Genomic DNA, 52361 nt, shown 5'->3' on the forward strand with positions numbered 1-52361 from the left:
GCTTCCCACACACGCCGGAAATGATCCGGCACATGGGCAAGGTGCATCTCGATCTCATGCGCCGCTAAAAACTGAATGGCGCGGATCTCTTGGCGACAGTTCGGCGCGCCGCACCGGCAGGCCATGCGCCAGAGCGGCTCGTCTTCCGTCAGGGCATAGTCGAACGTCAGTTCTTCGCCGACGGCAATATCGCGGATAGCAACGAACGCGCGCGGCTCGCGAAAGCGCATGGTCGGCGCGCACGAGTGGTTCAGGAATCGAGCGCCCCCAACAGGGTCGATCCAGCGATGCTCCCCGACGCAAATCCAGTTCGGGTTCGCGAGGGCGTCCGCCTGATTGACGCTCCGCCATTCTCGCTCAACGCCGTCGATCATAAGGACGAGCGCGCCGGCCGCGAAGGGGCGCTCGCTGAAAAGGCCAAGACCCACCCTCCCCGTATCGCGCACGGAGAACGGCCCGGTTTCAGCGGCACGCATCTGGGCAGCAAGTTGGCTCATGCCGCCTCCCGCGCCGCCGCACGCGCACTCAGGAGACAGACGGTCCCGTGCAGCGCGACGTTCACGGCCGGATAGATGAGGAGCACCGGCTCGAAGGAGACGACGAGCGTCAGGATGCCGAGAACCGCATAAGCCGCCGTCCACACGCCCCACGGCACAGGTCGCTCCCGCTCGGGAGCGGCGTAGGTGCTCCTGATGATGGGGACGAAGGCGGTAACACTGGTGACGGCCGCGCCCGCGAGCAGGAACGCGCTCGCCGTGCCCACGAGATCAGGGCCTATGATACCTGACGCCTTCAGGAGCCAGCATCCGAGAGAAGCGAGCGTGATGGCGAGATCGAGCGCGAACGCGATTAGGTCGGCGCGATCCAAATTCCGGACGGTGGACCATCCCTGGAACGATCGCGCGGCGACAAGGACGCTAGACGCGGCGCAGACCGCCGGAAGCAGAAGCACCGGCCAGCTCGCGCCAGCCGTCGCTTCGAGGACGACAACAAGCGTCGTACCGTACGCGAACATGAGCCAACTCGCGGCGTTCGGCCGCGCCTCTGCCCGGAGCGCATGGCGGAGATAGAGCGCGTAGCCTCCCGCCTGGAGGAGTGCTGCCAAGCCGCCGAGGAAGGCGAAGGTTGATAGGGGGCCAATGCTCATTGAACGCGCGGACCTACGGACGCTCCACGGCCCACTGGCCAGAGCCGGGCGGCGTGTACGTATAGGTAGATTGCCCCTGCGCATCCCCGACCCCGCCGAGCATGGGGACAACTGCGATTGCGCAAGCTCGCACGACTAGACGCCGTGCTGCGCCCGGTCCTGGTCCATAGGAACTACGCACTCCCCCTGATGCACGCCCGCCCTCCATGGATGCCCCCGCTCACAAGTGCTCAACTACCGATTTTCCATGTACATAAAAAGCATGTATCGCAATTGTCGGTATAGCGGAAGGGCTGGTCTTGTGAGTTCCAGCCCGCATGTCGAAGTCGGCCTTCACCGACGCCTATGCTTCCGTGGTCGCATCCGTGCGCGCGTTACGCCGCGAGAAGGGCGTGAGCCAGGTGGAACTTGCGCGCCGCCTGGGGCGGCCGCAGCAGTTCGTCTCATATTTCGAGAACGGCATCCGCCGGGTCGATCTCGTGGAGTTCGTGGTCATCGTCCGCGCGCTCGGCGGCGACCCTAAGGAACTATTTGCGGCATTGGCTGACAGTATGTCGCCGGACGTACGGATCTAAGAAACGCAAGCTCTTAGAACGGGGGCCTCATGGGAGAAGCAAAGCGCCGACGGTTGGCAAACTCTCCGCCGGATGGCGGAAAACCGCTACGGCTGAGCGAACGGGCCAAGGCGCTCTGCGAGCGTATTGAGCCTGGCGCTGTCCCCGTTCTACTGCCGTTCACGCCCAGGCCTACCGCCTATGAGACGGGCGTCTGTCACTGGAACGTTGAGCACTGCGTTCGAGAGCACGGCGGCGAGCGCGTGCCTGGGTGGGTAATCTGGGATCAAAATCCGCTGTTTGCCGAAGCCGAGTTCCATTCCGTATGGCGCGATCCCAATGGGAAGCTGGTCGATGTCACGCCTCGCGTTGATCAAGAGACCGAAGTCATTTGGCTCCCATCGCGACTGGATGTTCAGCAGTCAAGCATCGGCGGGACCATTCCAACAAACCCCACCACGCTTCCAACCGCGCCCTACCTGTTTCTGGGCGAACCATCGGGGCAGTTCGTGACCGCGGTCTGGGACCCGTCGACGCGGGCAAAGCTCAGAAGGCTCGGCTTCGGGACGTAACCAACCCAACACTTCCGAAGCTGGTGCTCGAAGCCTCAGTAAGCCGTGACAAGCAGTATCAAATGCAGCGGGCAGAGCGCGGATCGTTACCGCACGCCGGCTTGCGCCTTGCCCCATGCCCATGAGGCTGCACGTTGCTCGTGGTGAAAGGCGTGATCATCGCTGAATATGAAGCCAAGCCGCCGGGCTCCAGTTGCAAAGCCCTTCAAGGCCTCGGGACCGAGCTCCCCGATGCGGGTGCTTGTTTGGTTCACGCAAATTGCCGTGAGCAATGGCAAGCCTCGTGCGTGACAGACGTCAAGCAGTCGGTCCAAGTGCCCTTGCGGACCATTCATGGCGTGCCGAGCTTGCGACCACGCAACACCACTGGCTTGCGCCAGATCACCGTAGCTGGTGCATGTTTGGCCAATGGCAGCCTCCCGCAGGCACGCTAGCGATTTTTCGATATCGAGCTTGTTCCTGCCCTGAGCTCGGCGCGCCCGCTCCTCAAGAAGCTCCCGATAGAATGGCAGGTCAGTAGCGCGCTTCTGCTCATGGTTGGCGATCCAGCTATCGATGTCGTCGTCGCTCTTGCTGGTGAAGTCAGGCATGCGCTCGCGCTCCAGCTAGCCAGTGGAAAGGGCCGGCGCTGATTTGATCGCGAGGACGGCCACAAAGTCGAGGGAGGAGAGAGCGGGCCGTGCTGGTGGCCAAAGTCTCCTCCCTAGAACGTCAGGCGCAAGCGCCCGTCGAAACCGCGACCGTACCATCGAGGAGCAGTGCGGATAGGTCCACATCCTGCCGCCAGAGAGGCGTGCCGGAACGATAGTAGGCCTTGCATAGGTCGAGGATTTTGCTTCCGCCCCCGAGATTGATCGGCGGCCCGATCTCAAGGACACATTCGAACAAGGTCTGTGTAAAGCCGCCGCTTGCCAGGATCACCCCGCCCGCGGCCTTTTCCTCGGACGCGACCATCTGGAGCTTACGCGCAGCAGCCGGGCCGACTTTCTGGCCGATCCAGTGCTTCACCTCGACTAGGTAGGTCGCCTCGTCCGCCGTCAGCCGAAGATCGAAGCCCCCGTCCTTCGCTGCTCGGGTCAATTCGGTTTCGAAGCCGAGCCCCTCGAACACTTCTCGCAGCATTCGCTCTAGGTCTCGCCACTCCATGGCGTTGAGCTCCTCAGGCGCATGAGCGAGCCGCAGCGCCGCCTCTCGCATCGCGTCGCGGAAAATAACCGGCACGCTTTTGGACTGAGCCACGGCGAGAGCGCGGTGCACGATCCAATTGCGCAAATCCTTGGGCGTAAGCAAATCGACCTTGCCCAGGCGATCCGTCTCAACACGCTCAAGCGCCAGCGGCGAAAACTGCCCCAGCGCGATAACCAGCATACGGTCGAAGCCGCCACGGCTACGCGCCTCAAGGGCTTTGTATATCGTCTGGCCGCTGACGTGACCTCTGTGCGCCTTGATCTCCACGCCGATCTTTTCGCGGACGCCCTCCAGTTGCCCCGTGAATTGGAGATCGATCGGCGTGCCACGCTCGCCCTTGGTCGGGTCGCTGACCGCGTAGCCGGCGGCCTTCAAGACCTGCCAGACGATGAGAGACGCCTCATACTCCTTGAGCAACGGCTCCGCCGACAGCAGATCAATGAGAGCTAGGGTCGGGATCAGATCTTCAGGCATCATCCCCTCGTAAACGACGAAATTCGCTACTGGCTCGTCGGCGCTGTAAGCGACGGGCCGCTCGGCAACGCCAATCGGTCGCCAACCATCATGCGGCGCTGCTGATCCGTCCAATGATCCACTGAACGATGTGCCAGGCACTCGCCATGCCCTCGGGATCTCGCGCAATCATCAGCGAAATCGCCCCTAGGCCGAAGGAAAAGGCGATCGCGACACGCCGCACCCAAAGGCGCAGTTGCGTGGCCTCATGGCTCTCATAGGTTCTGAAAGTTGCCTGCTTCGCCACGAATTCCGCGCGAAACAACTCGCGGATCATGTAGGCGCAAACCGCAAAAGAGATAACGGCGACGATGAGCATGCGAGCCTCCACAACATATGATTGAAGGCTTGGCGACTCGGGTTGTCTAGGCGTTAAGAAAGATGACTAACGCCTCACCCAATGACTGCCCGTCAGTTGCCGAGAAAGGGATTGATGGAGGCGAATGAGCGAGATCGCGGCTCCCACTCGCCGCGCTCCCATCGCCCATACGTTCCTTCGTCAACGCCTATGACGGAACCCGCATCCGCGATCGAGAGACCGCGCCTGCGCCGCTCGGCCTTGAGCTTCTCCGGCAGCGTCGCAGGCACGGGCCAGGGCTCGCGTCCGAGGAACCGGATGATTGCCGGATAGAACGAGACGAGCGGTTCGCGCAGGTCCCGCTCCCACCACATCAACGACTTCTCGTCGCAGCCAAGGAGCGACGCGACGTCCACACGGCGCAGGCCAAGGTCTCGCCTCCGGCGACGGAGCTGCGCACCCAGCGTATCGCCGTCGAGCGCTTGCGCCTCAGGCTTCCGGCCGCGCAACGTCACGGGAATGCCGGCCAGCAAAAGGGCAACGCGGCCATGCCGCTGCGGTCACGGCGGGGCCGGACGCGGCGCCTGCGGCAAGGCCCCGCGCTGCCAGCGCGACTACCAGGGCCGGGTGTCGGGTCCGCTGATGGACCGCATAGACCTGGCCGTCGACATGCCCGCCGTCACCGCCGCCGACCTGGCCCTGCCCGCCTCCAGCGAAGGCTCCGCCGAGGTCGCCGCCCGCGTGGCCGCCGCTCGCCGGCTGCAAGCCGAGCGCGCCGAAGACGTCATGCCAGGCACGCCCGAGGTGCTGAACGGCCGCGCCGAGGGCGAACTGCTGGAGCGCATCTGCGCCCTCGACGAGCCCGGCCGCACCCTGCTGACCCGCGCCGCCGAAGCCGGCCGCCTCTCCGCCCGCGGCTGGACCCGCACCCTGCGCCTGGCGCGCACCGTCGCCGACCTGGAGGGCGCGGCGTCGGTCAAGCGCGTGCACATCGCCGAAGCCCTGGCGCATCGCCGGACGGCGACGGCTGGGGAGATGGAAACCCTCTGATCCCCTCTCCCCGTGCGACGGGGACCACGAAGTGTTGGAGGGGCCAAGACTGGGCGCCGCGCCAGATCCTCCCCCTCTGGGGGAGGTGGCCCGAAGGGCCGGAGGGGGGCCGTTTTCAGCCGCCCCAGCGCCACACGTCTCTTCTTCCGTAAAATCCCCGCGAAAGCGGGGACCCAGGCTTTTTCTGAAACCCGCGGCGCTCGACGATAAAACACCTGGGTCCCCGCTTTCGCGGGGATTTTACGGAGTTGGGGCAGCCTTACGCACGCTGCTCACACGGCGTAACCGGAAAAGAGTTGAACCAACTCAACGTCCTAAAACTTTATCACCCCAACTTATCCCCACCTGCTCAACCCGTCCCATAATCAAACCCATCCCAGCCATGGGGAGGGCTCTTGGTACCGGCCCGAGTTAGCGGCTGAGATCGCATCGAGCGGGGCCGCTTGTTGCGTCATGGGAAGGGCGGGTTTGCAGGATCGCTCAGAAGGCGTGATTGGGCCGCCAGCCGTTCCGTGACGAGACAAGCGGGTCGACAGGGCCGGGATCGTTTCAAACCGGCCTAACAGGATCAGCCGAGGCGCCGCCGGATCACCGCGGGGCTATTGGTCCTGCCCGTCCGAGGGACAACCGGGTCCAGGGTTGAAAAAGCACCCGCGCCCCCGGTCCTTCGAGCCAATGATGCGGCGGAGCGGTCAGACGAAGCCGAAACGCTAAAACACATCACGGTCTCCGGGCTCCGCCCGGCCGCTCCGCGCCTCCCCATCAGCTTTCGTGGATCGGCACGGGAGATCGCCAACCCATGTCCCTCTCCCCTTGCGGGAGAGGGTGGCCTCCGAAGGGAGGTCGGGTGAGGGGTCTCTCAAACCTCAAAGCCGCGTGCAGCGGTCAGGCCGGGTGGAGGCGTCCGATATCTGGGAAACCCCTCATCCGACCTGCTTCGCAGGCCACCTTCTCCCGCAAGGGGAGAGGGGCCGCGAACCTGACCTTAACCCGCGCCCCCTACACTCACGCGCCATGACCAAGACCCGCGACGCCGTCACCGCCGAACAGCTGGCCACCTTGAGCCACGAGTTCCGCACGCCCCTGAACGGGGTGCTGGGCATGGCGCGTCTGCTGGAAAACACCAAGCTCACCGCCGAGCAGCGCTCCTACGTTTCCGCCCTGCGCGAGAGCGGCGACCACCTGCTTTCGCTGGTCAACGACGTGCTCGACTTCGCGCGCCTGGGGGCCACGGCGCTGGAGCTGCATCTGGCCCCCGTGCACATCGAGGACCTGCTGCGCCAGGTCGCCGAGCTGATGAGCCCCCGCGCCCACGAGAAGAAGATCGAGATCGGCTGGGCGGTCGAGCGCGGCCTGCCGCCGCTGCTGGCCGACGAGGGTCGCCTGCGCCAGGTGCTGCTGAACTTCGCCGGCAACGCCGTGAAGTTCACCGAAAAGGGCGGCGTGCTGATCACCGCCCGCGACGTCGGCGAGGGCCGCGTGCGCTTCTCGGTGGCCGACACCGGACCGGGCGTCGCGCCCGAACAGCGCGAAAGCATCTTCGAGGCCTTCGTCCAGACCGATCCCTCGCACCAGGCGCAGTTGGGCGGCGCGGGACTGGGCCTGGCCATCGTCGCCCGTCTGGCCGCCGCCATGGACGGCGCGGCCGGCGTCGGGGAAGCAACCGGAGGCGGCGCCGACTTCTGGTTCGAGGCCCCGTTCGCCCGTCACGAAGAAGCGCCCGCCGCCCCGCCGCTCGAGGGCCGCTTCGTCGCCGTGGTCTCGCCCAACCCGGTGGTCCGCGAAGCCGTCGGCGCCCAGGCCATCGCATCGGGCGCCTGGGTCAGGAACCTGGCCGGCCTCGACAAGATCGCGACCCTGCCCGCCGCCACCGTGCTGCTGGTCGACGCCGCCCTGGCCGCGCCGGACCGTCCGCTGGCCGCGCCCGCCGGCCGCGCCGCCGTGGCCCTGCTGACCCCCGACCAGCGCGACCTGATCCCCAGCCTGTCGAAGGCCGGCTTCAGCGGCTACCTGATCAAGCCCCTGCGCCGCGCTTCGCTGGTCACGCAGGTGCTGGCCGCCAAGCCGATCGACGCGGCCCTCGAGGCCATCGTCACCCCGGCCGAGGCCCAGGACGACCGCATCGCCCCGGCCGCCGCCCCCGGCGCCCGCGTGCTGCTGGCCGAGGACAATCCGATCAACGCCCTCTTGGCCCGCACCCTGCTGGAGCGCGAGGGCTGCACCGTCGACCGCATCGCCAGCGGCGACGAGGCCGTGGCCGCCCTGTCGCGCGGCACCTACGATCTCATATTCATGGACCTGCGCATGCCCGGGCTGAACGGCCTGGAGGCCACCCGCGCCGTTCGCGAAAAGGGCGTCGAGACCCCGATCCTGGCCCTGACCGCCGACGCCTTCGACGAGGACCGCCGCCAGTGCCTGCTGGCCGGCATGGACGACTTTCTCGTCAAGCCCCTGACGCCGGCCGCCCTGCGCGAGGCGCTGTCGCGCTGGACCGGCCCGGACCGCCCGCGCCGCTGGACGAACGTCGCGACGCGCGCCAAGGTCGCCCGCTGACGGGACCCGCGCTTTCCCCGTCTTCGGGGAAGATCACATGAGCCAGGACACCACCGGCCAAGGCACTGGCCAAAGCGCTGGCCAAAGCGCTGGACAGACCACCGAAACGGCCGCCCCGCCCGCCCGCAAGGGCCATGGCTGGCGCGACGTACTGGCGGCCCTGCGCGAACCGCGCGTGCTGGTGACCCTGCTGCTCGGCTTCTCATCGGGCCTGCCGTTCATGCTTGTGGGCAACACCCTGGGCTTCTGGTTGCGCGAGCAGGGCATCCAGCTGGCCGCCATCGGCTTTCTGTCCTGGGTCGGCATCGCCTATTCGCTGAAGTTCCTCTGGGCGCCGATCATCGACCGGGTGGACGTGCCGCTGCTGGGCCGCCTGGGCCGTAGGCGCGGCTGGATGATCCTGACCCAGATCGTCGTCGGCGCGGGCCTGTTCGGCATGGCCGCCGTCGGCCCCGGCGGCCATCTGGGAACCTTCGCCCTGCTGGCGGTGATCACCGCCTTCGGCGCCGCCAGCCAGGACATCGTGGTCGACGCCTGGCGGATCGAACGGGCCGAAAGCCCCGACGACCTGGGCCTGCTGACCGCCGCCTTCCAGTTCGGTTATCGCATCGCCATCCTGGCCACCGACGCCTGGATCCTGGTGGCCGCCGCCAAGATCGGCTGGCCGACCTCCTACACCTTCTGCGCCCTGGCCATGCTGATCGGCCTGACGGCGACCGTGTTCGCCGCCGAGCCGGCCCGCACCCCGACGGCCGCCACCGGCGTCGCGGCCGCGCCGCTGTGGAGCCCGCGCGGCTTCTTCGACGCCGTCGTCGGCCCCTTCGTCACCTTCTTCCAGACCCATGGCGCGATGGCGCTGCTGATGCTGTGCACCGTGGCCCTCTATCGCCTGCCCGACTTCCTGATGGGTCCGATGGCGGCGCCGCTCTACACCGACCTGGGTCTCGCCAAGGAGATGATCGGCGCGGTGCGCACCTCGTTCGGCCTGGTCGCCACCTTCGTCGGTATCGCCCTGGCCGGGATCAGCGCCGTCAAGCTCGGCTTCGAGAAGACCCTGGTGCTAGGCGCGGTGCTCGGTCCGGGCTCGAACCTGGCCTTTTCGGCCATGGCCCTGGCCGGCCCCAGCATCCCGGTCTTCGTCGGCGCGATGATCGTCGACAACCTCTCGACCGGCTTCGCCGGCGCGGCCCTGGTGGCCTACATGTCCAGCCTGACCAGCCTGGGCTACACCGCCACCCAGTACGCCCTGCTGTCGAGCACCTACGCCATGCTGGGCAAGTTCTTGAAGGGCTTCTCGGGCGCTGTGGTCGAGGGGCTGGAAAAGCAGTTCAGCCTGATGGCCTCGTACGCGATCTTCTTCGCCGGCACCGCCGCGGTGGGCATCCCGGTCGTGATCCTCTCGGTCGTCCTCTCGCATCGCCAGAGCAAGGCCAAGGCGGCGGCCCAGGCCTCGGCCTGAGCCGCCGCCTGACCGCCTAGCAGGCGCAGATCAGCGGATAGTTGGTCGTGTCGGCGATGGTGGTCATGCCGTAGTACTGCACCAGCACCGACTCCGCCGTGCAGAAGGCGCCCTCGACCCAGGCCTGGTCGTTGGAATAGGCCTCGCCGATGATGAAGAGGTTCGCCGCCGTGGCGCCGGGCACGAGGCCCGTCGGCTGGCGGATGCGCTGCATCACGTCGCAGATGTCGTAGTGCGCGGCCCAGGCGTGATAGCCGGCCCCGAACGGATTGAGCGAGAAGTCGTCGAAGATCGACTCCACCGGCCAGGGGATCTGGTGGGCGGCGTTCGGATCGCCCCAGTGCACCTTGGCCAGTTCCAGCAGCACCATGCGGATCATGGTGTCGGTCGCCTTCCGGGGGCCGAACAGAACCTGGTAGTCCTGGTCGATCGGCACCTTGCGGCGCTCGCCCACACCGATCTCCAGCTCCTGCCAGAACTGCACGTACTGCATGTCGTCGTAGGAGGCGAGCACGCCGTACATGGGCTTGTCGGTGCCCTGGCTGTTGTTGCCGAAGTAGTAGACCTGGCGCAGCGGCAGGTCGGTGATGGTGGGGCCGAAGACGTTGTCCTTGCCCGACAGGTCCGGCGGATAGGGCACGTCGGCGTCGGTCCACCACGGGCGGTCGAAGAACAGCATCACCCGCATCGACGGCTGGCGGATCACCCCGTCCATATAGAGTTGCACGCCCTCGGCGTTGAGGATGTCCAGCGTGCCGGCCGGCATGTCGGCGTAGCGCGTGGCCTCGGCCACCAGATCCAGCGAGGCCGGCGGCATGGCCAGGAAGGCGTTCTGGGTGGTCAGGACCTCGCCGCCCTTGAACGGGTTCTCGGCGCTGGCCAGGCGGTAGTTGACGACGTCGTCCTCCAGCCACACCGAGTGCAGGCGCGTGCGCTGGGTCAGGACGAGGTCCACCCCCGCCTCCCGCGCCGCCGCCAGGGCCTGCTGGTAGAGCTGGACGAAGACCTGGGAATAGCCGCCGTTGACGGTCTTGAACGCCCCGCCCGGCGCGAATTCGCCGTTATAGACGGCGGCGTTGGCGGCGTTCCAGTTGATGACGTTGGAGGTGTAGCCGCCGGCGTCGGCGGCGTACTCGTAGCCCTCGTTGCCGGCCTGGTCGTAGAAGACGTTCCAGTAGCCGATGTTGCCGGCGATCGCGCCGGGCGGATAGACGAACGAGTTGAAGGTGTCCGGCAACCGGCCCGAGCCGTAGAAGGCGCACTGCTGGGTCCGGGTCGAGACCGGCGCATTGCCGGTGATCAGCGCCGAGATGTTGGAGAACAGGGTGGCGGCCGGCTGCTCGTTGTTGCCCGGCGTGTTGTAGGGCGCGGGGTGGGTCGCCAGGTCGTTCTGGTAGATGTGCTCCTCGCGCAGGAACAGCAGCGGGTTGTCGGTGGTGTTGAAGTCGATGACCTTGCCTGCGAGCCCAAGCGCCTGGATGGTCAGGGTGACCAGCTGGTGGCCTTGCGTGCCGTCCCACTCGATGAAGCGCATGCCGCCCGCCTCGATGTAGGACTGCTTGGGATCGTCGAAGCAGAAGTGGGTGACGATGCGCCCCGCAGGCAGGCGCGTGCCCGAGCCCGGCCCGTCGAAGGCGTAATCGCCCCACTCGTAGAGCTGGATCGTGTCGCCCGCGACGGCCTTGCCGCCCGTGACCAGCCGCCAGGCCGTGTAGAGCCCGGCCGGCCCCGCGCCGAAGATCGTATAGGTCGTCGCCATCGCCGCCTCCCCGCTGGTCGCCACGCGCGACCGAAAATTGCATTCGAGCGATTACGCGCAGCGCGGTCCAGGGCGGCTGTGTGAAACCAGACAACCGCCGAAGAAAACGGGGCAAAGAAAAAGGCCCCGGATCGCTCCGGGGCCTTCGTCGTCAGGGCTGACGCCCGCCTCAGTCGGCGACCGTCGCGGTGTCGACCGGGGCTGCGTGATGCTCGTCCGAGCCGTGCGACCACTTCTTGAGGAAGGGCGACAGCAGCAGGAAGATCACGCCGATGCCGGCGGCGATCAGGCCGATGACGTTGAACACCTGCAGCGAGGTGCGCAGCGCCGCCTCGGGGTCCAGCACCTGGCCGCCGACGGTTTCCACCGTCGTCAGGCCGGCGATGAAGCCGCCGACATACTGGGCGATGGCCACGGCCATGAACCACACGGCCATGACGAACGACACCATCGAGGCCGGCGACAGCTTGGTCATCTGCGACAGGCCGACGGGCGACATGCACAGCTCGCCGGTGGTGTGCAGCATGTACATCAGCACCAGGAAGAACAGCGGCATGCGGAAGGCGCCGTCGGCGAAGGTCGAGCCCCACTGCAGGACCAGGAAGCCCAAACCGACTTGAAGCAGGGCCAGGCCGAACTTGACGACCGGGTTGGGGTCCTTACCGCGACGGCCCAGGAAGGTCCACAGGGCCGCGAACACCGGGGCGAAGATCAGGATCCAGCCGGCGTTCAGGGCCTGGGTCTGGGCGGCGTTGAAGCTGGAGTCGATCCAGAAGGTCGAGGCCGGGTCGAGACCCGCCGCCTTCAGCTGACCCGGAGTGGCGATGGTCACCGCGCTTCCGAACAGGTGGATCGGCGCCGAGGTCAGGTTCAGGTTGACGTTGGTGGCCGCGAACAGGTTCAGCGACGAGCCGGCCTGCTCGAACAGGGTCCAGAACACCACCGCGCCGAAGATCAGGAACATGGCCAGGCCCAGGCGCTCGCGCTCGACCTTCTCGACCTTGGTGAACATGAACCACAGGATGTAGCCGATCGAACCGATCATCCCCAGGGTCAGGGTCACGCCGACGATGGCGCTGCGCTGGACCAGGAAGAACACCACGCCCACCGCCAGCAGCGACACCAGGTAGATCAGGTGCTCGCGGCTCAGCGGGCCGGCGACGTTCTGCTTCAGCGCCTTGGCGTCGGGCGCCTCGCCCTTGCCCATCAGCAGCGGCTTGCCCAGCACGAAGACGACGAAGCCGGCCAGCATGCCGATCCCGGCCAGGCCGAAGCCGGCCCACCAGCCGACCTTGACGCCCAGATAGCCGCACAGCAGCGAGGCCCAGAACGAACCCAGGTTGATGCCGTAGTAGTAGAGGGTGAAGCCCGGATCCCGGCGCGGGTCGCCCTGCGGGTAGAGCTGGCCGACGATGGTCGAGATGTTGGGCTTCAGGAAGCCGACGCCGACGATGATCAGCGACAGGGCCAGCCAGAAGATGTTGAGGTAGGTCGGGTCACGGCCCTCGACGCCCAGCTTGTACTGGCCCTTGGGCAGCACGGCCGGCAGCGGCGCGTCGGCCGCCAGGTTCTTGATCTCGAAGTCGCCGGCCTTGTTGGCCGAGATGTCGTAGGGCTTGCCCGCCACGATCAGGCGCGCCACGCGGTCGTCGCCGCGGCCTTCGGCCTGGAATTCGTAGGTCTGGCCCGCATAGGCCAGGGTCTGGGTCGCCGGCTTGCCCTCGACCGCCATGGTCAGGTGGCCGGCCACCAGCAGCAGGGCGCCGAAGGCGACGGCCTTGCGGGTGCCCAGCCACTTGTCGGCCAGGAAGCCGCCGATCAGCGGCAGCAGGTAGACGAGCGAGGTGTAGGACCCATAGTGGGCGTTGGCCACCTTCGGTTCGAACAGGAAATGTTGCGTCAGATAGAAGATCAGGATCGCCCGCATGCCGTAGTAGGAGAAGCGCTCCCACATCTCGGCGAAGAACAGGATGATCAGCCCCTTGGGGTGCTCTTTGATAAGCTGCAGGAATACCGGCAGACCCGTCAATAACGTGACGAGCACGCCAATAACAATGACAATGCTATTCATTCTCGACCTTGACTGTATTCAAGTCAGATAGGGCGACACCAACGGTCGTTTCGCCCTCCCCTCCCCAGTTCGCGGGGAGAAGATCACGCGGCTTTCCGTTTCACAAGCAAAGGCTTGCCGGAAGGGAGCGCTTGCCCCGCCCCGCGCGTTTCAGTGGCGACAGGTTCCGCAACGACACCCGCAACGACTGGGGAACGCGCATGCAATCGTCAAATCCCGACCATCCGATCACCTGCGCCCGCGAGAGCGGCCGCGTGCGGGTGCTGTTCGAAGGCCACGAGATCGCCGACAGCGACGACGTCCTGGTGCTCCGCGAGGCCGACTATCCGCCGGTCCGCTACTTCCCGCGCGGCGACGTGGCCATGGCCTTCCTGCGCAAGTCCGACAAGACCACCCGCTGCCCCTACAAGGGCCAGGCGACCTACTACACGATCTATCGCGACCGGCAGATCATCGAGGACGCCGTCTGGTCCTACGAGTCGCCCCTGCAGGGCATGGACCGTCTGGCCGGGCGGCTGGCCTTCTATCCGCAGCATGTCGACTTCCAGAACGACGCGCTGAGCCCGGCCGAGTCCGCCGCGATCCCCGGCGCGGCCCCGCGCAGCGCCCACGACATCGACGAGATCGTCCGCCACACCGACAGCGGCTCGGGCAGCAGCCAGGCCGAGCACTGGGAGGCCAATGTCTCGATGCCCGACGACGAGGCCTGGGAGGGCGACGAGGACCAGGTGATCGGCCGTCCGTACCACGGAACGGGCTCGATCTAGGGGGACAGGTGGGCCCGCCGACACAAGCCCATGTATGAAAACACACATTTTTGTCACTCCACGGCGCCGTTCGCCCTTGCCAAGCGTTGCAACCCAGGAGATCGTCTCAAATGAAACCGTCCGCTCCCTCCCCCAGGGAGAATAGAGACGGAGGAGGAAGCCATGGCCTATATCAGCCTGGAGGCGCGCCACCAGACCGCGTCGCCCCGCCGCCGGATCCGTTGGGAACGCGTCGCGATCGTCGGCGCCAGCCTCGGCCTTTGGGCCGGCATCATCGCCCTGGCCACAGCCCTTTCCTGACCCTACGGCGCGGAGAGCTCGCGCGCCGCTTGGCCGCGAGATGTCCATGCCCCTGAATCCGTGCCGCCCGATCTCCATCGGCGTCGCCCGACCGGCCGCCGACGTCTATGACTACGCGCGCCGCCCCGAGACCATGCCCGAATGGGCCGCGGGCCTGGGCGGCGGCCTGCGCGCCTTCACCGAGCCCGACGTCTGGATCGTCGATGCGCCCGGCGGCGAGGCCCGCGTGCGCTTCTCCCCCGACAATCCCTACGGCGTTCTCGACCACTGGGTGACTCTGGCCGACGGGACCGAGGTCTTCGTCCCCCTGCGCGTGGTGGCCAACGGCGACGGCGCCGAGGTCACCCTGACCCTCTTTCGCCTGCCCGGCATGGACGACGCCGCCTTCGAACGCGACGCCCAGGCGGTGACCCGCGACCTGCAGACCTTGAAGGCGCTGCTGGAGCGCTGAGCTGCGGGCAAAGAAAAAGCCCCCTCCCAGCTGGGAGGGGGCTCGTTTCTGATTTGGCCTTGAGACTTAGAACTCTTCCCAGGCGTCGGCTTCCACCTTCAGGGCGGCCGAGCCTTCGCTGGCGAAGGCGGCGGCGCGGGCTTGCGCGGCGCGGGCTGGGCTGGCGGCGGGGCGCGAGGCGGGCGAGGCCGCGCGCGGGGCCGAGGCGACCGCGGCGCCGCCGGTCACCTTGAAGCGGCCGACCTGCACGGCCAGTTCGCCGGCCTCGCCCTTCAGCGAGTGGGTGGCGGCCGTGGCCTCTTCCACCATGGCGGCGTTCTGCTGGACGACCTGGTCCATCTGGTTCACGGCGCTGTTGACCTGGTGCAGGCCGGTGGCCTGCTCCTGGGCGCTGGCGGCGATCTCGCCGACCAGGGCGTCGATGCTGGCGACCTGGCTGACGATGGCGCGCAGGGCCTCGCCGGTCTGGCCGACCAGGGACACGCCCGAGCCGACCTGCTGGGTCGAGGTCGAGATCAGGCCCTTGATCTCCTTGGCGGCCTCGGCCGAGCGCTGGGCCAGGGCCCGCACTTCCTGCGCGACGACCGCGAAGCCCTTGCCGGCGTCGCCGGCGCGGGCGGCTTCGACGCCGGCGTTGAGGGCCAGCAGGTTGGTCTGGAAGGCGATCTCGTCGATCACGCCGATGATGTTGCCGATCTGGCCCGAGGACTGCTCGATGCCGGCCATGGCGCTGACGGCCTGGTCGACGATCCGGCCCGAACGCTCGGCGCCGGCGCGGGCGTCGGCCACGAGGCCCGAGACCTCCTTGGCGCCGGTCGCGGTCTTGCGGACGGTGGCGGTGATCTGGTCAAGCGCGGCGGCGGTCTCTTCCAGGCTGGCGGCCTGCTGCTCGGTGCGGCGCGACAGGTCGTCGGAGGCCTGGGCGATCTCTTCCGAACCGGCGCGGATGCCGCCGGCGGCGCCGTTGATGCCGCGCATGGCTTCTTCCAGGCGAGCGACGGCGGCGTTGAAGTCGGCCTTCAGCTGTTCGGTTTCCGGGGCGAAGCGGGCGGTGATGCGGAAGGTCAGGTCGCCGTTCGACAGGTGGTCCAGGGCCTCGGCCAGGGCGGCGACCGCGACAGCGTCTTCCTGGGCCTTGGCGGCCTTCTCGGCCTCAACGCGGGCGCGCTCGCTCTCGGTCAGGCGACGCTGCTCGACGGCCTCGCCTTCCAGGCGCAGCTTGTGGATCGCGGCGTCCTTGAAGCTCAGCACGGCCTCGGCCATCTGGCCGACCTCGTCCTTGCGGCCGACGGCCGGGACTTCGATGCTGTTGTCGCCGCCGGCCAGGCGGCGCATGGCGGCCGTCATCGCCGCCACCGAGGCGCCGATGGTCGCCGACAGCATCCAACCCATCACCCCGGCGATGGCCAGGGCGACGACGCCGCCGATCGCCAGCGACAGGATGGCCGTGTCCATGGCCGACTTCATTTCCTTGGCCCGCAGCGCCACGCGGTCGCTGGCCGCGGCGGTCAGTTCCTGCTGCACGGCGCGGATCTGCGTCAGGCTCTTGCGGCCCGTCAGTTCACCGGCGGTGACGCGGCCCATCACCGGGTCGTTGGCCATGGCCACCTGGACCGGCTCGGCGATCGTCGTGCGCCAGTCGGCCATCGCCGCGCGCAAGCGCTGGATGCGGGCCTTCTGCTCGGCGACGGTGGTCTTGCCCTCGAAGGCGTCCAGCGCCTGGTCGAACTGGCTCGCGTTGTCCTTGTAGGTCTGGGCGAAGTCGGCGTCGCCGAGCAGGGCGTAGGCCCGCAGGGCGTTCTGCTGTTCCAGCACCAGGTTCATCACCGACTGGGCGTCGGTGGCCAGCGACTGGCTGCGCTGGCTGGAGACGGCGGCGTCCTCGATGCGCTGCAGGCTGGTGTACACCACCGCCGACGAGGCGATGAAAGCGATGATCAGCGCGCTGAACGCGATGCCCAGCTTCGTCGAGATCTTCAAGTCGTTGAAACGCATTTCGCCCAGCCCTCAACCTATCATTCGATAAGACGAGGAACTGGGCGATAAAACTTAAGCACAGATTGCAAAACGCAGGAATAACAACGCTATTCAGCGTTTTAGATGCGACACAATACCGCATCGCCCATCTGAACAGTCGTAAGTTCACCTCCAAGATCACGGGTACGCGCACCCGAATCCAGAGCGGCCTTGACCGCCGCCAGCAGACGATCGGCGGCTTCGACTTCCTTCAGCGACCAGCGCAGGGCCATCTCGAACGACAGGATGGCGGCCAGCGGATTGGCCAGGCCCTTGCCGGCGATGTCGGGGGCCGAGCCGTGGATCGGCTCGTACAGGCCCGGCTTGTTCGGATCGCCGATGGCGGCCGAGGGCAGCATGCCCAGCGAGCCGGTCAGCATGGCCGCCGCGTCCGACAGGATATCGCCGAACAGGTTGTCGGTGACGATGACGTCGAACTGCTTGGGGGCGCGCACCAGCTGCATGGCGCAGTTGTCGGCCAGGATGTGCTCCAGCTCGACATCCGGATACTCGCGCTTGTGCAGCTCGGTGATCACCTGCTTCCACAGCAGGCCCGACTCCATGACGTTGGACTTCTCGGCCGAGTGGACCTTGTTCTTACGGCCGCGGGCCAGCTCGAAGGCCACGCGCCCGGCGCGCTCGATCTCGCTGGTCGTGTAGAGGGCGGTGTCGAAGCCCTTCTTCTGACCGTCGGGCAGGGTCTCGATGCCGCGCGGCTCGCCGAAATAGACGCCGCCGACCAGCTCGCGCACGAACATGATGTCGAGGCCCGAGACCAGTTCGGTCTTCAGGCTGGACGCGCCGGCCAGGGCTTCGAAGCAGTAGGCCGGGCGCAGGTTGGCGTAGACGTTCATGGCCTTGCGCAGGTTCAGCAGGCCAGCCTCGGGGCGCAGGTGGCGCGGGGCGTCGGCCCACTTGGGACCACCGACCGCGCCCATCAGCACCGCGTCGCTGGCCAGGGCGCGATCACGCACCTCGTCGGTCAGCGGCGTGCCGTGCGCGTCATAGCTGGCGCCGCCATAAATGGCTTCCTCGACCACCAGGTTCGGCGTGAGCGCGGCCGCGACGCGGCGCACCTCGGCGCAGACTTCCGGACCGATGCCGTCGCCGGGGAGCAGGAGGAGCGTAGCCATTTCAGATCTCGCGATAGTCAGAAACGTCAAAAGAGGACATGCGGCGGTCGTGGACGCCGTGCTCGGCCTGAGCCGCGCGCCAGAGCGCCATATGCGGCGAAGCGCGATGGAAGGCCAGAGCCGCTTCGTCAATGAAGTGCTCGAACACCAGGATCAGGCCGGGATCAAGCGGATCCTCGGAGAGGGCGTAGGCCAGGCACCCCGGCTCGCCGCGCGATCCTGCCACCTGGGCCGCCAGGTGCGGCCGCAGGCTCTCCAGGCGCTCGGGCGCGAAGCGGATGGAGCCGGCGAGGATCAGGGTCATTCTGGTAGCCTCCCCCTTCCCCCTTGATGGGGGAAGGGTCGGGGATGGGGGTGAAGCTGCGCGTCAAGCTGAAGCGAGGCGGCGACTGTGTCCACCGCCGTAGTCACCCCCACCCCAGCCCTCCCCCATCCAGGGGGAGGGAGCGCGCCGAGCTATTCCAGCCAGGGCTGGCCGATGGCGCGCTTGCTTTCGAAGACGTCGATGTCGGTGGCGTGCTGCAGGGTCTCGCCGATGGCGTCCAGGCCCTTGAGCATCTTCTGCTTGCGGACCGGATCGATCTGGAAGGCGAAGGTCTTGCCCGAGGGCGAGATCACCGTCTGGGCTTCCAGGTCGATGCTGACCATGTGGTTGCCGCCCTTGGCCTCGTCCATCAGGAGCGAGACCTCGTCGGGCGCCAGCACCACCGGCAGCAGGCCGTTGTTGAAGCAGTTGTTGTTGAAGATGTCGGCGAAGCTCGTGGAGATCACGCACAGGATGCCGAAGTCCATCAGCGCCCACGGGGCGTGCTCGCGCGAAGAGCCGCAGCCGAAGTTGTCGCCGGCGATCAGCACGGACGAGCCCTTGTACTCCGGCCGGTTCAGCACGAAGTCGGCGATCTCGTTACCCGCCGCGTCGAAGCGGAAATCGAAGAACAGACCCTTGCCCAGACCTTCGCGCTCGACGGTCTTCAGGAACTGCTTGGGGATGATCTGGTCGGTGTCGATATTGGCCAGCGACAGGGGCGCCGCGCGGCCGTCGAGACGGGTGAAGGCTTGCATGTCGCGCCTCTCCTAGTTCTTCAGCGTCTGGGTAATGGCCCAGCGCTCGGTGCGGCCGTTCAGCTGGCCGCTGCTCGGATCGGTGAGAACGGTCTTGCTCTCGCAGTCGGCCTTGACCGGCAGGCCGATCTTCAGGTCGATCTCGTAGAGACAGCCGCTGGTGTTCTCGAACTTCATCTTGGCGAACATCGCCTTGACGTCGGGCTTCTGGGCGTCGGGACCCATCTGGGCGGCCATGGCCTCGATCATCTTGGCGATGATCGCCGTGGTCGACTCCGGATCCAGGCTCCGGCTCCAGCGCACCACGCCGACGCCGCGCGCCTCGTCGATCTTCTCGATCGAGACGACGCCCTTGGCCTTGATCGCGCCGCCGCCGAACGGGCTGGCGATCTCGTCGTCGTAGGTCAGCGGCTTGCCGACCTCCAGCTCGACGTTCACCGGCACGGTCAGCAGGCTGTCTTCCTTGAGCATGACCGTGGCGGCCTGCTCGGGGCTCATCCTGGCGAACATGCTGGTCACGGCGCCGATGGCCTTGGCGGCGTCCGCGTCGTCGCCGGCCAGGGCGGTCAGCGCCTTGGTGACGTCGGCGACCGTGGCCGGCCAATCCTCGATCGACACCGGCGAGAGGCTTTCGTCGGCGTCGTAGACATAGGTCCGCGCCAGCATGCCCTCGAGCGCGGCCTGCACCTTGGCCTGCTGCGCGGCCGTGCCGACCTTGGGCAGCTCGGTCGACACCGGCTTCAGCGTCACGCGGTAGCCGTCGCCCCGGGTCTCGATCGTCTTGGCGTAGACCGTCTTGCCGCCGATCGGCGCGGCGGCCTTGCCGTCACGGATGTCCTCGCGGCTCTTGACCACGACCATCTCGACCTGCGCCGTCTTGGGCAGGTCGAGCGGCGCGGCGAAGGTCGAGGCCGCCGCCAGGGCGAGCAGCAGACTCACGACAGCAGGGTCCGCACATCGACCAGGTGGCCGGCGATCGCCGCCGCCGCCGCCATGGCCGGCGAGACCAGGTGGGTGCGGCCGCCGCGGCCCTGACGGCCTTCGAAGTTGCGGTTGCTGGTCGAGGCGCAGCGCTCGCCCGGCTCGAGGCGGTCGGGGTTCATCCCCAAGCACATCGAGCAGCCCGGCTCGCGCCAGTCGAAGCCGGCGGCCTTGAAGATGGCGTCCAGGCCCTCGGCCTCGGCCTGTTCCTTCACCAGGCCCGAGCCCGGCACGACCATCGCCTTGACGTGCGGCGCGACGAGACGGCCGTGCAGGAAGGCTTCCTGCACCACCGCGGCGGCGGCGCGCATGTCCTCGATGCGGCTGTTGGTGCACGAGCCGATGAAGACGCGGTCGATCCTGGCTTCCGAGATCGGCTGGCCGGCGGTCAGGCCCATATATTCGAGGGCCCGGTGGGCGGCGGCGCGCTTGTCGGCCGTGCCGAAGCTTTCCGGCTCGGGCACGTTGCCGGTCACCGGGATGACGTCTTCGGGGCTGGTGCCCCAGGTGACCATCGGCACCAGGGCCGAGCCGTCGATGACGACGGTGCGGTCGAAGACGGCGCCTTCGTCGGTGAAGAAGGTCTTCCAGTGGGCCACGGCCATGTCCCAGGCCGCGCCCTTGGGCGCGGCGGGCTTGCCCATGACGTATTCGAAGGTGGTTTCGTCAGGCGCGACCAGGCCGGCCTTGGCGCCGCCCTCGATGGTCAGGTTGCAGAGGGTCATGCGGCCCTCCATCGTCAGGCCGCGCACGGCCTCGCCGGCGTATTCGATGACATAGCCGGTGCCGCCGGCCGTGCCGATCTCGCCGATGACGGCGAGCGCGATATCCTTGGCGGTGACGCCGGGGCCCAGCTGGCCGTCGACCCGAACCAGCAGGTTCTTGGCCTTCTTCTGGCGCAGGGTCTGGGTCGCCAGCACGTGCTCGACTTCCGACGTGCCGATGCCGTGGGCCAGGGCCCCGAAGGCGCCGTGGGTCGAGGTGTGGCTGTCGCCGCAGACGATGGTCATGCCCGGCTGGGTGCGGCCCTGCTCGGGACCCACCACGTGGACGATGCCGTTGCGGATGTCGCCCATCGGGAAATACTCGATCCCGTTGTCGGCGACGTTGCGGCCAAGCGTCTGAAGCTGAAGGCGCGCCTCCTCGTCGGCGACGGCGTCGACGCCGGCGGCCTGGTTCTCGGTCGGCACGTTGTGATCCGCCACGGCGAGCGTGCGGTCGGGCCGGCGCACGGGGCGATGCGCGGCGCGTAGGCCGGCGAAGGCCTGCGGCGTCGTCACCTCGTGGATGAGATGCAGGTCGATGTACAGGATGGCCTCGCCGTCGGCTTCGCTGACGACGTGGGCGTCCCAGATCTTGTCGTAGAGGGTCTTTGTTGCGCGGGTCATAGCGCCTCGCATCTAGGCCCGAAGCGGTGGCGCGTAAAGCGTGGATGCGCCGAAAATCCGCTGCGTGACCGCCGGGCGGTGATCGATCCTGCCCCGAGAGAGCGCTCAAATGCGGTTGAGACGCATGTTTCTTGCCCCGCGAGCGTCGGCCAGACGACACCGGCCGCCTCTGCGGCCTTGTCGATTTCATATGTAATATTAATTCGACCCATGAAATCGTCCGCCGGCGGTATGCTCAAGTCCGGTGGTGGAAGTTCATGTTCTCGCGTTCCAGCAAGCTCGCCCTGACGGCGACCCTGTCCTGCCTTCTCCTCTCCTCGGCGCTTCCCGGCGTCGTGGCCGCGCAAGGCGCCCCCGTCACAGCCGGCCCGACCGTCGAGACCGTGCCGACGCTGGGCCCCAAGCCATTCATCGACTACTTCCGGCCGATGCCGCCCGCGGCGCTATCCACCACGGCCTGGGGCGCGAAGGAAGTCGGTCCGCGCGACCCGGCCAACGGCCTCGAAGACGCCGGCATGACCCGGTGGAACTACTGGGACGGCCAGATCCTGAAGGGCGCCGACGGCCGCTACCGCATGTTCGCCAGCCGCTGGGACCAGGCGCTGGGCCACAAGGCCTGGGGCGAGTCCCTGGCTGTCGGGGCGATCAGCGACACCTTGTTCGGTCCCTATCGCGACGCCGGCCTGATCTGGCCCGACAACCAGGGCGGCCGGGGCCACAACGTCACGGCCCTGAAGACGCACGACGGACGCTACGCCGCAGTGGTCAGCGAGACGCGCGACGGCGACGTCTTCGTGTCGGACGGGATCGACGGCCCGTGGCGGCAGCTCGGGACGATCAGCCTCGACCAGAGCCGCTTCCAACTGGTCAAGACGCCGGGCGACGTCGCCATCCGCAACGATCCGGCGGCCAAGCCCGCGCGCGCCGCCAACTTCAGCGTCCTGCTGCGCCCCGACGGCGCCTATCAGATCGTGCCGCGATCGGGGCAGATCCTGATCAGCAGGACCGGGATCCTCGGCCCGTACGCGGTGATGGGCGACAGTGTCTATCGCGGCCTGGAAGGCGTTCCCCAGCGCGACATGCGCGCCTTCGAGGACCCGGTCGTCTGGCATAGCGGCGGCTGGTACCACATCGTCGTCAACCAGTGGCGCGAGCGCCGCGCCTACCACCTGATCTCGCGCGACGGGATCGCCGGCTGGAAGCTACAGGGCCTGGCCTACGAGCCCGGTGCGGACTTCATCCGCAACGCCGACGGAACGGTGAACCACTGGAACAAGCTGGAGCGTCCGGGCGTGGTCGTCGAGAACGGCCACGTGGTCGCCATGACCTTCGCCGTGGTCGACACCCCCAAGGACGAGCAGACCGGAAGCAACGGGCACGGCAGCAAGATCATCGTCGTGCCGTTCGACGGCGCGGCGCTGGATCGCGACCTCGCCATGGTCACCGGTCGCTGACGCCGAAAAACGATTGAGCCCGGAACGACTAAGGGCGCGCCGGTCGTAGAGACCTGTCGGCGCGCCCTGACATCGTTTTCAACACTCCAGGGGCCGATGGCTCCACCTGAAGAGGGCCGTCCACTAGAAAGGAGACGGTCTGGAAGCCCGTCGACTGAGCGGCGGGGGTGACAGCATTCAGCGCCTAGAACGCGGTTCTGTCAACAAGCGTGCGAACGCACCAAGCTTCACCTTACGGGCGACACGGATGCGATCTTCGTCGGCCCCGGCCGCGAGCGGCAGATCGGCCCGGCGAAGATGTCGCCGGAAGGTTCGACCAAGGGCGAAGCGGACGGCTGGGCCGCGCCGCCGGGGGCGATCGCCAGCAACGTCAAAAGACACCCAATCGTCCAGATCCGTCGCATGTCGCCCCCGCTTCATCGACTTAACCTGAGATTGCGCGCGATCCGGCGCTGTGCACAAGCGCACAAGCAAAGGGCGCACAGGCAAAGGGCGCACAGGCAAAGGGCGCACAAGCAAAAGGCCCCGGCGTTTCCACCGGGGCCTTCGATCCTCTCGCCGAAGCGGAAGGGCTTATTCGGCGTCGCGACGAACGTTGACGCGCTCGGCGATACGGGCCGACTTACCGCGACGGTCGCGCAGGTAGTACAGCTTGGCGCGACGGACGACGCCGCGGCGCTTGACTTCGATGCTTTCGATGCTCGGCGAGAGCAGCGGGAACAGACGTTCCACGCCTTCGCCGAACGAGATCTTGCGGACGGTGAAGCTCTCGTGGACGCCGGTGCCGGCGCGGGCGATGCAGACGCCCTCATAGGCCTGAACGCGCTCGCGCTCGCCTTCCTTGATCTTCACGTTGACGCGCAGGGTGTCGCCGGGACGGAAGTCCGGGATCGCGCGGACGGCCAGCAGACGGGCCGCTTCTTCTTGCTCGAGCTGAGCGACGATGTTGATCGCCATGATCATTTCTCCTTGGGCTTACCCGTTTTCGGGCCGCCTTTTGCCTGTTGATTGGCGAGATGCGCTTCCCAGAGATCGGGCCGCCGCTCGCGGGTCGTTTCTTCACGCATACTGCGCCGCCACTGGTCGACCTTCTTGTGGTCGCCCGACAGCAGCACCTCGGGGATGTCGAGCCCTTCGAACGTCCGCGGTCGCGTGTACTGCGGATGCTCGAGGAGACCGTCCTCGAAGCTTTCTTCCAGCGTGCTCTCGATGTTCCCCAGCACACCCGGGGCCAATCGAACGCACGCCTCGATCACTACCATCGCCGCCGCCTCGCCACCGGCGAGAACCGCGTCTCCGACGGAGACCTCCTCGAACCCGCGGGCGTCGAGCACCCGTTGGTCCACCCCCTCGAAGCGGCCGCACAGCACCACGATGCCGGGCGCCTTGGACCACTCACGAACGCGCGCCTGGGTCAGGGGCCTGCCCCGGGCGCTCATGTACAAAAGCGGCCGCCCGCCCAGGTCCACGCTGTCGAGCGCAGAGGCGATGACGTCCGCTTTCAATACGGCTCCCGCGCCGCCACCCGCGGGGGTGTCGTCGAGGAAGCCGCGCTTATCCTTGGAAAAGGCGCGAATGTCCAGTGTTTCCAAACGCCACAGGTCGGCCTCCTTCCAGGCGGTCCCGATCATCGAGACGCCGAGCGGGCCGGGAAAGGCCTCGGGGAACATGGTCATGACGGTGGCGGTGAACGGCATGGCGGCGGTTTAGCGGGAGATGACGGGATTGTCGAAGGGGGCGGCGGGAAGAAGACCCCCTCAGTCGGCTTCGCCGACAGCTCCCCCAGAGGGGGAGCATCTTATCGCCGCGCTTCCTAGATCCTCCCCCTCTGGGGGAGGTGGCCCGGAGGGCCGGAGGGGGCCTTTCGCCGCACGCTTTTGGAAAACCGGCCCACATCTGCTATATCCCCGCCTCGACCCCGCACATTCCTCGAATTTCCCGGACCGCCCCTTGAGCGTCACCCTCGACCTGTCCCGCGTCGCCCCTGCTGAAAAGCAAACCGGGGCCGATGCGGCCAAGCCGCCCGTCAATCTGTCGGGCCTGACCCGCCCGCAGCTGATCGCCGCCCTGACGGAGAGCGGCGTGGTCGAGCACGGCAAGGCCAAGATGCGCGCAACCCAGGTGTTCCGCTGGATCCACCATCGCGGCGTCACCGACTTCGCCCAGATGAGCGACGTGGCCAAGGAAACCCGCGCCCGCCTGGCCGAGACCTTTACGATCGCCCGCCCCGAAGTGGTCGAGCGCCAGGTCTCCAAGGACGGCACCCGCAAGTGGCTGATCCGCATGGCCCCGGGCATCGAGGTCGAGACGGTCTACATTCCGTCGGTCGGCCGGGTCGGCGCCCTGTGCGTCTCCAGCCAGGTCGGCTGTACGCTGAACTGCAGCTTCTGCCACACCGGCACCCAGCCCCTGGTGCGCAACCTGACGGCCGCCGAGATCGTCGCCCAGGTGCAGATCGCCAAGGACGACCTCGCCGAATGGCCGTCCGACAAGGAAGACCGCCTGCTCTCGAACATCGTGTTCATGGGCATGGGCGAGCCGCTCTACAATCTGGGCCAGGTGTCCGACGCCATCGAGATCATCAGCGACAACGAGGGCATCGGCATCTCCCGTCGCCGGATCACGGTGTCGACCTCGGGCGTCGTGCCGATGCTGGGCAAGCTGGGCGAGACGACCCAGGCCATGCTGGCCATCAGCCTGCACGCCACCAACGACCCGCTGCGCGACGAACTGGTGCCGCTGAACAAGAAGTACCCGATCGCCCAGCTGATGGACGGCATCCGCGCCTATCCGGGCCTGTCCAACGCCCGCCGGGTGACCTTCGAGTACGTGATGCTGAAGGGCGTCAACGACAGCCCGGACGAAGCCCGCGCGCTGGTGAAGCTGATCAAGGGCATCCCCGCCAAGATCAACCTGATCCCGTTCAACCCGTGGCCGGGCAGCCAGTACGAGTGCTCGGACTGGGGCGCGATCGAGACCTTCGCGGCGATCCTCAACAAGGCCGGCTACTCCTCGCCGATCCGCACCCCGCGCGGCCGCGACATTCTTGCGGCCTGTGGCCAGCTCAAGAGCGAGAGCGAGAAGGTCCGCGCCAGCGCCCTGCGCAAGCTGTCGATGGCGGCCATGGCCGGCATGCTGGAAGAGGACGCGGACGACGCGGCGTGAGACGCGCCCTCGCCGCACTCGCCCTGACCTTTCTGGCGGCCGCGCCGGCCAGCGCGACCCTGCCGCGCGGCCGGCCCTACTGGACGCCGACCCCGGCCCAGGTCGCCAGGCTGGAATCCCAAACCTCGCGCAAGCCGGGCATGGCCCCGACCTGGCGTTACGGCCGCGACTACGCCGGCGTCACCCTCGACGACCGCAAGATGATCGTCGGCCGCTGGGTGCGCGACGACAGCGGCCGCACGATCGGCGTGCGCATCGGCCCGCTGTCGGCCATCCCCGACATCGCCGACGGCGGCTGCTCGGTCGTCTCGGTCATGTACGACGTCAAGACCGAGCACCTGGTCTCGATGACCTGCAACGGTAACGGCTGACCCGTCCGAACGCGCCTGAGGCGAGCCCTCTACGCAAGACTCGCCGACCCGTGTTAGAGCTTGCCCCTTCAGTCCCCGGGGGTCGCGTAACCATGCCTCAGATCCAGTCGCCCGAGATTCAGGCCTTCGCCAACGGCCTGCTGACGACCCTGACCCATGTGGGCGTGACCATGGTCATGCTCATCGCTGGGGCCGCCATCTACATCCTCCTGACGCCCCATCGCGAGATCAAGCTGATCCGCGAGGGCAACGCCGCCGCCGCCGTGTCGCTGGGCGGGGTGCTGACGGGCCTGGCCATTCCCCTGGCCGCCTCGCTGGCCGCCTCGACCTCGGTGATCGAGATCCTGCTGTGGGGCGTGGCCACACTGGCGCTGCAGCTGCTCGTCTTCCGCCTGACCGACATGATGCTCAAGGGCCTGCCCGAGCGGATCAACGAGGGCGAGGTCTCGGCCGCGGCCCTGCTGGTCGGCGCCAAGCTTGCCACCGCCATCATCATCGCCGCCGGCGTGGCGGGCTGAGGCGGAGGGACGAACCGGAGCGGGGCGCGTGCATTTCCCCAAGCTTCCAGACTGGCTGGTCTACGGCGCCGTGGTCGCCGCCCTGCTGGTGGTCGCCGTCGGCCGCCAGGAGCGCGCCGACGCGCCTCCGCCGCCGCCGCCGGTGCCCGGCGAGGAAGGCGTGCCCCTGGGCCCCGCCTCGCCCTTCGACCCGTCGATCGTCGTCCAGGTGCCCGACAAGCAGGAGCCCGCCTCCGGCACGGCCTTCTCGGTGGGCACGCAGGGGATCTGGCTGACCGCCCGCCACGTGGTCGACGGCTGCAAGTCGGCCGCCATCCTGGTCGCCGACGGACGCGGCGTGGCCGCCAAGGTCATCATCGATCCGCGCTTCGACGCGGCCATCCTGACCACCGAGGGCGGCGCCCCAGCCATGCCGATGAACACCGGCGACCCGCGCAAGGGCATGCGGGCCTTCCACCCCGGCTTCCCGCAAGGCCACGCCGGCGAGGTCGCCTCGCGCCTGATCGGCCGCGAAAACCTGGTCATCCACGGCCGAGGGGCCCGCACCGAGCCCGTCCTGGTCTGGGCCGAAGTCGGCCGCACCGACAATCTGAAAGGCACCCTGGCCGGCCTCTCCGGCGCCCCGGCCCTCGACAGCGCCGGCCGAGTGATCGGCGTGACGGTGGCGGAGTCCCCGCGCCGGGGCCGCATCTACACCACCGCCCCCGAAAGCCTGCGCGCCCTGATCGCCCGCTCGCCCCGCCGCGGCGGCGACACCGGCGTTCCCGAGTTCGCCCCGGGCGAGTCCATCACCACCGACAACTACGGCCGCATCGCCGACGGCCTGCGGCGCGACCTGCGGGTGGCCCAGGTGGTCTGCCTGGCGGTCTGAGCCGGCGCGAGGCCCTCTGTACGTACAAGATTGACCTGGCGTCCTGACGGCTCGGCTGTTCCGGTCGACGGTGATCGGCGCTTGCTTGCGAGCCCGGACAGCCGGAAGCTAGGCCCAGATGCGACGCGAACCCAAGAAATCCGAGACGCTGCAGGTCCGCCTGCCCCACGGCATGAAGCGCGACTTCATGCAGCGGTGCGAACAGGAGAACCGCCCGGCGAGCGACGTGCTTCGCGACTTCATCGACGCCTATCTGGCCCGTCCGGTGGAAATCCTCACATCGGAGAAAGCCGTGATGATCCGCAGGACCTTCGTCTATCCCGCCCTCGCCCTCGCCGCCCTGGTCGGCGGCGTCGTGGTGCTGGCCCCCGCCACCAGCCAAGCCACCAGCCTCCGCGCCGACTTCGCCGCCCTCGACGAAGACGACGACGGCCTGCTGAGCCTCGCCGAATTCAAGCGCCCCGACGACGGAGTGACCTATTCGGTCGTCCCGCCGGACGATGCCAGGCCGAGGAAGACAGGCTTCACCCTCGGCTCGCCCGGCCTGGCCGCCACCTTCGACCGCCTGGACATCGATCGCGACAAGCGACTGAGCTTCGAGGAATATCGGGTGATGCGCGTGGGCGCGGCCATGGCGGTGTTCAAGTTGGGCGATACTGACCGCGACCAGCGGCTGACGCGAGACGAATACGTCGCCGGCGCCACCTTTCCGCCCGACGCGGTGGCTCAACTGAAGGCCAAGGCGCCCGATCCCTTGATCGACCTGGCCGTCAGGAAGATGCGCAAGGAGGCCATCGCCCGCTTCCAGCGCCTCGACGTGGACGAGGACGGCCTGCTGACCCTCGACGAGATCACACCGGGCTAGGAAGGCTCTTCTTCAGGGCGGCGGCGCCTTGAGCGCGTTGGACCAGAGTTTAGACGGCTTCGCCGTCCGACGCGCTCAACCCATATGAATTGTAGCCGCCCGACACCGCCTCAGAATCGCCCCTTACGGCCACTTCACCTCGGGCGGCATGGAGCTGAGGATCGACTCCACATTGCCGCCGGTCTTCAGGCCGAACATCGTGCCGCGGTCGTAGAGCAGGTTGAACTCCACGTAGCGGCCGCGCTGCACCAGTTGCTGCTCGCGCTCTTCCGGCGTCCAGGCCTCGCCCATGCGACGACGGACCAGGGTGGGGTAGATCTCCAGGAACGCCCGGCCGACGTCCTGGGTGAAGGCGAAGTCGCGCTCCCAATCGCCGCTGTCGTGGTGGTCGTAGAAGATGCCGCCGATGCCGCGCGGCTCGTTGCGGTGGGGCAGGAAGAAGTACTCGTCGCACCAGGCCTTATACTTGGCGTACCAGTCCGGATCGTGCTTGTCGCAGGCCCGCTGGTAGGCCGCGTGGAAGTCGATGGCGTCCGGAAAGTCCTGCTGGCGCTGGTAGCCGAGCAGCGGGGTCAGGTCGCCGCCGCCGCCGAACCAGCCCTTGGTCGTGGCGATGAAGCGGGTGTTCATGTGCACGGCCGGCACGCGCGGATTGGTCATGTGCGCGATCAGGCTGATGCCGGTGGCGAAGAACCGCGGATCCTCGGCCGCGCCGGGCATGGTCTTGGCCATTTCCGGCGGGAAGGTCCCGAACACCGTCGAGACGTGCACCCCGACCTTCTCGAACAGGCGGCCGTGCATCATCCCCCTCACCCCGCCGCCGCCGGCCGGCCGATCCCACGGCTTCAGCTCGAAGCGGCCCGGCTTGTCGCCGTAGAGCTCGGCGGGGGCCTCGTCCTCCAGGGTCTCGAAGGCGGCGCAGATCTGGTCGCGCAGGCTCTCGAACCAGGCCTTTGCAAGGGCCTTCTGGGCGTCGAGATCGGAAAGGGTGTCGGCTTGTTGCGTCATGGGATCGGCTTAAGCCCAAGCCCGATCCCGCGCAAATCCGGGGGGCCGCATAAGGGGTTTTGCGGAGGACATGGATCAAAAAGAAAGGCCCGGGATCGCTCCCGGGCCTTCCGTTCTCGACAGGCGAGAAGCCTTACTTGCCGGCGGCGGTGAGCGCGCTCAGCAGTTCCGGCACGGCGGTCTTGTAGTCGGCGACCAGGCCGTAGTCGGCGACCTGGAAGATCGGCGCATCGGCGTCCTTGTTGATCGCGACGATCACCTTGGAGTCCTTCATGCCGGCCAGGTGCTGGATGGCGCCCGAGATGCCCACGGCGATGTAGAGCTGCGGGGCGACGACCTTGCCGGTCTGGCCGACCTGGTAGTCGTTCGGGGCGTAGCCGGCGTCGACGGCGGCGCGCGAGGCGCCGACGGCGGCGCCCAGCTTGTCGGCCAGGGGCTCGATGACCGCCTGGAACTCTTCGGCCGAGCCCATGGCGCGACCGCCCGAGACGACGATCTTGGCCGCGGCCAGTTCCGGACGGTCCGACTTGACCATCTCTTCGCTGACGAAGCGGGTCTTGGCCGCATCGGCGCCCGAGACGGCTTCCACCGAGGCCGAGCCGCCTTCGCCGGCCGCCGGGAAGGCGGTAGGACGGACGGTGATCACCTTCTTGGCGTCGGACGACTGGACGGTCTCCAGCGCGTTGCCGGCGTAGATCGGGCGCACGAAGGTGTCGGCCGACACCACTTCGACGATGTCGCTGATCGGCGCGACGTCGAGCTTGGCGGCGATGCGCGGGGCGAAGTTCTTGCCGCCGGCGGTGGCCGGAACGAGGATCGCGTCGTAGTCGCCCGCGATGGCCAGGGCGGCGTCGGCCTGGGCTTCGGCGATGCCGTGACCCAGGGCGTCGCTCTCGGCGGTCAGCACCTTGCGGACGCCGGCGATCTTGGCGGCCTCAGCGGCGACGGCCGAGACGCCCGAACCCAGCACCAGCACGTCCACGTCGCCCGACAGCTTCAGGGCGGCGGTGACGGTCTTGTGGGTGCCGTCGCGCAGGTGCGCGTTGTCGTTATCGGCGATGACGAGAACGGCCATTACAGCACCCCCGCGGTCGTGAGCTTGGAGACGAGGTCGGCGGCGGACTCGACCTTGACGCCCGCCGAACGCTTGGCGGGCTCGGTGACCTTGACGACGGTCAGGCGCGGAGCGACGTCGACGCCATAGTCGGCGACGGTCTTCTGCGCGATTTCCTTCTTCTTGGCCTTCATGATGTTGGGCAGAGACGCATAGCGCGGCTCGTTCAGGCGCAGGTCGGCGGTGACCACGGCCGGCAGGTCGACGTCGAGCGTCTGCAGGCCGCCGTCGACTTCGCGGGTGACCTTGGCGGCCGAACCGCTGATTTCGATCGCCGAGGCGTAGGTCGCCTGCGGCCAGTCGAGCAGGGCCGACAGCATCTGGCCCACGGCGTTGTTGTCGCCGTCGATGGCCTGCTTGCCCATCAGGACGAGGCCCGGCTGCTCTTCGGCCACGACGGCCTTCAGCAGCTTGGCCACGGCCAGCGGCTCGAGGTCGGCGTCGCTGGTGATCAGGATGCCGCGGTCGCCGCCCATGGCCAGCGCCGTGCGGATGGTTTCCTGGGCTTGAGCCGGGCCGATCGAGACGATGACGACCTCGGTCGCCGCGCCCTTTTCCTTGAGGCGCACCGCCTCTTCGACCGCGATCTCGCAGAACGGGTTCATCGACATCTTGACGTTCGCCAGGTCGACGCCCGTCTGGTCGGCTTTCACCCGAGCCTTCACGTTGTAATCGATAACCCGTTTGACCGGGACCAGAACCTTCATCGGTCTACGCCGCCTCCTGGCTGCTCTTTCGAGGTTTCCCCTGCTTGGACAATCGACTTAGCGCGTCCGCACAGGTTTGCAAGGTTCCCCTAACGTAAGCGTAATGCTCTTTTTCAGGGATCATTCAAACAAATGTACGACACCTTCCGCGCGCCGTCAGCGCCGTCCGGCGCTCCGCCTCGCGAAATGGGGCTAGCCACATAGCGCGGCCGGTGCTTAAGACGCCGCCATGAACCGCACGATCAACCGCCTGAAGATCATCTTCATCGGCATCTTCCTCGCCAGCATCGTTGGCGTGTTCGGCTATCATTACCTGTGGGTGTGGCCGAAGGCGAAGTGCGAGGCGCGAGGCGGCGCCTGGGCCGGCAAATGGCTCAAGTGCGGCACGATCTATCCGATCGAGCAGTTGACCGGCCGGCCGGCCAACCTGCCGCCGATCAACACCGACACCTCCAAGATGGAAGGCCCGTCGGTCCGGAACCCGGAAAAGAAGTAAGGCCCCTAGGCTCGGGGCCGGCGGATCAGGCCGAGGGCTCGCCCTCGCCTTCGCCCGACTCGGCGCGCTTGGCCGCGCGTTCGGCGGCTTTCTCGGCGGCTTTTTCCGCGGCCTTGGCCGCCTTCAGGCGCTCGCGTTCCTGGCGTTCGAAATTGTAGTTCGGCTTGCGGGCCATGGCGGCTCCCTTTGTAAGAAAGTCCGCGCAGTCAGGCGCGGGCCTTACGCGCGGCGTAACGTGCGTCGCGCTTGGCCTTAGCTTCAGCGTTGGTGAGCGCCTTACGTTCCTTACGCGCTCCACGCTTGGCGGCAAGCGCTTCTTCGGCCAAAGCCGCCTGAGCCTGGTCTTGGGCCGCCTGCTGCTCGACGGCTTCCGCCTTGATGAGCGCCCGTGCGGCGGACCGCTCCTTGCGAACCGCGGTCAGTTCGGCCGCGCGCAGGGCGGCGCGGTCTTCGAATTGGGGATCGGTGACAGCCGCCTTGGGCTTGAACTTGGCCAGCAGGGCCGCCTTGGCCTGGGCCGAGGTCTTGAGGCGATCGGCATGGCCGACGTTTTGGAATGAACTCATGAGATCCCTTCACGAAAACGCCCGCGGGAGGATCCCGCGGGCGAATTGAGACGTCGAGATCAGGCGGCCTGGAGTTGGCCGGCCGACATCTTGCCGCTGCGCTGGTCGCGCTCGAGTTCGAAGGCGACCTTCTGGCCTTCGTTCAGCGAGCCGAGGGTCGAGCGCTCGACGGCCGAGATGTGGACGAACACGTCCGCGCCGCCGTCGTCGGGCTGGATGAAGCCGAAGCCCTTGGTGGAGTTGAACCACTTCACGGTGCCGGTAGCCATGGGAGAGTATCCTTAAGACAGGTGTAGCCGCACGGCCGTAATGGTCCGCGCGATCAAATTTTCGGAGAGGTTTTGGGTAGACTCGGGCGCTCGATCCGAAGAACAAGCGTGGAGAGCGGCCGAACCATTTCGATATTCGATCGCCAAATCATGCGCGCCTGTGGATTATTTCACAAGCGATTTCGAATCTTTTTCATTTCCACAAGCGACGCCAGGCCGCTTTCATTTTTGGAAAATCTCGTCACGACCTGCTCGACCGGCGCCTTATTTCGATCGCCCCGGATCAAACGGCCAAGCTCGGCGTTATCATCGCCATGCGTAAAGTCCCCCCCACTCCCCGTACGGGCGCCGGCGCCCTGACCATTTCCCGCCAGCGGCAGGACATCGACTTCTCGCTGCTGATCACCGGCGGCTCGGCCGCGCGGCGAGCCGGCAAGGGCAGCCTGACGGGCGAGCCCGCCGCGATGCGCGAGGCCTTCCGCGCCGGCGGCGGCCGCCTGACCCTGGACGACGGCGTCGAGCACGACATCGCCATCGTCGCCCACACCGAGGGCGAGGGCACGGTCTACTTCGAACTCCGCTAGGTGCCGAAAATCGCCTCGGCCGGTCCGGCCGAGGCGTCCGGCTCTGTCGCACCGTCGGAACAAAATAGGAACAGTCGAAAGCGAGACGGATCCAAAGATCACGCCGCCGCGGTCGACGAACCGCCCACCGGGAATTTTCCACCGGCGGCCTTCCGATCAACCCCTTCAGCCCAAAGCCATTTCAGACATTCATAGCTTCCAGCCTCCACGCGGCCGGGCGTCCAAGCACGTGGAGGCCGCCACGGCCGCCGCGTCTTCGGCCCCGGCCGCGGCATTCGGATCAGGCGGCCGGTTCCTGCTCGGTCCAGCAACCTTCCAGACGGCGCACGGCGTCAGACCACCATTGGGCGACAGGCGAATCCGCATTGCCGTCGATCTCGACGGCCACCGAGGCGTCGGCCGCGCCGGTGCGTGCGCCCTGGTTCCAGAACCGGTGGGCGATACCGTCCATCAGCGGCGCCCTCTGGCTCTGGGGACCGACGCCCGGCGCATGGAGGCGCACCGCCGGCAGGGCCTCCATCGCCTCCAGCACCGACTTCACCGCCGGGCAGGCGCGGGAGTCGGCCCAGACCAGGCCCTTGTCGCCGCTCATTTGGCCAAAGCTGCGCCGGATCACCCAGCGGCGCTCGCCGTTCGCGCCGCCAAGGGCGTAGAGGCTGTTGGAGGTCCAGAACTGGCCCAGGGCCGCGACCTGGTCGAGGGTCGCGAAGGGGCGGACGCCGCGATGCGTCACCGTGCGGCTGACCGCGTGGGCCGCCGCGGCCTGGGCTCGGACCTCGACGGAACTCACCGCCGCCCGCGTCTCGACCGCGCCCAGCAGCGGAAGGGCCGCGGCGACCGCGGCCAGGATCCCGCGCCTCAAACCGCCATGCCCTGGACCACCGCCTTCAGGCGCTCGATCACCGACAGCTTGTCCTCGATGAAGTCCTGGTCGATCCACCAGATCTCGACCTCGCGCATCACCTCGCCGACCAGCGGCCCCTTGGGCACGCCGGCGCGCATCACTTCCTCGCCGGTCAGCGGGAAGGACGGCTGGTCCCAGGTCTCGGCCAGGGCCAGCAGGGCCCGCCACTGCGGCGTGGTGGCCAGGCGGGTCGAGGCGGCCCAGGCCAGCTTCACCCGGTCGGTGAAGGTGCGCAGGCCAAGGGCGTAGACGGCGCGGCGGGCTTCGCGCGGGCTCATCCACGAGACGATCCGCGGCGAGGTTCCCACCGCCTCGGCCAGCCGCTCCTTCAGGGCGTTGGACAGGCGCAGGCGCTCGGCCAGCTCGCGGGCCAGGGCCACGTCGTCGGGGATCAGGGCCGCCAGCCGCAGCTCGACATCGTTCTCGAACAGCTGCTCGGTCTCGATGGCCACCAGGCCGTCCAGGCGGGCCAGCGATTTGACGAACGGCAGGATCGCCGCCAGCACGCCGGTCGCCGCCATCAGCCGCAGGGCCGGACGCGGATCATCGGCGGCCAGCAGCTTGAGGATTTCCTTCTGGGTGCGCTCGGCGGCGCGCCCCGAGACCAGGCCCTTCAGCGCCTTGCAGGCGGCCAGGGCCTTCTGGTCGGGCTCGCCCTTGCCGTACCAGGCCTGGAAGCGGAAGAAGCGCAGGATGCGCAGATAGTCCTCGCGGATGCGGGTCATCGGCTCGCCGACGAACACCACCTTGCCGTCCTTGGCATCCTGCACCCCGTGGCCGGTGGGGTCGTAGAGCCGTCCCTCGCCGTCGACATAGAGGGCGTTGAAGCGGAAGTCGCGGCGCTGGGCGTCTTCTTCCCAGGCGTGGGTGAACGCCACCACCGCCCGGCGGCCGTCGGTCGAAACGTCGCGGCGCAGGGTGGTGATCTCGAACGGGATCTTCTTGGCCACCGCCGTCACCGTGCCGTGGTCGACGCCGGTGGGGATGGCCTTCAGGCCCGCCTCGCCCAGGGCCTCGATCACCTGGTCGGGCGTCAGGGTGGTGGCGATGTCGATGTCGTCGACCGGCTTGCCCATCAGGGTGTTGCGCACGCAGCCGCCCACGAAGCGGGCGCAGCCGGGCCGGCCCTTGGCCTCGAGCGCGGCGATCACCGCCTTGGTCTCGGGCCATTCCATCCACGGCGCCTTGCCGATGGTCTGGGTCTGCACGCGAAGTCCCCCTTTACGCAACGGCAAGCCGTCTCCCGTTGGCGCGGGTGGGACGTCCTGCTTTCAAACGACTATTTCAGGGAATGGCTCGACCCGCCAAGAGGGGAAACGCCGTCGTCCCCAACTGTCGGGACATCCGGATGCAACCGTTCGTACAGCGCCCGCAACATCCCGGCCGTCGCGCCCCAGATGAACCGCTCGTTCCACGGCATGGCGTAGAAGTAGCGCGGCCCCGTGGGCGTGTCGCGATGCTGGCGCTGGTGGTTGGCCGGGTTCATCAGGAAGTCGAACGGCGTCTCGAAGACGTCGGCCACCTCGTCGGGATTGGCGATCAGCGTGCAGTCCGGATCGACGAAGCCGACCACCGGCGTCACGTAGAACCCCGTCACCGTGGCGTAGCCGTTCAGCAGGCCGGCCACCTCGACGAAGCGCGGGTCCAGCCCCACCTCCTCGTTGGCCTCGCGCAGGGCCGTGCCCCAGGGGGTCTCGCCCGGATCGCAGCGCCCGCCGGGAAAGGCGACTTGGCCAGTGTGGCTGCGCAGCGCGTCCGAGCGGCGGGTGAGGATGACGTTCAGCGTGTCGCCGCGCTCGACCAGGCCGATCAGCACCGCCGCAGGCCGCAGGGCGTGCGGATTGTCCATCTTCAGGCCCGGATTGAGGTCGTAGTCCGAGCGCCAGACGTTCTCCACGGTGGGATCATAGGCCTCGATCGGGTCCAGGCGCTCGCGGATCCAGGCCCGCCGCGCCGCCACGTCCGTTCGCGGGATCATGCGGCCGGCCCAATCGGGAACCAGGCGCCGTTGGACGAGACGCCCAGGCGCGAACCGTCCGGCGTGTCGCCCTCGGCCGCCATCTCGACCAGCTCGTAGAACACCGGGCGGGCGATCAGCGCCTCCAGCCCCCGGCGCACGTGCAGATAGGGACGCGGCTCGCCGGTGGCGGGGTCCTCCTCGACGCGGATGGCGTTTTCCGGCCCCGCCTCGACCTCGTCGCCGACATTGGTCAGGAAGCGCAGGGCCTCGCCTGCCCGGTCGACGCGCACGGCGATGAACGGCGCGTCCTCGACCACGATCTTCATCTTCTCGACCGGGGTGACCAGGTGGAAGCCGTCGGGGTCGCGCCGCAGGATGGTCGAGAACAGGCGCACCAGGGCCTCGCGGCCGATCGGCGTGCCTTCATGGAACCAGACCCCGTCCTTGCGGATGCGGATGTCGATGTCGCCGCAGTGGGCGGGGTTCCACAGATGCGCCGGCGGCAGGCCGCGCTTTTCCCCCTCGCCGCCTTGCGCGGCCTTGGCGGCGTCGGCGACGCCTTGAAGTCCGGTGCGGGCTGTGTCGGAGGGCATGGCCCTCAGGTAGGCCATGCGCGCGCCCGGCTCAAGCGATGCTGGGCCTAAGCGACCGCGACGCGGCCTTCGAAGCCTTCGTCCCCGCCGGGAACCAGGGCCTTCAGCAGCACCCGGCGCTGGTCGGCCGGACCGGGCATGACGACCTTGGCGGCCGGCGCGGCCGAAAAGCCGATGCGGGCGAAATAGGGCGCGTCGCCGACCAGCAGCACGGCCTCCCAGCCGGCCTTGGCGGCGGCGGCGCAGGCGGTCTCGACCAGGGCCTGGCCCAGGCCGGCGCTGCGCTGGGTCGCATCGACCGCCAGCGGGCCGAGGAAGGCGACCGGCTTGCCGCCGATGGTCACCGGCCACAGGCGTACGCTGCCGATCACCGCGTCGCCGCGCAGGGCCACGAACGAGCAGTCGTCCAGCTTGCGATTGCCCTCGCGCAGCCGCTCGGACGACTTGGCGAACCGGCCCGGCCCGAAGGCGCGATCGACCAGCGCCTCGACGGCGGCGGCGTGGCGCGGGGCCTCGACCTCGACGGCGGGAGCATCTTGAGGAATAGCGGCGACGAAAGAAGCAGAAGAAGCAGTCATGGGGCGACGAAAGATCCGGGTACGTACTGGGGCTTTATCCCCGGCGCGTGACGCGGCCGCGACGGCCGCCTTTCCGGGGCGTTCAGGCGCGGACCGAAGTCGGCGCGGCGCAGGTTCGTCGCAGGCGTCGCATGAGCGGCGCTCCCCGTGGCAGAGGCGGGCGGCATAGGGCCGTATGACCCCGACGTCAACGAAATCGACGGCCTTATGAGACAAACGCGATTGCGACGCTTCGCCTCAAGGGGCAGGGTCCGCGCCGAAATGTCAGACCCCGCCTCCCCTGCTTCGCCGCCAGAACCCGACACCTCGACCCGCGCCCTGCTGCGCGAGCGGGACTATCTCTGCTTCTGGGGGGCGCGCTTCGTCGGCACGCTGGGGGTGCAGATCCAGGCCGTGGCCCTGGGCTGGCAGGTCTACGCCATCGCCCGCCAGACCATGTCGGTCGGCGAGTCGGCCTTCATGGTCAGCATGATCGGCCTGGCGCAGTTCGTGCCGCTGTTCCTGCTGACCTTGCTGGCTGGCGAGACGGCCGACCGCCGCACCCGCAAGCACATCGCGATGATCACCCTGGGGATCGACATCATCAGCGTGCTGATCCTGTTCTTCCTGGCGATCAAAGGCATCCACGCCCTGTGGCCGATCTTCGTCGTCGCCGTGTTCTTCGGGGCCAGCCGCGCCTTCATGGCGCCCGCGACCGGCGCCATGGGACCGATGCTGGTGCCCCGGCCGCTGCTGCCCCGGGCGATCGCCTGGAACGCCCTGGCCTGGCAGGCCGGCTCGATCGTCGGCCCGGCGCTGGGCGGCCTCTTGCTGGTGCATTCGGCGGGCCTGGCCTTCGGCGGCGCGGCGGTTCTCTACGTCGTCGGCCTGCTGCTGCTGTCGGCCATCCGCCGGCCGACCAAGCCCGAGGCCCAGCCCGGCTCGCGCCTGGAGCTGATCAAGGAAGGGCTGGCCTATGTCTGGAACAACAAGATCGTCTTCGGCTCGATCTCGCTGGACCTGTTCGCGGTGATCCTGGGCGGAGCCACGGCCCTGCTGCCGGTCTTCGCCCGCGACGTGCTGCACATCGGCCCCGGAGGCTTTGGCCTGTTGCGCGCCTCGCCGGCCATCGGCGCCACCCTGGTCGGCCTCTATCTCGCCAGCCAGCCGATCCGCCGCCACGCCGGCCGGATCATGTTCGCCGGGGTGTTCGTGTTCGGCGCGGCCACCGTGGTCTTCGGCCTGTCCAAGCTGGTCTGGCTGTCGGTGGCCTCGCTGGCCGTGCTGGGCGGGGCCGACATGCTGTCGGTCTATGTCCGCCAGACCCTGGTGCAGATCGTCACCCCCGACGCCATGCGCGGCCGCGTCTCGGCCGTCTCGGGCGTGTTCATCAGCGCTTCCAACGAACTGGGCGAGGTCGAGAGCGGCGCGGTCGCCTGGCTGCTCGGCCCGGTCGGCGCGGCGGTGTTCGGCGGGCTGGGCGCCATGGTCGTCACCGGAACCTGGGCCTGGCTGTTCCCGGCGCTGCGCAAGGCTGATCGGCTGGAGTAGGCGGGGAATAGATCCAGCGTCAGCACTTCCCAAAATTGCTTCCCTAGGCCTTGTGCCTAGGGTCCAGGGTTCAGCCGCTCAGGTCGATGACGCTCTCAGGGTCAGAGGCGGCGGCGCCATGGGTCCTGGGCACGAGGCCCAGGAAGGCGAAAAAGGAAGCGGCGCGAGGTCGATCGCTCAGCCCCCCGCCAGCCGCTCCAGCGCTTCGCCGGTCATCCGCCGCACGATCCACTCGTCCATCGCCGCCGCGCCGAGGCTGTCATAGAAGGCGATCGACGGGGCGTTCCAGTCGAGCACGGCCCATTCCAGCCGCCCCAGGTTCTCGGCCACGCAGCGGCGGGCCAGGTTGGCCAGCAGCGCCTTGCCCGCGCCCGAACCGCGCGCGGCCGGCCGCACGAACAGGTCCTCCAGATAGATCCCGTGCCGGCCGACGAAGGTCGAGAAGTTGTAGAACCACAGGGCGAAACCCACCGGCTCGCCGTCAATCTCGGCGATGTCGCAGAAGGCCTTGGGATGCTCGCCAAACAGCGCCGCCTCGACATGGGCTTGCGTGGCCTCCACCGCGTGCAGCAGCTTCTCGTACTCCGCCAGGTCGCGGACGAACGACAGGATCAGGGCGGCGTCTTCTGGCGCGGCGGGACGGATGGTGACGGGCATGGCGGTTTCGAATGACTTCCTGGAGTTCGTGCTGGAGCAGCTGACCCCTCTGGGACAGCTGAAACCCAAGCGGATGTTCGGCGGAGTCGGCCTCTACGCGAACGGCCTGTTCTTCGCGATCCTCGACGACGACACCCTCTACCTCAAGGGCGACGAGGCCCTCAAACCCCAGTTCGAAGCCGCCGGCGGCCACGCCTTCGATCCCTTCGGCGAAGGCAAGCCCATGGCCTACTGGAGCGCCCCGGCCGACGCCATGGACGACCCGGACCTGCTGGTGGAGTGGGCGCGCAAGGCGCTGGCGGTGGCCGCGCGGAAGAAGCGGTGAGGCGTCAGCCGCCGGACACCCGCAGCAGCAAATCCACCAGCGGCCGGTTGACGTAATAGTTGCTGCGTCCCTGGCTGTGCTTCTCGATCAGCCCTCCGGCCGCCAGTTCGTCCAGATACTTGGCCGCCGTCTGGCGCACGACGCCCAGTTCGTTCTGCACGAACTCGATCCGCGTATAGGGGTGGCGGAACAGGTTGTTGAGCAGATCCTGCGAGTAGATCTTGGGATGCCCTGTCCGCAGGCGCGCCTTGTAGTCCGCCATCAACGCGGCGACGCCCTGCACCAGCGCCAGCGTCTGGATCGAGGTCTCAGCGACCGCGCGCAGCATGTAGAGCAGCCAGGCCTCCCAGGCGCCGTCGTCGCGCACCTGCTGCAGCAGGCGGTAGTACTCGGCCTTGTTGGTGATCACGTAGCGGCTGAGATAGAGGATCGGGATCTCCAGCAACCCGACCTTGGTCAGGTACAGCACGTTGAGAATGCGGCCGAGGCGACCGTTGCCGTCCGGGAACGGGTGGATGCTTTCGAACTGGTGGTGGATCAGCGCCATCTTGATGAGCGGGTCCAGATCGCTGACCGCATCGTCGTTCACGAAACGCTCCAGCGCCGTCATGTGGGCGACGATCGCGTCGCGATCCTGCGGCGGCACGTAGACGATCTGGCCGGTGACGTCGTTGTAGAGCGCCGTCCCTGGCGTCGAACGGAAGTCGCCGCCGGTGCGCTTGAGCACCTGGAACATCTCGACGAGCATGTTGTTGGTCAGCAGCCCGTCGCTCTCGCGCAACCGGTCAAAACCGCGCTTTAGAGCATCCCTGTAGAGCGCGACCTCCTTGGCGGGACCGCCCTGCCCCGCCTCGAGCAGAAGGGTGGCCTGGAACATCTCGTCCTGGGTGGTGACGATGTTCTCGATTTCCGAACTGGCGCGCGCTTCCTGCAGCGAGAGGGTGTCGATCAGGATGCCCTGGTTGGGGATCGTACCGGCGCGCCCCTTGAGCTCGGCCAGATAGCGGTGCGCTCGCGCCGCCTCGCGCAGCACCGCCGTCGTCTCCAATTCCACTGCCGGCGGCAGCGGCGGAATGACATAGGTCGGCTTTAACACGTCGCACCCATCATGTTAAAGAAATCGCATTTCAATAACACGTTGAGCGCGACATGTAAAAGAAAGCCGCGCTCTCTAACCGATCACCACCCCCGGCGGCGGAACGCTGTCTTCGGGCACGAAGAAGTCCGGCATCAGGCTGGCGGTGGGATCGACGCGGTACTGGTCGAACTCGCGTACGCCCTCGCCGTAGAGGAACGTGTCGTCGATCAGGAACTGGCCGGTGAGCTCGCGCGACGGCTTTTCGAAGATCGCGTGGGCGGCGTCGGCCATGATCTCGGGGGTGCGGCAGTGGCGCAGGCCTTCCTCGCCGGTCAGGGCGAACTGGATGGCGGCGGTGGCGATGCCGGTGCGCGGCCATAGGGCGTTGAAGGCGATCCCGTCGCTCTTGAACTCCTCGGCCATGCCCAGCACGCACATCGACATGCCGAACTTGGCCATGGTGTAGGCCACGTGGCCGCCAAACCACCGCGGGCTCATGTCGAGCGGCGGCGACAGCATCAGCACGTGCGGATTGGCCGACTTCCTCAGGTGCGGGATGCAGGCCTTCGACGTCAGGAAGGTGCCGCGCGTATTGACCTGATGCATCAGGTCGTAGCGCTTCATGTCGGTCGACAGCGTGCCGGTCAGCGAGATGGCCGAGGCGTTGTTGACGAGAATGTCGATGCCGCCGAACCGCTCGACGGCCTGGTCGACCGCCGACTGCACGCTGGCCTCGTCGCGCACGTCGACCACCAGCGGCAGGGCCACGCCGCCGGCCGCGGCGATCTCGTCTGCGGCGGAATAGATGGTGCCGGGCAGCTTGGGATGCGGGTCGGCGGTCTTGGCGGCGACGACGATATTGGCCCCGTCGCGCGCGGCCCGCAGCGCGATGGCCAGGCCGATGCCGCGGCTGGCGCCGGTGATGAACAGGGTCTTGCCCGCAAGGCTCATGGTCGTTTCTCCCTTTTGCCGGCGACCATGCGCCGTTGACGCTGCGGGCGGCAAGAATTCAAACAATTGTTTGGCTTGTGTTCGAGCCTGCCGCCTACTCCCGGCGACGAACGGGAGGCTCGCCATGGCCTGGGATTTTCTGGTCGCCAAGTCCGACCTGCGCCGCACCGAATTCCGCGAGACCGAGCCGCCGCCGCTCGAGGACGGCCAGGCAAGGCTGGCGATCGAGAGCTTCGCCCTGACCGCCAACAACATCACCTACGCCGTGTTCGGCGAGGCCATGCGCTATTGGGATTTCTTCCCCGCCCCGGAAGGCTTCGGCCGCGTGCCGGTCTGGGGCCACGCCCGGGTCGAGGCCTCGGCCCATCCCGACATCGCGGTCGGCCAACGCTTCTACGGCTACTGGCCGATGTCGACGCACCTGACGGTGCAGGCCCGGCCCGGCCGCACCGGCTTCACCGACGTCTCGCCCCACCGCGCCCAGCTGGCGGCGGTCTACAACCAGTACCAGGCGGTCGGCGACGACGACGGGCTGGAAGCTCACAAGGCCCTGCTGCAGCCCCTCTTCATCACCTCGTTCCTCATCGAGGACTTTCTGGACGAGAGCGCCCTGTTCGGCGCGAAATCGGTGATCCTGTCCAGCGCCTCGGCCAAGACCGCGATCGGCCTGGCCCATCTGCTTAGGCGCCGCGGGGCGGCCAAGGTCGTGGGCCTGACCTCGCCGCGCAACGTCGCCTTCGTCGAAGCCTTAGGCGTCTACGACCAGGTCGTGACCTATGCCGACCTGCCGGCGGCGCCGATCGAGCGCCCGGCGGTGTTCGTCGACTTCGCGGGCGACGCGGCGGTGCTGCGCAGCGTGCACGAGACCTTCGGCGAGGATCTGGCCTTCTCCCTTCTGGTCGGCGGCACGCACTGGGAGACCGAACGCGGCGGTGGCTCCCTGCCCGGCCCCAAGCCCGTGTTCTTCTTCGCCCCCGACCGCATCGCCAAGCGCCGCCAGGACTGGGCGCCCGGCGAGTTCGAAACCCGCTACGGCGCCGCCTGGGTTCCCTTCGTCGCCGATGCACCCCGCTGGCTGACGGTGGAGCGCGGCGAGGGCCGTGAGGCGATCGCCCAGGCCTTCCTGGCCCAGGTCGACGGCGGAACCTCGCCCAGCGTCGGGGTGGTGCTGGCGCCCTAGGAGCGGAACCGGTAGGAGATCGAGAGGAAGCCGACGGGCTGGGTCTTGTAAGCGACCAGGGGACTGTCCTTGTCGTCGCCCATCAGCCTGGTCACGCCGCCCGAGACGCCCAGATTGATCCGATCGGTCAGGCGGTAGTTGAGGTTCAGCATCGCCGAGGCGTCCTTGAAGCCGCTTCCGGCCTCGAAGCGCGACAGGCCCGAGGCGGCCGCCTCGGCCTGATCGACCCCGAAATAGCTGTCGTTGTATTTCCCGTCCGCCCAGGTAGCGCCGATCGACGGAACGACGGTGAAGCGATCGGTCAGGGAAATCGGGTAGGACAGGCTGGCGTCGGCGACCAGGCCCTTGCTCCCGCCGGCGAGACCCTGGGTGATCCCGACCGAGCCGACGAAACCGACCTCCCTGAGACTGGCGAAAACCCGGCCGCCGGCGCCGATGTCCAGCTTGTCGATCCCCTGGGGCACGTCCTGGCGACGATAGCCGGGCAGGTAGACGACGCCCGCGCCGATGGTCAGGTGGTCGCTTTCCAGCAGATCCAGGCCCAGGCCGTTTCGGAAGTTGGCGAAGAAGCGCCCCCTCTTCACGTCGATCGCCGGGATGGGCATGACGCGATATTTGTCGCCCCCCTCATAGGCGGGGCCATAGCCCGCGCCGAGACCGACCACCACGTGATCTTCGGCCTGCCCCTGGGCGTAGGCCGCCGCGCCCCAGAACATCAGGGCGCCGACGGGAGCGACCGCGAGCAGGCGCGGGAAGGCTTTGAACGAGCGGTGCATGGGCGCTTTCACTGGAAGACTTTCCTGAAGGTCGGACGTCGGCGGCCCCATGGGCCGCGAGCGGGAGGCGATTTCGTCTGCGTCGATGAGAGCGTCGCCAGGGGCGTCCGGCGCCGGCGAGGCTCCGCCGAGCAGCAGCGATATCCAGCACTGTCTCAGCATCGCCATCGTCCGAACGCCCGTGTCGAAAGCCAGCCGTCGCGGCCGGCGTCGTTGCTGAGATGCACGCCGAACATGGAGGGTTGAGTAGCGCTCGATGGACGAACGATGGAGGCGGCGCCTTTTCGTCGGCGGCGCGCTTTTGCCGGCTCATGCAGGGGTGTGACGATCCGTAGCCGGGCGCGACGGTGGCGGCGCGCTCGTCATTGGCGCTAGGTGTCGCCCTCTTTGTGGAGAACAGCCCGGGCGCCCTCCATCGTCTCTCCATCAAGCCGCGTCATAAGGCGCCGTGAAAGGCCTGGGGCATGAGCCATCGCATTCTGATCGTCGAGGACGAGATCGAGATCGCCGACCTTCTGGCCGCCTATGTGGAGCGCGCCGGCTACGCGGCCTCGCGAGCGACGACCGTGCAGGACGCGATCCGCGACCACGCCCAGCTCAGGCCAGACCTGGTGTTGCTCGATGTCGGACTGCCGGGCGGCGACGGCCTCGACGTCCTGACCTCGATCCGCCGGCGCTTCGACACCCCGGTGATCGTCGTCAGCGCCTTCGGCGACGAGGTGACCAAGCTGTCGTCGCTGCGGATCGGCGCCGACGACTATGTGGTCAAGCCGTTCAACCCGTCGGAGGTGGTCGAGCGCATCCGGGCGGTCCTGAGGCGTACGCAGGGCGGCGCAGGACGCCGCCACATCAGCGTCGGCGATCTGGTCATCGACCTCGATGCGCGCATCGTCACCTGCCGCGCCAAGACCGGCGAAGGGGTGCGCCTGGCCCTGACGCCGACCGAATTCGAGGTTCTGGCCTATCTGGCCCGCCAGCCGCGCAGGGCCATCTCGCGGGCCGAAATTCTCGACGCCGCGGCCCCCGACAGCCCGGCCTTCGACCGCGTGGTCGACAGCCATCTTTCCAAGCTGCGGCGAAAGCTCACCGCGGCCGGCTGCCCCGGGATGATCGAACCGGTTCGGGGCGTGGGATACCGACTATGGTCAGAATGACCCATCGCATCGTCTCCCAGCTGCTGCTGCTGGCGGGACTGACGACCCTGATCACCATGGCGGTGGGCCTCTTCGCCTATCACGCCTCCGCCGTCTGGCTGCTGCACGACGCGACGCGGCGCATGCCCCCCGAAGCCTGGGCGGAGATCCAGGCGCTGGTGAACGGCCGCCAGGGCGACAGCGAGCGGTTCTTCGACCTCTACGCCCGGTACAATCCCGAGCGGCAGGCGCTGAACAATTTCCGGTTCGTCGCGATCATCGCCCTCATCTCGGCGAGCGCGGGCGGCGCCGCGGCGGTCTGGCTGGCCCGGCGGATCAGCCGCCCGATCACGGCGGTGGCCAGGGCGGCCGCCCAGGTGTCCGCTGGCGACCGCTCGGTGCGGGTCGACAAGGGCTCGAGCACGGGCGAGGTCGGCGTCCTGATCGACAGCTTCAACCAGATGGCCGCGCAGATCGACGTCTATGAACGCGAGCGGACAGTGCTGACCGCCGGCATCGCCCACGAGCTGCGCACCCCGCTGACCATACTGACGGGCCGCCTGCACGCCCTGGCCGACGGGGTGATCGATCCGGCCGCCGGCGAGGCCGACCGGCTGCTGCGCCAGGTCGAACACCTGTCGCGGCTGGTGGAGGACCTGCACACTCTGTCGCTCGCCGACGCCGGCGCCCTGAGGCTGGACCAGCGCAAGGTTCACGTCGACGACGTACTGCGCCAGGTCGTGGCCGATCTGCGCGACGTCGCCGATCAGGCCAGGATCACCTTGGAAGCCAACTACGTCGCCGCCGAAATGCTCGGCGATCCCCTGCGCCTGACCCAGATCTTCACCAACCTGCTGACCAACGCCATCAAGCACGGTCCGGCCGGCAGCACGGTGACGATCTATCTGGTCGTCAAGGACCGGCAGGTCATCGTCACGGTGATCGACGAGGGCGACGGCTTTCCGCCGGAGGAACAGGAAAAGCTGTTCATTCCCTTCTGGCGCGGCGGCGCCGACCGGCGCCTGGGTCGTCCGGGAAGCGGCATGGGCCTGACCCTGGCCGCCAAGCTGGCCGAGGCCCACGGCGGCAGGATCGTGGCCCGCAATCGCAGCGATCGCTCCGGAGCGCGGTTCTCGGCCTACCTGCCGCTACCGAACGACGACGCCTAGCCTGACCCCAAGCCTTCCCTACGCCTCCGCCACGCCCTGCGGCCCCGCCGCCCGGCCTCTCCCCCGTCCCGGCCTGACCGGCGGCAGTTCGTAGTCCAGCCGAACCACGCCCATGGCCAGGGCGGCCGTTCCTCGCAGCACCAGCCCCCGCGGCGCGCCGGTGCGTTCGGGAAAGAGGCGCAGGCCCTCGCCCAGCAGCACCGGCGCGATCAGCAGCGACAGGCGGTCCAGCGCGCCCTCCTCGGCGAAGGCGGCCAGCAGGCCCGCGCCGCCCACCACCCACGCGTCGCCGTCGTCGAGGTCGCGCAGGCGCTCGATCAGGTCGGGCACCCCCTCGCGCCAGAACTTCACCCCGCGCTGCACCGGATCTCCCCGCCGCGAGGTGACGACGAAGCCGCGCTTGCCGGCATAGGGCCAGCCCGTGCCAAGGCTCGGGATCAGGTCGTAGGTGCGCCGACCCATCACCACGGTGCCGACGTCGTCGATGAAGGCGCCGTAGCCGGGATCCACCTTGCGGAACGGCGCCAGCCACTGCACCCCGCCGTCCGCGTCGGCCACGCAACCGTCGAGGCTGGCGGCGATGAAACCGCGGATCAGCGCCATGCCCCTTCCCCCTCGTCCCGCCTCTTCGCGTCTCGGTCGAGTCCACAATACGGAACATTACAGGAACATCAAGCATCGTTAACCGATTTCGGATTCGCGATTAACCGTCGGCTAACCATGACCGTTCATTCCCGGGTAACCACGGGACTCCATGATTCCCTTGGGTGTTTTTCAGGGAAGCGGACATGTCCTTCGGGCCGGAAACCATCATCCAGGGCGACTGCATCGAGGCGATGAACGCCCTGCCCGAGAAGTCGGTCGACCTGATCTTCGCCGATCCGCCCTACAACCTGCAGCTCGGCGGCGACCTGCTGCGTCCAGACAATTCCAAGGTCGATGCGGTCGACGACCACTGGGACCAGTTCGAAAGCTTCGCCGCCTACGACAAGTTCACCCGCGAGTGGCTGAAGGCCGCCCGCCGCGTCCTCAAGGACGACGGCGCGATCTGGGTGATCGGCAGCTACCACAACATCTTCCGCGTCGGCGTGGCCGTGCAGGACCTGGGCTTCTGGATCCTCAACGACGTCATCTGGCGCAAGACCAACCCTATGCCCAACTTCAAGGGCACCCGCTTCGCCAACGCCCACGAGACCCTGATCTGGGCCTCCAAGAGCCAGAACGCCAAGCGCTACACCTTCAATTACGACGCCCTGAAGATGGCCAATGACGAAGTGCAGATGCGCTCGGACTGGACCATCCCGCTGTGCACCGGCGAGGAGCGCATCAAGGGCGCCGACGGCAACAAGGCCCACCCGACCCAGAAGCCGGAAGCCCTGCTCTACCGGGTGATCCTGTCGACCACCAAGCCGGGCGACGTGATCCTGGATCCGTTCTTCGGCGTCGGCACCACCGGCGCGGCCGCCAAGCGCCTGGGCCGCAAGTTCATCGGCATCGAGCGCGAGGCCGAATATGTCGGCCACGCCAAGGAGCGGATCGCCAAGGTCATCCCGATCGCTCCGCAGGACCTGGAAGTGATGGGCAGCAAGCGGTCCGAGCCGCGCGTGCCGTTCGGCACCATCGTCGAGGCCGGCCTGCTGCATCCGGGCGACACCCTCTATTGCTCGAAGGGCAACCACGTCGCCAAGGTCCGTCCGGACGGCTCGATCGCGGTCGGCGACCTGTCGGGCTCGATCCACAAGATCGGCGCCATGGTGCAGTCGGCCCCGGCCTGCAACGGCTGGACCTACTGGCACTTCAAGACCGACGCGGGCCTGGCCCCCATCGACGTCCTGCGCGCCCAGGTGCGCGCCAGCATGCCCCACGCCTGACCGGATCCGGCGTGAAAGAAGGCCCCATCGGCGTTCGCCGCTACTGGACGATCGGCTGCCTGGCCATCGGACTGACGGTGCTATGCGGCCCGGCCGTGCCCGACAAGGGACCGGTCAGCCTGGTCGGCCCGCTGATCGAGGCGGTCGGCTGCGCCATACTGGTGCTCATCGCCCGCCGCCGGCTGGGTCCGAAGGCCAACCTCGCCTTCATCGGCCCCGTGGTCGGCGCGGCGGTCCTCTGGAGCGTCTATCTCTGGGTCGGAAGCGCGGGCGTCGGCCCCGCGGCCAAGGCGACCACCTGGCTCGGCGTCACCCTGCTGGGCGTGGCCATGGGCGCGGTGCTGCAGTTCCTGATCGTCGGCTTCATCGGCCAGGGTGGCCGCACCAAGGCTTGAACCCGTGGACGAAGCGCTGCCCGATATTCCCTTTCCGCCTTCGCTGATGGAGATCGAAGTGATCTCCGATCGCGGCCTGCGGCTGGTCGTCGAGGCCGCGGAGGGCGAGACCTTCGAACTCAGCTGGGAGGTCACGGTTGGCGTTCTGGTGCGGGGCGACCCGTTTCCCACCGGCGGCCCAAGCACCCAGACGCTGGTCGAAGAACCACCCGACAGCCCGTTCCTGACCTTCATCCGCGCCGGCAGCCATGCCGATCCCTATTACGTCGCCGCCATGCAGGGCTTTCCGCCCGATCCGCCGAACGTGCTGCGACACTGGGCGCTTTGCACCCACGAGGCGCTGATCGAGGTGGCCTCTCTCTATCCACCGACGGTGAAGCGGCTGGCCTGAAGCCAAGCCGCGACGCGCCTTGAATCCCGGCGTCGCCAGATCCCCGCCCGCCCAGATCTCGGCCGCGCTTGACTCCCTCCCCCGCCTCGCTCATTGACCGCCTTGACCCTCGCGGGAGACGTCGGGATTCGCTCCCGAGGCCGAAGGCGCAACCGCCCCGGAAACGCTCAGGCAAAAGGACCGCGCGGGTTTAGGAACGCTGGAAAGTGGCAGCTTGCGAGAGCTGCCCGCCGAAGGAGCAAGGGCCTGTTTCAGGTCCGGAATCTCTCAGGTCAAAGGGACAGCGGGGGCGCTATCGCCAGGCGAAAGCCGGGCTTGCAGCGCCGTCCCCGTTTGGAGCCCTCCGCGTGTCCACCGAAGACCTCAAGAAGACCCCGCTCTACGACGCGCACGTCGCCGCCGGCGCGCGCATGGTTCCGTTCGCGGGCTACCACATGCCGGTGCAGTACAAGGACGGCGTGCTCAAGGAGCACCTCTGGACCCGCGAGCACGCGGGCCTGTTCGACGTCTCGCACATGGGCCAGGCCCGGCTGCGCGGCGAAAACCCCGCCAAGAGCTTCGAGAAAGTGGTCTCGGCCGACTACCAGGGCCTGAAGGCCGGCAAGCAGCGCTACGGCGTGCTGTTGAACGCCGACGGCGGGATCATCGACGACCTGATGACCGCCCGTCCCGACGACGATGGTCTGTTCGTCGTGGTCAACGGCGCCTGCAAGGACAACGACTACGCGATCATCGCCCGCGAGCTGGCCGGCGAAGCCACCGTCACGCGCCTGGAAGACCGCGCCCTGCTGGCCCTGCAAGGCCCCGAGGCCGCCGCCGTGCTGGCCGCCCACGTGCCGGAAGCCGCGCAGATGGTGTTCATGGACGCCCGCGCACTCACCGCGTTTGGCGTCGACGCCATCATCTCCCGCTCGGGCTACACCGGCGAGGACGGCTACGAGATCTCGGTGCCCGCCGACGCCGCCGAGCGCGTCTGGAACACCCTGCTGGCCGACGAGCGCGTCAAGCCGATCGGCCTGGGCGCCCGCGACAGCCTGCGCCTGGAAGCGGGCCTGCCGCTCTACGGCCACGACCTGGACGAGACCGTCTCGCCGATCGAGGCCGGCCTGAACTTCGCCGTCGGCAAGAGCCGCCGCGAGGCCGGCGACTTCCTGGGCGCGGCGCGCATCACCAAGGAACTGGCCGGCGAGCTGTCGCGCGTCCGCGTAAACCTCAAGGTGCTGGAAGGCGCCCCGGCCCGCGAAGGCGCCGAGATCGCCGACGCCGACGGCGCTGTGATCGGCAAGGTCACCAGCGGCGGCTTCGGCCCCAGCTTCGGCGGCGCCATCGCCATCGGTTTCGTGCCCCCGGCCTACGCCGTGCTCGGGTCGCAGTTGAAAGTCATCGTCCGGGGCAAGCCGGCGGCCGCCGAGGTCGTCGCCTCCCCGTTCGTTCCCACCCGCTACGTGCGCAAACTTTAAATCCAGAGGGCCAGGACAATGCGCTTCACCAAAGATCACGAATGGGTCGCCGTCGAAGGCGACATCGCCACCGTCGGCATCACCGCCTACGCCGCCGAGCAGCTGGGCGACGTGGTGTTCGTCGAAGTTCCGGAAGTCGGCAAGACGGTCGCCCAGGGCGAAGGCCTGGCCGTCGTCGAGAGCGTCAAGGCCGCCTCCGACGTCTACGCCCCGGTGTCGGGCGAAGTCGTGGAAGCCAACGCCGAGCTGGGCGATGCGCCGGAAACCGTCAACGCCGTGCCGGAAAGCGGCGGCTGGTTCGCCAAGCTGAAGCTCTCCAACCCGGCCGAGGTCGACGCCCTGATGGACCGCGACGCCTACGAGGCGTTCCTGGCGACGCTCTGACCCAGAACCCCTCCCCCTTGATGGGGGAGGGGCAGGGGTGGGGGTGACCCCACCGCCGCTACCACCCCATCCCCGGCCCTTCCCCCATCAAGGGGGAAGGGAGTTCGCTGCGGAAGCTTTTCATGCGCTACCTCCCCCTGACCCCCGAAGACCGCGCCGACATGCTCGGCGTGATCGGCGCGGGCTCGATCGACGAGCTGTTCGTCGACGTGCCGGCCGTCGCCCGCCGCAGCGAGCCTGTGGACCTGCCCCATCACGCCGGCGAACTGGAAGTCGAGCGCGAGATGCTCCGGCTGTCGCGCCGCAACCGCTCGGCCGCCGAGGGGCCGTTCTTCGTCGGGGCCGGGGCCTATCGCCACCACGTGCCGGCCACGGTCGACCACATCATCCAGCGGTCGGAATTCCTGACCAGCTACACGCCCTACCAGCCAGAAATCGCCCAGGGCACGCTGCAGGTGCTGTTCGAGTTCCAGAGCCAGGTCGCCGCCCTGACCGGCATGGAAGTGGCCAACGCCTCGCTCTATGACGGCTCCACCGCCACGGCCGAGGCCGTGATGATGGCCCAGCGCGTCACCCGCAAGACCAAGGCCGTGCTGTCGGGCGGCGTCCACCCGCACTATGTCGGCGCGGTCGAGACCCTGGCCCACGCCGCCGGCGTGACCACCCTGCGCCTGCCGGCCGCCATCGACGCCGAGGACGCGGTGATCGCCGCCATCGACGCCGACACGGCCTGCGTCGTCGTCCAGACCCCCAACGTCTTCGGCACGGCCACCGACGTGACCAAGATCGCCGAGGCCGCCCACGCAGCCGGCGCCCTGCTGATCGTGGTCACCACCGAGGCCGTCTCGTATGGCCTGCTGAAGTCGCCGGGCGCCATGGGCGCCGATATCGCCGTGGCCGAGGGCCAGTCGATCGGCAACGGCCTGAACTTCGGCGGCCCCTATGTCGGCCTCTTCGCCTGCAAGGAAAAGTTCGTCCGCCAGGCCCCCGGCCGCCTCTGCGGCGAGACCGTGGACGCCGACGGCAAGCGCGGTTTCGTGCTGACCCTGTCGACCCGCGAGCAGCACATCCGCCGCGACAAGGCCACGTCGAACATCTGCACCAACAGCGGCCTGTGCGCCCTGGCCTTCTCGATCCACATGAGCCTGCTGGGCGAGCAGGGCCTGCGCCAGCTGGCCTCGCTGAACCACCAGAAGGCGCTGGCCACGGCCAAGGCCCTGGCGGCCATCCCCGGCGTCGAGATCCTGACGCCGCGGTTCTTCAACGAGTTCGCCGTGCGCCTGCCCAAGGACGCCGCCGAGGTCGTCGAGACCCTGGCCGCCCACGGCGTCATCGCCGGCGTGCCCTATTCGCGCCTGGAGCCGGGCTCGGGCCTGGACGACGTGCTGCTGGTCGCGACCACCGAGACCACGCTCGACACCGACATCACCTTCTTCGCCAAGCTGCTGGCCGGAGCCGTCCAATGAGCATGAACAATGTCGGACGTCCCACCCGTCCCGAAGCTTCCAATGACGACGCCGGCTTCGCCTCCCTGTCGGGCGGCCGTGGCCTGCTGCAGGACGAGCCGCTGATCTTCGAACTGGGCGGCTGGACCAAGACCGGCGTCGACCTGCCGGACGCCGTCGCCGCCGACAGCGCCCTGGCCGGCCTGACCCGCGACGACGCCATCGGCCTGCCGGGCCTGAGCGAGCCGGAAGCCGTGCGCCACTACGTGCGCCTGTCCCAGAAGAACCACGCCATCGACCTGGCGCTCTATCCGCTGGGCTCGTGCACGAT

General features: G+C 68.1%; 59 protein-coding genes, 1 pseudogene and 1 riboswitch (1 of these 61 running past the window's edge). Of the genes and pseudogenes, 28 read left to right on the forward strand and 32 right to left on the reverse strand.

What is annotated here, in order from left to right; translation table 11 throughout:
- Both AC2YHT_RS22665 and AC2YHT_RS22670 read right to left on the reverse strand, forming a co-directional pair.
- The coding region (locus AC2YHT_RS22665) for an SET domain-containing protein (protein WP_487292112.1) at positions 1 to 497 on the reverse strand (497 nt) is incomplete at its 3' end.
- Positions 494 to 1147, reverse strand: a complete 654-nt coding sequence (locus tag AC2YHT_RS22670; RefSeq protein ID WP_487292113.1) for a hypothetical protein — start codon at positions 1145 to 1147, stop codon at positions 494 to 496. The genes AC2YHT_RS22665 and AC2YHT_RS22670, both read right to left, overlap by 4 nt.
- 317 nt (positions 1148 to 1464) lie before the next feature.
- On the opposite strand from AC2YHT_RS22670, the gene AC2YHT_RS22675 reads away from it, so the two are divergent.
- Positions 1465 to 1722, forward strand: coding sequence for a helix-turn-helix domain-containing protein (locus AC2YHT_RS22675; protein ID WP_487292114.1), 258 nt, complete (start codon positions 1465 to 1467; stop codon positions 1720 to 1722).
- Between the two features lie 29 nt (positions 1723 to 1751).
- On the forward strand, positions 1752 to 2273 hold the full coding sequence (locus tag AC2YHT_RS22680; protein WP_487292115.1) for a hypothetical protein: 522 nt from the start codon (positions 1752 to 1754) through the stop codon (positions 2271 to 2273).
- An 86-nt stretch (positions 2274 to 2359) separates the two neighbouring features.
- On the opposite strand, the gene AC2YHT_RS22685 is transcribed toward AC2YHT_RS22680, so the two are convergent.
- From AC2YHT_RS22685 to AC2YHT_RS22700, 4 genes are all read right to left on the reverse strand, one after another.
- Complete coding sequence (locus tag AC2YHT_RS22685) at positions 2360 to 2863, reverse strand: hypothetical protein (protein ID WP_487292116.1); 504 nt, start codon at positions 2861 to 2863, stop codon at positions 2360 to 2362.
- A gap of 121 nt (positions 2864 to 2984) precedes the next feature.
- The gene (locus AC2YHT_RS22690; RefSeq protein ID WP_487292117.1) at positions 2985 to 3935 is read right to left on the reverse strand and encodes a restriction endonuclease; all 951 of its coding nucleotides are present in this window, start codon (positions 3933 to 3935) and stop codon (positions 2985 to 2987) included.
- Positions 3936 to 4023: 88 nt separating this feature from the next.
- Positions 4024 to 4293, reverse strand: a complete 270-nt coding sequence (locus AC2YHT_RS22695) for a hypothetical protein (protein WP_487292118.1) — start codon at positions 4291 to 4293, stop codon at positions 4024 to 4026.
- A gap of 92 nt (positions 4294 to 4385) precedes the next feature.
- Positions 4386 to 4805 (reverse strand): helix-turn-helix domain-containing protein, encoded by a 420-nt coding sequence (locus tag AC2YHT_RS22700; protein ID WP_487292119.1) that lies wholly within the window; start codon positions 4803 to 4805, stop codon positions 4386 to 4388.
- A gap of 4 nt (positions 4806 to 4809) precedes the next feature.
- Between AC2YHT_RS22700 and AC2YHT_RS22705 the strand changes: the two are divergent.
- From AC2YHT_RS22705 to AC2YHT_RS22715, 3 genes and pseudogenes are all read left to right on the forward strand, one after another.
- Positions 4810 to 5322, forward strand: a pseudogene (locus AC2YHT_RS22705) (magnesium chelatase subunit ChlI family protein); the annotation flags it as partial.
- A gap of 1014 nt (positions 5323 to 6336) precedes the next feature.
- On the forward strand, positions 6337 to 7875 hold the full coding sequence (locus AC2YHT_RS22710; protein WP_487292120.1) for a response regulator: 1539 nt from the start codon (positions 6337 to 6339) through the stop codon (positions 7873 to 7875).
- A gap of 37 nt (positions 7876 to 7912) precedes the next feature.
- Positions 7913 to 9334 carry an AmpG family muropeptide MFS transporter gene (locus tag AC2YHT_RS22715; protein WP_487292121.1) on the forward strand — a complete coding sequence of 474 codons (1422 nt, stop codon included), beginning with the start codon at positions 7913 to 7915 and terminating at the stop codon, positions 9332 to 9334.
- A gap of 16 nt (positions 9335 to 9350) precedes the next feature.
- On the opposite strand, the gene AC2YHT_RS22720 is transcribed toward AC2YHT_RS22715, so the two are convergent.
- Both AC2YHT_RS22720 and AC2YHT_RS22725 read right to left on the reverse strand, forming a co-directional pair.
- Positions 9351 to 11093 (reverse strand): flavin monoamine oxidase family protein, encoded by a 1743-nt coding sequence (locus tag AC2YHT_RS22720; protein WP_487292122.1) that lies wholly within the window; start codon positions 11091 to 11093, stop codon positions 9351 to 9353.
- Positions 11094 to 11262: 169 nt separating this feature from the next.
- The gene (locus tag AC2YHT_RS22725; RefSeq protein ID WP_487292123.1) at positions 11263 to 13164 is read right to left on the reverse strand and encodes a peptide MFS transporter; all 1902 of its coding nucleotides are present in this window, start codon (positions 13162 to 13164) and stop codon (positions 11263 to 11265) included.
- A gap of 200 nt (positions 13165 to 13364) precedes the next feature.
- Between AC2YHT_RS22725 and AC2YHT_RS22730 the strand changes: the two genes are divergently transcribed.
- The 3 genes from AC2YHT_RS22730 (at position 13365) to AC2YHT_RS22740 (ending at position 14682) form a co-directional block, all read left to right on the forward strand.
- Positions 13365 to 13931: a DUF427 domain-containing protein gene (locus AC2YHT_RS22730; RefSeq protein WP_487292124.1), complete on the forward strand. Its 567-nt coding sequence runs from the start codon at positions 13365 to 13367 to the stop codon at positions 13929 to 13931.
- Between the two features lie 162 nt (positions 13932 to 14093).
- Positions 14094 to 14231, forward strand: coding sequence for a hypothetical protein (locus AC2YHT_RS22735; RefSeq protein ID WP_487292125.1), 138 nt, complete (start codon positions 14094 to 14096; stop codon positions 14229 to 14231).
- Positions 14232 to 14277: 46 nt separating this feature from the next.
- Complete coding sequence (locus tag AC2YHT_RS22740) at positions 14278 to 14682, forward strand: SRPBCC family protein (RefSeq protein ID WP_487292126.1); 405 nt, start codon at positions 14278 to 14280, stop codon at positions 14680 to 14682.
- A 66-nt stretch (positions 14683 to 14748) separates the two neighbouring features.
- On the opposite strand, the gene AC2YHT_RS22745 is transcribed toward AC2YHT_RS22740, so the two are convergent.
- From AC2YHT_RS22745 to leuC, 6 genes are all read right to left on the reverse strand, one after another.
- Entirely contained in the window at positions 14749 to 16677 is a 1929-nt protein-coding gene (locus AC2YHT_RS22745; protein ID WP_487292127.1) for a methyl-accepting chemotaxis protein, read from the reverse strand.
- A gap of 101 nt (positions 16678 to 16778) precedes the next feature.
- A complete protein-coding gene (gene leuB, locus AC2YHT_RS22750; protein WP_487292128.1) occupies positions 16779 to 17831 on the reverse strand; it encodes a 3-isopropylmalate dehydrogenase in 1053 nt (350 codons plus the stop codon).
- 1 nt (position 17832) lies between these two features.
- Complete coding sequence (locus AC2YHT_RS22755) at positions 17833 to 18135, reverse strand: putative quinol monooxygenase (protein ID WP_487292129.1); 303 nt, start codon at positions 18133 to 18135, stop codon at positions 17833 to 17835.
- A 152-nt stretch (positions 18136 to 18287) separates the two neighbouring features.
- The gene (leuD, locus tag AC2YHT_RS22760) at positions 18288 to 18893 is read right to left on the reverse strand and encodes a 3-isopropylmalate dehydratase small subunit (RefSeq protein WP_487292130.1); all 606 of its coding nucleotides are present in this window, start codon (positions 18891 to 18893) and stop codon (positions 18288 to 18290) included.
- A gap of 12 nt (positions 18894 to 18905) precedes the next feature.
- Positions 18906 to 19832, reverse strand: coding sequence for a hypothetical protein (locus tag AC2YHT_RS22765; RefSeq protein ID WP_487292131.1), 927 nt, complete (start codon positions 19830 to 19832; stop codon positions 18906 to 18908).
- Positions 19829 to 21262, reverse strand: coding sequence for a 3-isopropylmalate dehydratase large subunit (gene leuC / locus AC2YHT_RS22770; protein ID WP_487292132.1), 1434 nt, complete (start codon positions 21260 to 21262; stop codon positions 19829 to 19831). Before leuC ends, AC2YHT_RS22765 begins: the two co-directional genes overlap by 4 nt.
- A 257-nt stretch (positions 21263 to 21519) precedes the next feature.
- Between leuC and AC2YHT_RS22775 the strand changes: the two genes are divergently transcribed.
- Positions 21520 to 22716 carry a glycoside hydrolase family protein gene (locus AC2YHT_RS22775; RefSeq protein WP_487292133.1) on the forward strand — a complete coding sequence of 399 codons (1197 nt, stop codon included), beginning with the start codon at positions 21520 to 21522 and terminating at the stop codon, positions 22714 to 22716.
- 573 nt (positions 22717 to 23289) lie between these two features.
- On the opposite strand, the gene rplS is transcribed toward AC2YHT_RS22775, so the two are convergent.
- Positions 23290 to 23673, reverse strand: a complete 384-nt coding sequence (gene rplS, locus AC2YHT_RS22780) for a 50S ribosomal protein L19 (RefSeq protein WP_487292134.1) — start codon at positions 23671 to 23673, stop codon at positions 23290 to 23292.
- A gap of 2 nt (positions 23674 to 23675) precedes the next feature.
- Complete coding sequence (gene trmD / locus AC2YHT_RS22785; protein ID WP_110122138.1) at positions 23676 to 24413, reverse strand: tRNA (guanosine(37)-N1)-methyltransferase TrmD; 738 nt, start codon at positions 24411 to 24413, stop codon at positions 23676 to 23678.
- A 253-nt stretch (positions 24414 to 24666) separates the two neighbouring features.
- Between trmD and rlmN the strand changes: the two genes are divergently transcribed.
- The 5 genes from rlmN to AC2YHT_RS22810 all read left to right on the forward strand — a co-directional run bounded on the left by rlmN (position 24667) and on the right by AC2YHT_RS22810 (position 28506).
- The gene (gene rlmN / locus AC2YHT_RS22790) at positions 24667 to 25881 is read left to right on the forward strand and encodes a dual-specificity RNA methyltransferase RlmN (protein ID WP_487292135.1); all 1215 of its coding nucleotides are present in this window, start codon (positions 24667 to 24669) and stop codon (positions 25879 to 25881) included.
- A complete protein-coding gene (locus AC2YHT_RS22795) occupies positions 25878 to 26252 on the forward strand; it encodes a hypothetical protein (RefSeq protein WP_487292136.1) in 375 nt (124 codons plus the stop codon). The genes rlmN and AC2YHT_RS22795 overlap by 4 nt, the downstream gene beginning before the upstream one ends.
- A gap of 92 nt (positions 26253 to 26344) precedes the next feature.
- Positions 26345 to 26770: a DUF350 domain-containing protein gene (locus tag AC2YHT_RS22800; RefSeq protein WP_487292137.1), complete on the forward strand. Its 426-nt coding sequence runs from the start codon at positions 26345 to 26347 to the stop codon at positions 26768 to 26770.
- Between the two features lie 28 nt (positions 26771 to 26798).
- Complete coding sequence (locus tag AC2YHT_RS22805; RefSeq protein WP_487292138.1) at positions 26799 to 27641, forward strand: S1 family peptidase; 843 nt, start codon at positions 26799 to 26801, stop codon at positions 27639 to 27641.
- A gap of 118 nt (positions 27642 to 27759) precedes the next feature.
- The gene (locus tag AC2YHT_RS22810; protein ID WP_487292139.1) at positions 27760 to 28506 is read left to right on the forward strand and encodes an EF-hand domain-containing protein; all 747 of its coding nucleotides are present in this window, start codon (positions 27760 to 27762) and stop codon (positions 28504 to 28506) included.
- Positions 28507 to 28629: 123 nt separating this feature from the next.
- Here the strand turns inward: AC2YHT_RS22810 and hemF are convergent, their stop codons facing one another.
- The 3 genes from hemF to AC2YHT_RS22825 all read right to left on the reverse strand — a co-directional run bounded on the left by hemF (position 28630) and on the right by AC2YHT_RS22825 (position 31335).
- Complete coding sequence (gene hemF, locus AC2YHT_RS22815; RefSeq protein WP_487292140.1) at positions 28630 to 29514, reverse strand: oxygen-dependent coproporphyrinogen oxidase; 885 nt, start codon at positions 29512 to 29514, stop codon at positions 28630 to 28632.
- Positions 29515 to 29647: 133 nt separating this feature from the next.
- Positions 29648 to 30589: an electron transfer flavoprotein subunit alpha/FixB family protein gene (locus tag AC2YHT_RS22820; protein ID WP_487292141.1), complete on the reverse strand. Its 942-nt coding sequence runs from the start codon at positions 30587 to 30589 to the stop codon at positions 29648 to 29650.
- A complete protein-coding gene (locus AC2YHT_RS22825) occupies positions 30589 to 31335 on the reverse strand; it encodes an electron transfer flavoprotein subunit beta/FixA family protein (RefSeq protein ID WP_487292142.1) in 747 nt (248 codons plus the stop codon). Before AC2YHT_RS22825 ends, AC2YHT_RS22820 begins: the two co-directional genes overlap by 1 nt.
- Positions 31336 to 31564: 229 nt before the next feature.
- Here AC2YHT_RS22825 and AC2YHT_RS22830 point away from each other — a divergent pair, with 229 nt between their 5' ends.
- The gene (locus AC2YHT_RS22830; protein ID WP_487292143.1) at positions 31565 to 31831 is read left to right on the forward strand and encodes a hypothetical protein; all 267 of its coding nucleotides are present in this window, start codon (positions 31565 to 31567) and stop codon (positions 31829 to 31831) included.
- A gap of 25 nt (positions 31832 to 31856) precedes the next feature.
- Here AC2YHT_RS22830 and AC2YHT_RS22835 read toward each other — a convergent pair whose 3' ends face one another.
- Genes AC2YHT_RS22835 through AC2YHT_RS22845 form a run of 3 tightly spaced genes read right to left on the reverse strand, consistent with a single transcriptional unit; the run spans position 31857 to position 32666 of the window.
- Positions 31857 to 32006 (reverse strand): hypothetical protein, encoded by a 150-nt coding sequence (locus tag AC2YHT_RS22835; RefSeq protein WP_199228462.1) that lies wholly within the window; start codon positions 32004 to 32006, stop codon positions 31857 to 31859.
- A 31-nt stretch (positions 32007 to 32037) separates the two neighbouring features.
- Positions 32038 to 32397, reverse strand: coding sequence for a DUF6481 family protein (locus AC2YHT_RS22840; RefSeq protein ID WP_487292144.1), 360 nt, complete (start codon positions 32395 to 32397; stop codon positions 32038 to 32040).
- A 59-nt stretch (positions 32398 to 32456) separates the two neighbouring features.
- Positions 32457 to 32666 carry a cold-shock protein gene (locus tag AC2YHT_RS22845; RefSeq protein WP_110120022.1) on the reverse strand — a complete coding sequence of 70 codons (210 nt, stop codon included), beginning with the start codon at positions 32664 to 32666 and terminating at the stop codon, positions 32457 to 32459.
- Positions 32667 to 32980: 314 nt separating this feature from the next.
- Here AC2YHT_RS22845 and AC2YHT_RS22850 point away from each other — a divergent pair, with 314 nt between their 5' ends.
- Positions 32981 to 33250, forward strand: a complete 270-nt coding sequence (locus AC2YHT_RS22850; RefSeq protein ID WP_487292145.1) for a hypothetical protein — start codon at positions 32981 to 32983, stop codon at positions 33248 to 33250.
- A gap of 280 nt (positions 33251 to 33530) precedes the next feature.
- Here AC2YHT_RS22850 and AC2YHT_RS22855 read toward each other — a convergent pair whose 3' ends face one another.
- The 5 genes from AC2YHT_RS22855 to AC2YHT_RS22875 all read right to left on the reverse strand — a co-directional run bounded on the left by AC2YHT_RS22855 (position 33531) and on the right by AC2YHT_RS22875 (position 37285).
- Positions 33531 to 34112, reverse strand: coding sequence for a hypothetical protein (locus AC2YHT_RS22855; protein WP_487292146.1), 582 nt, complete (start codon positions 34110 to 34112; stop codon positions 33531 to 33533).
- A complete protein-coding gene (locus AC2YHT_RS22860) occupies positions 34109 to 35329 on the reverse strand; it encodes a CCA tRNA nucleotidyltransferase (protein ID WP_487292170.1) in 1221 nt (406 codons plus the stop codon). Before AC2YHT_RS22860 ends, AC2YHT_RS22855 begins: the two co-directional genes overlap by 4 nt.
- Positions 35330 to 35433: 104 nt before the next feature.
- Complete coding sequence (locus tag AC2YHT_RS22865; protein WP_487292147.1) at positions 35434 to 36132, reverse strand: CoA pyrophosphatase; 699 nt, start codon at positions 36130 to 36132, stop codon at positions 35434 to 35436.
- A complete protein-coding gene (locus tag AC2YHT_RS22870) occupies positions 36129 to 36707 on the reverse strand; it encodes a DUF1285 domain-containing protein (protein ID WP_487292171.1) in 579 nt (192 codons plus the stop codon). Before AC2YHT_RS22870 ends, AC2YHT_RS22865 begins: the two co-directional genes overlap by 4 nt.
- Positions 36708 to 36754: 47 nt before the next feature.
- The gene (locus AC2YHT_RS22875; RefSeq protein ID WP_487292148.1) at positions 36755 to 37285 is read right to left on the reverse strand and encodes a GNAT family N-acetyltransferase; all 531 of its coding nucleotides are present in this window, start codon (positions 37283 to 37285) and stop codon (positions 36755 to 36757) included.
- A 261-nt stretch (positions 37286 to 37546) separates the two neighbouring features.
- Here AC2YHT_RS22875 and AC2YHT_RS22880 point away from each other — a divergent pair, with 261 nt between their 5' ends.
- A complete protein-coding gene (locus tag AC2YHT_RS22880) occupies positions 37547 to 38815 on the forward strand; it encodes an MFS transporter (RefSeq protein ID WP_487292149.1) in 1269 nt (422 codons plus the stop codon).
- A 177-nt stretch (positions 38816 to 38992) separates the two neighbouring features.
- On the opposite strand, the gene AC2YHT_RS22885 is transcribed toward AC2YHT_RS22880, so the two are convergent.
- Positions 38993 to 39472, reverse strand: a complete 480-nt coding sequence (locus AC2YHT_RS22885) for an N-acetyltransferase family protein (protein ID WP_487292150.1) — start codon at positions 39470 to 39472, stop codon at positions 38993 to 38995.
- Between AC2YHT_RS22885 and AC2YHT_RS22890 the strand changes: the two genes are divergently transcribed.
- Positions 39471 to 39797 carry a TfoX/Sxy family protein gene (locus AC2YHT_RS22890; protein ID WP_487292151.1) on the forward strand — a complete coding sequence of 109 codons (327 nt, stop codon included), beginning with the start codon at positions 39471 to 39473 and terminating at the stop codon, positions 39795 to 39797. The genes AC2YHT_RS22885 and AC2YHT_RS22890 overlap by 2 nt on opposite strands.
- A gap of 4 nt (positions 39798 to 39801) precedes the next feature.
- On the opposite strand, the gene AC2YHT_RS22895 is transcribed toward AC2YHT_RS22890, so the two are convergent.
- Together AC2YHT_RS22895 and AC2YHT_RS22900 are read right to left on the reverse strand one after the other, a co-directional pair.
- Positions 39802 to 40893, reverse strand: a complete 1092-nt coding sequence (locus AC2YHT_RS22895) for a Fic family protein (RefSeq protein ID WP_487292152.1) — start codon at positions 40891 to 40893, stop codon at positions 39802 to 39804.
- A 75-nt stretch (positions 40894 to 40968) separates the two neighbouring features.
- On the reverse strand, positions 40969 to 41826 hold the full coding sequence (locus AC2YHT_RS22900) for an SDR family oxidoreductase (RefSeq protein ID WP_487292153.1): 858 nt from the start codon (positions 41824 to 41826) through the stop codon (positions 40969 to 40971).
- 124 nt (positions 41827 to 41950) lie between these two features.
- Here AC2YHT_RS22900 and AC2YHT_RS22905 point away from each other — a divergent pair, with 124 nt between their 5' ends.
- A complete protein-coding gene (locus AC2YHT_RS22905) occupies positions 41951 to 43006 on the forward strand; it encodes a DUF2855 family protein (RefSeq protein WP_487292154.1) in 1056 nt (351 codons plus the stop codon).
- On the opposite strand, the gene AC2YHT_RS22910 is transcribed toward AC2YHT_RS22905, so the two are convergent.
- Positions 43003 to 43782, reverse strand: coding sequence for a MipA/OmpV family protein (locus tag AC2YHT_RS22910; protein WP_487292155.1), 780 nt, complete (start codon positions 43780 to 43782; stop codon positions 43003 to 43005). The two genes, AC2YHT_RS22905 and AC2YHT_RS22910, sit on opposite strands and share 4 nt — an antisense overlap.
- A 464-nt stretch (positions 43783 to 44246) precedes the next feature.
- On the opposite strand from AC2YHT_RS22910, the gene AC2YHT_RS22915 reads away from it, so the two are divergent.
- Both AC2YHT_RS22915 and AC2YHT_RS22920 read left to right on the forward strand, forming a co-directional pair.
- Positions 44247 to 44936, forward strand: coding sequence for a response regulator (locus AC2YHT_RS22915; RefSeq protein ID WP_487292156.1), 690 nt, complete (start codon positions 44247 to 44249; stop codon positions 44934 to 44936).
- On the forward strand, positions 44924 to 46084 hold the full coding sequence (locus AC2YHT_RS22920) for a sensor histidine kinase (protein WP_487292157.1): 1161 nt from the start codon (positions 44924 to 44926) through the stop codon (positions 46082 to 46084). Before AC2YHT_RS22915 ends, AC2YHT_RS22920 begins: the two co-directional genes overlap by 13 nt.
- Positions 46085 to 46102: 18 nt before the next feature.
- Here the strand turns inward: AC2YHT_RS22920 and AC2YHT_RS22925 are convergent, their stop codons facing one another.
- Complete coding sequence (locus tag AC2YHT_RS22925) at positions 46103 to 46687, reverse strand: dihydrofolate reductase family protein (protein WP_487292158.1); 585 nt, start codon at positions 46685 to 46687, stop codon at positions 46103 to 46105.
- Between the two features lie 185 nt (positions 46688 to 46872).
- On the opposite strand from AC2YHT_RS22925, the gene AC2YHT_RS22930 reads away from it, so the two are divergent.
- The 7 genes from AC2YHT_RS22930 to gcvPB form a co-directional block, all read left to right on the forward strand.
- Positions 46873 to 47955, forward strand: a complete 1083-nt coding sequence (locus tag AC2YHT_RS22930; RefSeq protein ID WP_487292159.1) for a DNA methyltransferase — start codon at positions 46873 to 46875, stop codon at positions 47953 to 47955.
- 11 nt (positions 47956 to 47966) lie between these two features.
- Complete coding sequence (locus tag AC2YHT_RS22935; RefSeq protein WP_487292160.1) at positions 47967 to 48350, forward strand: hypothetical protein; 384 nt, start codon at positions 47967 to 47969, stop codon at positions 48348 to 48350.
- 4 nt (positions 48351 to 48354) lie between these two features.
- On the forward strand, positions 48355 to 48741 hold the full coding sequence (locus AC2YHT_RS22940) for a hypothetical protein (RefSeq protein WP_487292161.1): 387 nt from the start codon (positions 48355 to 48357) through the stop codon (positions 48739 to 48741).
- A 102-nt stretch (positions 48742 to 48843) separates the two neighbouring features.
- Positions 48844 to 48934: riboswitch (glycine riboswitch) on the forward strand.
- 154 nt (positions 48935 to 49088) lie between these two features.
- Positions 49089 to 50201 (forward strand): glycine cleavage system aminomethyltransferase GcvT, encoded by a 1113-nt coding sequence (gene gcvT / locus AC2YHT_RS22945; RefSeq protein ID WP_487292162.1) that lies wholly within the window; start codon positions 49089 to 49091, stop codon positions 50199 to 50201.
- A gap of 18 nt (positions 50202 to 50219) precedes the next feature.
- Positions 50220 to 50585, forward strand: a complete 366-nt coding sequence (gene gcvH / locus AC2YHT_RS22950; protein ID WP_487292163.1) for a glycine cleavage system protein GcvH — start codon at positions 50220 to 50222, stop codon at positions 50583 to 50585.
- A gap of 122 nt (positions 50586 to 50707) precedes the next feature.
- Positions 50708 to 52051 carry an aminomethyl-transferring glycine dehydrogenase subunit GcvPA gene (gcvPA, locus tag AC2YHT_RS22955; RefSeq protein WP_487292164.1) on the forward strand — a complete coding sequence of 448 codons (1344 nt, stop codon included), beginning with the start codon at positions 50708 to 50710 and terminating at the stop codon, positions 52049 to 52051.
- Positions 52048 to 52361 carry the 5' end (the start) of an aminomethyl-transferring glycine dehydrogenase subunit GcvPB gene (gene gcvPB, locus AC2YHT_RS22960; protein WP_487292165.1) on the forward strand. The gene runs 1258 nt beyond the window's last position, so 314 of the gene's 1572 nt are visible here — the first part of the coding sequence; its start codon is at positions 52048 to 52050; its stop codon lies off the right edge, out of view. Before gcvPA ends, gcvPB begins: the two co-directional genes overlap by 4 nt.

It is taken from the genome of Caulobacter sp. SRI_008 (genome assembly GCF_057586355.1).

What these genes read in the sequence shown, in the direction of transcription:
- AC2YHT_RS22670 (WP_487292113.1), bottom strand. Translation starts at nt 1,147, where the DNA reads ATGAGCATTGGCCCCCTATCAACCTTCGCCTTCCTCGGCGGCTTGGCA.
- AC2YHT_RS22675 (WP_487292114.1), top strand. Translation starts at nt 1,465, where the DNA reads ATGTCGAAGTCGGCCTTCACCGACGCCTATGCTTCCGTGGTCGCATCC.
- AC2YHT_RS22680 (WP_487292115.1), top strand. Translation starts at nt 1,752, where the DNA reads ATGGGAGAAGCAAAGCGCCGACGGTTGGCAAACTCTCCGCCGGATGGC.
- AC2YHT_RS22685 (WP_487292116.1), bottom strand. Translation starts at nt 2,863, where the DNA reads ATGCCTGACTTCACCAGCAAGAGCGACGACGACATCGATAGCTGGATC.
- AC2YHT_RS22690 (WP_487292117.1), bottom strand. Translation starts at nt 3,935, where the DNA reads ATGCCTGAAGATCTGATCCCGACCCTAGCTCTCATTGATCTGCTGTCG.
- AC2YHT_RS22695 (WP_487292118.1), bottom strand. Translation starts at nt 4,293, where the DNA reads ATGCTCATCGTCGCCGTTATCTCTTTTGCGGTTTGCGCCTACATGATC.
- AC2YHT_RS22710 (WP_487292120.1), top strand. Translation starts at nt 6,337, where the DNA reads ATGACCAAGACCCGCGACGCCGTCACCGCCGAACAGCTGGCCACCTTG.
- AC2YHT_RS22715 (WP_487292121.1), top strand. Translation starts at nt 7,913, where the DNA reads ATGAGCCAGGACACCACCGGCCAAGGCACTGGCCAAAGCGCTGGCCAA.
- AC2YHT_RS22720 (WP_487292122.1), bottom strand. Translation starts at nt 11,093, where the DNA reads ATGGCGACGACCTATACGATCTTCGGCGCGGGGCCGGCCGGGCTCTAC.
- AC2YHT_RS22725 (WP_487292123.1), bottom strand. Translation starts at nt 13,164, where the DNA reads ATGAATAGCATTGTCATTGTTATTGGCGTGCTCGTCACGTTATTGACG.
- AC2YHT_RS22730 (WP_487292124.1), top strand. Translation starts at nt 13,365, where the DNA reads ATGCAATCGTCAAATCCCGACCATCCGATCACCTGCGCCCGCGAGAGC.
- AC2YHT_RS22735 (WP_487292125.1), top strand. Translation starts at nt 14,094, where the DNA reads ATGGCCTATATCAGCCTGGAGGCGCGCCACCAGACCGCGTCGCCCCGC.
- AC2YHT_RS22740 (WP_487292126.1), top strand. Translation starts at nt 14,278, where the DNA reads ATGCCCCTGAATCCGTGCCGCCCGATCTCCATCGGCGTCGCCCGACCG.
- AC2YHT_RS22745 (WP_487292127.1), bottom strand. Translation starts at nt 16,677, where the DNA reads ATGCGTTTCAACGACTTGAAGATCTCGACGAAGCTGGGCATCGCGTTC.
- leuB (WP_487292128.1), bottom strand. Translation starts at nt 17,831, where the DNA reads ATGGCTACGCTCCTCCTGCTCCCCGGCGACGGCATCGGTCCGGAAGTC.
- AC2YHT_RS22755 (WP_487292129.1), bottom strand. Translation starts at nt 18,135, where the DNA reads ATGACCCTGATCCTCGCCGGCTCCATCCGCTTCGCGCCCGAGCGCCTG.
- leuD (WP_487292130.1), bottom strand. Translation starts at nt 18,893, where the DNA reads ATGCAAGCCTTCACCCGTCTCGACGGCCGCGCGGCGCCCCTGTCGCTG.
- leuC (WP_487292132.1), bottom strand. Translation starts at nt 21,262, where the DNA reads ATGACCCGCGCAACAAAGACCCTCTACGACAAGATCTGGGACGCCCAC.
- AC2YHT_RS22775 (WP_487292133.1), top strand. Translation starts at nt 21,520, where the DNA reads ATGTTCTCGCGTTCCAGCAAGCTCGCCCTGACGGCGACCCTGTCCTGC.
- rplS (WP_487292134.1), bottom strand. Translation starts at nt 23,673, where the DNA reads ATGGCGATCAACATCGTCGCTCAGCTCGAGCAAGAAGAAGCGGCCCGT.
- trmD (WP_110122138.1), bottom strand. Translation starts at nt 24,413, where the DNA reads ATGCCGTTCACCGCCACCGTCATGACCATGTTCCCCGAGGCCTTTCCC.
- AC2YHT_RS22800 (WP_487292137.1), top strand. Translation starts at nt 26,345, where the DNA reads ATGCCTCAGATCCAGTCGCCCGAGATTCAGGCCTTCGCCAACGGCCTG.
- AC2YHT_RS22810 (WP_487292139.1), top strand. Translation starts at nt 27,760, where the DNA reads ATGCGACGCGAACCCAAGAAATCCGAGACGCTGCAGGTCCGCCTGCCC.
- hemF (WP_487292140.1), bottom strand. Translation starts at nt 29,514, where the DNA reads ATGACGCAACAAGCCGACACCCTTTCCGATCTCGACGCCCAGAAGGCC.
- AC2YHT_RS22820 (WP_487292141.1), bottom strand. Translation starts at nt 30,589, where the DNA reads ATGGCCGTTCTCGTCATCGCCGATAACGACAACGCGCACCTGCGCGAC.
- AC2YHT_RS22825 (WP_487292142.1), bottom strand. Translation starts at nt 31,335, where the DNA reads ATGAAGGTTCTGGTCCCGGTCAAACGGGTTATCGATTACAACGTGAAG.
- AC2YHT_RS22830 (WP_487292143.1), top strand. Translation starts at nt 31,565, where the DNA reads ATGAACCGCACGATCAACCGCCTGAAGATCATCTTCATCGGCATCTTC.
- AC2YHT_RS22835 (WP_199228462.1), bottom strand. Translation starts at nt 32,006, where the DNA reads ATGGCCCGCAAGCCGAACTACAATTTCGAACGCCAGGAACGCGAGCGC.
- AC2YHT_RS22840 (WP_487292144.1), bottom strand. Translation starts at nt 32,397, where the DNA reads ATGAGTTCATTCCAAAACGTCGGCCATGCCGATCGCCTCAAGACCTCG.
- AC2YHT_RS22845 (WP_110120022.1), bottom strand. Translation starts at nt 32,666, where the DNA reads ATGGCTACCGGCACCGTGAAGTGGTTCAACTCCACCAAGGGCTTCGGC.
- AC2YHT_RS22850 (WP_487292145.1), top strand. Translation starts at nt 32,981, where the DNA reads ATGCGTAAAGTCCCCCCCACTCCCCGTACGGGCGCCGGCGCCCTGACC.
- AC2YHT_RS22860 (WP_487292170.1), bottom strand. Translation starts at nt 35,329, where the DNA reads ATGGAATGGCCCGAGACCAAGGCGGTGATCGCCGCGCTCGAGGCCAAG.
- AC2YHT_RS22865 (WP_487292147.1), bottom strand. Translation starts at nt 36,132, where the DNA reads ATGATCCCGCGAACGGACGTGGCGGCGCGGCGGGCCTGGATCCGCGAG.
- AC2YHT_RS22870 (WP_487292171.1), bottom strand. Translation starts at nt 36,707, where the DNA reads ATGCCCTCCGACACAGCCCGCACCGGACTTCAAGGCGTCGCCGACGCC.
- AC2YHT_RS22875 (WP_487292148.1), bottom strand. Translation starts at nt 37,285, where the DNA reads ATGACTGCTTCTTCTGCTTCTTTCGTCGCCGCTATTCCTCAAGATGCT.
- AC2YHT_RS22880 (WP_487292149.1), top strand. Translation starts at nt 37,547, where the DNA reads ATGTCAGACCCCGCCTCCCCTGCTTCGCCGCCAGAACCCGACACCTCG.
- AC2YHT_RS22890 (WP_487292151.1), top strand. Translation starts at nt 39,471, where the DNA reads ATGGCGGTTTCGAATGACTTCCTGGAGTTCGTGCTGGAGCAGCTGACC.
- AC2YHT_RS22885 (WP_487292150.1), bottom strand. Translation starts at nt 39,472, where the DNA reads ATGCCCGTCACCATCCGTCCCGCCGCGCCAGAAGACGCCGCCCTGATC.
- AC2YHT_RS22900 (WP_487292153.1), bottom strand. Translation starts at nt 41,826, where the DNA reads ATGAGCCTTGCGGGCAAGACCCTGTTCATCACCGGCGCCAGCCGCGGC.
- AC2YHT_RS22905 (WP_487292154.1), top strand. Translation starts at nt 41,951, where the DNA reads ATGGCCTGGGATTTTCTGGTCGCCAAGTCCGACCTGCGCCGCACCGAA.
- AC2YHT_RS22910 (WP_487292155.1), bottom strand. Translation starts at nt 43,782, where the DNA reads ATGCACCGCTCGTTCAAAGCCTTCCCGCGCCTGCTCGCGGTCGCTCCC.
- AC2YHT_RS22915 (WP_487292156.1), top strand. Translation starts at nt 44,247, where the DNA reads ATGAGCCATCGCATTCTGATCGTCGAGGACGAGATCGAGATCGCCGAC.
- AC2YHT_RS22920 (WP_487292157.1), top strand. Translation starts at nt 44,924, where the DNA reads ATGGTCAGAATGACCCATCGCATCGTCTCCCAGCTGCTGCTGCTGGCG.
- AC2YHT_RS22925 (WP_487292158.1), bottom strand. Translation starts at nt 46,687, where the DNA reads ATGGCGCTGATCCGCGGTTTCATCGCCGCCAGCCTCGACGGTTGCGTG.
- AC2YHT_RS22930 (WP_487292159.1), top strand. Translation starts at nt 46,873, where the DNA reads ATGTCCTTCGGGCCGGAAACCATCATCCAGGGCGACTGCATCGAGGCG.
- gcvH (WP_487292163.1), top strand. Translation starts at nt 50,220, where the DNA reads ATGCGCTTCACCAAAGATCACGAATGGGTCGCCGTCGAAGGCGACATC.
- gcvPA (WP_487292164.1), top strand. Translation starts at nt 50,708, where the DNA reads ATGCGCTACCTCCCCCTGACCCCCGAAGACCGCGCCGACATGCTCGGC.